The following is a 55,773-nucleotide window of genomic DNA, read 5'->3' as shown; positions in this document are numbered from 1 at the left end:
ACCTTGCCCACGACGACGCATTCGCCGGTGAGGGTGTGCTGCCATTCGAGGGCGACGTGCCCGCAGTCGTCGGCGAGCAGGAACTTGCGGAGCACGCCGGAGCTTGCGCCGCCCAGGGTGTTGCGGTGGCCGGGCAGCATCACCGAGAAGATCAGCTTGAGCAGGACGGACTTGCCGCCGCCGTTCTCCAGGAAGAGCACTCCGGCGGGGGCGGGGCGCCGGGGCGGGCCGACCGGCTCGTCCTCGAAGAACTCGGCCTGCGCCGGGGCCGGGTTCGGTACGGGGGCTCCGACGCCGCGCAGGTCGAGCACGGTGTCGGCGTAGCGGGCGCCGGCCGGACCGATGGAATAGAGGCGGACCCGGGACAACTCGTACATGGCGGCGGACTCTCGTCGTTCGGTGAAGCGGGGAACGTCAGGCGGGGGGGGAGGCGCGGGCCGCGCGGATCAGCCGTGGAAGGGCAGTCCCGCGTCGGCCGCCAGGTCGAGGCCGTCGGTGTCGCGGGGCGGCAGCAGGGTGGCCGTGCCGTCGGTGACGGGGACGACGCCGAGGTCGAGGAGTTCCGCCATGGCGGATCCGCCGGCCATGTCGCGTACCTGGAGCTGGTAGCGGGCGGTGGTGCGGTAGGCGCCGCCGGCGTCGTCGCCGGTCCGCTGGAGGAAGCCGGAGTCGGTGAGGAAGGTGACGGCCTTGGCGATGATGCCGGTGGTGGATCCGGCGAGGCGGCGGGCGTCCTTGGTGGCCCCGGTCGAGCTGCGGCGGGCGTAGACGCGCCAGCCGGCCTCCAGGCCGGGGGCTTCGCTGGCGGGGTCGGTGTTGTCGCCGCGCTGCTCGGCCTGCTCCTCCAGCCGTCGGCAGGCCTGGCGGACGAACGAGTCGACGCCGTTGACGGTGATCCGACCGATGTAGGTGTCGTCGGCGAGGTCCTCGGGGCGGGGAAAGGCCAGGGCGGCGACCGCGAGGTGGGCGAGGCCGTGCAGGAACCGGTCGGCGGCGTCGGTGGAGGCGCGGCGGGCGTAGTCGCCCATCCGTACGGCGAAGACGGAGTCCTCACTCGCGGTGACCGCCATCCCGGCGCGGCCGGAGACCTCCAGGACGACGAGTCCGAGGCCGGTGGCGACGGCGTCGGCGAGCCGGGCGAAGGCGGGGTCCTCACGGTAGCGGCGCAGCAGTTCGGCGTATTCGGCGTCGCGTGCCGGCACCAGCTTCGGCTGGAGGCCGAAGGAGACCAGCCGGGCGGCGTCGGCGGCGTCGGCCGGTGTGACGCCGCCCTGGCCCGCCGGGTACGGGGCGGGCCCCGGCTCGTGGGCGGCGGGCTCGTCCCACGCGTCGGTGTGCTCGGCGCGGTGGTCGCTCACGGCTGGGGCTCCTCGGTGCGGACGTGCTGGTGTACGGGTGCGGGCGGGCGGGGCGTCACGACGCCTCCTTGCGGTCGGCCGTCCTGCCGGCCGTGTCGAGCAGGGCGGTGCCCACGACGAGGTCGGCGCCGCCGAACTCCGGGTCGTCGAGTTCGGTGCCGTCGTCGACCGCGAACAGCAGCCGGCGCTCGCCCTGCCGGTACGCGGTGCCGACCGGAGGGCTCGCCGCGTGGACGGCGAGCAGCGCGACCAGGTAGGGCAGTTCGGGGTCGGTCTGCCGGGCCTCGGCCAGCAGGCCGGAGAGTCGGCGCGGCGCGTCGTGCTCCAGGTCGAGGAGGGCCGTGGCGGCGGCGAGCTGGTCCTCGCTGAACCTGCTGTCGTCCGGGGTGGCGATGAGGTCGGGTTCCGGCATCTCTGCGCCCAGGTGCTCGCGTTCGAGGGGCGGGGCGAGCAGCAGGTCGACGAGGTCGCCCATGCGCACGGAGACGGGGGTGCGCAGCCCGGTGCCCCGGGCGAAGAAGGCGTCGGTGACGCGTCCGGCGTCCTCGACGGGGAGCGGCAGCAGTGGGGCCAGGAGCTGGCCGTACAGGTCGAGTCCGGCGCGGGCGGCGGGCGGGGCGAAGGCCTGGCGGTCCTGTTCGGCCCGGAACAGCGGTCCGGCCTCCAGCAGCCGGGACTGGAGCTGGGTGTGGCGGCGGATGCAGTCCTTGACGATGTCGACGAGTTCGGCGGCCCGCCGCTTGTTCTCGGGCTCCTCCGCCTCGTCGCGCGCCTTGCGGATGTTGGTGAGGATGGCGTTCTCGTGGCGGTAGCGGTCGGCCACGTGGTCGAGCGCCTCGGCGATCATGTCGGGGACCGCGTTGAGCCAGTCGACGGCGCGTACGTTGCGCCGGGTCGCCTCCAGGGTGCGGCGCAGCGTCTCGGCGTACTGGACGGTGCGGTACCGGGCCTGCTCGGCGGCGAGCTGGGCGTCGGCGAGCCGGCCGCGGCTGACGAGCACTTCGAGTTTGACCTCGGCGGCGATCTGGGCGCTGGTGACGTCGGTGTCCAAGGCACCGACGAGGACGTTGACCGCCTCGTCGGTGGTGCGCAGGTACACGCTGCCGCCGTGGCCGGGGACTTCCTCGATCAGCTTGAAGTCGTAGTCGCGCCGGACGTAGGCGCCGTCGGGGTCGAAGGTGCCGTAGACCGCCCGGAAGCCCCGGTCGACGCTGCCGACGTTGACGAGGTTCTCCAGGACCCAGCGGGCGACGCGCTCGTGCTCGGAGACGGGCCGTCCGGGGGCCTGGGCGTGGACGCGGGGCAGCAGTCTGGCCACTATCTGGTCGTGGTCGGCGCCGGTGTCGAAGTCCATGTGGAGGGTGACCAGGTCGATCGCGGCGAGCGCGACCTCGGACATGGCGTACACGGTGTACTCGCCGGCGAGGTTCGCCTTGCGCACGTCGAGGTCGTGCAGCGGCGCGGTGCAGGCGAGGGCCCGCAGCCGCCGCGAGAGCCCCTCGTCGGCCGCGGGGCCCGGGGCGGGCCGCGGCCCCGCGCCGGGCCGGGGCGCGGCGGTGTCCGTGTAGGCAGGCGAAGTCACGGTGCACAGATTAGGTCCTCACACCGACAACGGTCGAAACGGCATCGAAGCGCCCGTCTCCGCCCGGAGCGGCGGGCGGGGCCGGGAGGCGCCCCCGCCGCCCCGGTCCGGCGGATCACGGCACCGGCCGGGGGACCTCCGGGGCGCCGACGGAGGCGAGGGCGGCGGCGAGGGCGTGCGCGGCCTCCCGGTCGAGGGCGTCGGCGGTGCCGCGGGCCGCGTGGACGGTCTCCCCGGCGGCCAGGCGCAGGAGTTGGGGCAGCAGATCGTCGCCGCGGCGCACCAGCCGGCCGGTGCCCCGGGTGGCGAGCCGGGCGGCGGACGCGGCGCGGCCGGGCGGCGGGAGGAGGGGTTCCTCGCCCGGCGGGCGGCCGGTGGCCGGTCCCCGGTCGGCGAGCAGGCGGTGGAAGCCGGCGGCGGCCTTGCGGTGGCCGCGCTCGGCGGGGTGCAGCCGGTCCACGCTCCACAGGGACCGGTCGCGCACCCAGGAGGGGTCGCTCGCGTACAGGTGGACGGCGCCGTAACGGGCCGACAGGGCGTGCACGACGGCGTTGACCGCGGGCGAGCAGGTCCCGTACCGCGGCGGCTAAGGCGGCGCCGTCGGCCGTTTGCGCCGGTGCGCACGGCGGCCCGTTGCGCGCCCCCGTGCATACGACACGGCCGGGCGCGGCGGCCGTCGCCGCGCCCGGCCGGCGGCGTCAGAGCCCGGCGGGGTCGAAGCCGATGCGGCTGCGTACGGCGGTCTGCACCTCGGCCTCCTCGGCGGGGTCGGCGGCGAGCCGCAGCAGCCGGTCGGCGACCCTGACGTCGCCGGTCTCCGCGTGCAGTGCGGCGATCTCGCGGGTGGTCTCCTCGCAGTCCCACAGGCATTCGACGGCGAAGCCGGTGGCGAACGAGGGGTCGGTGGCGGCCAGCGCGCGGGCGGCGCCGCCGCGCAGGTGGGACGAGGCGGTCTCGCGGTAGACGTGGCGCAGCACGGGGGCGGCGCAGGTGATGCCGAGGCGGCCGGCGCCGTCCACGAGGGTCCACAGCAGCAGGTCGTCGGGGCCGCTGCCGCGCACGGTCTCGCGGAGCGCGCCGAGGACCAGCGGGGCGTCGGCCGCAGTGCCCCGGCGGGCGAGGATCCCGGCGGCGGCGGCGCCGAGGGCGTCCGGCCGGTGGACCCAACGGCGTGCCCGGCGCACGGCGTCGTCGCCGGGCATCCGTTCGAAGGCGGCGACCGCGGCGTCGGCCACGGTGCGGGCGGGGCCGGCCACGGCGGTCGCGATCAGGTCGAGCACGGCGGGGTCGGCGGTCTCCGCGAGGTGGTGCAGTGCGGCGCAGCGGGCGCCCTCGGGTCCGTCGAGCGCGGCGGCGAGGATGGCGGGGCGGTCGTCGGGGCCGGCCACGGCGGCGAGGCAGCGGGCGGCGGGGACGTGCAGGGCGGTGCCGCGCTCCAGTGCCTGTTGGGCCCAGTCGAAGACCGCTTGGACGCTCCACCCGGGGCGGGGTCCGGTGTGGTTCATCTGCCGCTGCCAGCGGTCGAAGGAGCCGTGCGCGGAGGCGTGGGCGAGGCGGGCGCCGATCTCGTCGCGGGGGTCCTCGGCCCACAGCCGCCAGGGGCGGGGCTCGTAGGCGTCGCGGGCGGCGGCGGCGAGCGCGGCGGTGCCCTCGGGGGTGTCCGGGAAGCGGGCGAGCACCGGTGCGGCGAGGGCGCGGAGTCCGGCGTCGTCGTCGCGCAGGGCGAGTTCGTCCAGGGCCCACGCCCAGTTCGCTCCGTCGGCGGCGTAGCGCCTCAGCAGGGCCAGGGCGTCGTCGCGGCCGTAGGACGCGAGGTGGCCGAGGACGGAGAGGGCGAGACCGGTGCGGGAGTCGTCGGTGTCGACGTGGTCGTCGGGGTCGGCGAGGTGCCGCTCGATCCCTTCGAGGCCGCCGTCGAGGTCGATGTAGAGGCGGGCGTAGTAGAGGGAGCGGTTCTCGACCTGCCAGTCGTGGCGGGGGTCGTCGAGCACGCAGTGGTCGAGGGCCGCGAGGGCCTCGGCGCGGGGCGCGGCGAGCGCGTGGAGGGTGCCGTCTCCGCGGCCCCTCTGCAGCAGGCCGAGCAGGGTGCCGCTCGGCGCTATGAACGGATCGAACATGGGGAATGCCTCACATCAAGCTGTCGACGCGACCGGGACTGTGCGTTCCTCGGGTCCGGGGGCTGGGCCCGGGACCTAGTCCGCGCAGCGACATGATCGGTCGACCGCCGTACTGCGCCTGGTGCTGAGCATGTTCCCCTGCCTCTCGTCGGTGGCCCTGGGCGGGCCCGCGACGTCATGATGGCCCACGCATTTCGCCACCGCGACCACATTTCCGGCGGACCGGTCCACGGGCGGCGTGCGGGGCGCGTCAGCGGGCACCGAAGCGTTCCAGCAGGTCGGCCTTGCCGAACATGCGCGCGGTGTCCAGGGCGGAGGGGGTTCCGGCGGCCGGGTCGGCGCCGGCCGCGAGGAGGGCGTCGACGACGGCGTCCTCGCCCTTGAAGACGGCTCCGGCGAGCGGGGTCTGACCGCGGTCGTTGGCGCGGTCGGGGTCGGCGCCGCGGGCGACGAGGGCACTGACCGCTCCCGCGTGGCCGTGGTAGGCGGCGAGCATGAGCAGCGTGTCGCCCCGGTCGTTGGTGAGGTTCGCCGGGACGCCGGCGTCGAGGTACGCGGCGAGGCCGTCGCTCTCGCCCCGGCGGGCGAGGTCGAAGACCTTCGTCGCCAGTTCGACCACCTCGGGATCCGGGGTTTCGCTCATGGGGGCGGGACCGCCTTCCTCATCCGTCGTCGTTGCCGCGGGACTGCCTCCGTGCGGCCCCGGGGGCCGTACGGATAAACCGACAGCGTACTGCGCCGGGTCCGGTGCGGGTCGGGACGTTCGCCGGTCCGGTCCCGGGGTGGACGTGCGGGCCTCCTGATCGGCGACGGGTGGCGGTCCTGCCGGCGGCGCGCGCCGGACGATCGGGCCGTCCGCCAAGCTTTCGTCAGCCAGGAGAGTGAAAAGCGCCCCTCTTCACCCGATTGCACCTTTTATCGTATTGATACTTCGGGTGAGCCTGGAAGAACTCATCGTGACTGTCCCCCCAACCAGGAGCACACTCATGATCCTTTCCATCTCGGGCGTCGTCCTGCTCGGCATCATCGTCTTCCTGTTCTTCAAGAAGGACGGACTGAAGGCGTCCCACGCACTGATCTGCGCGCTGTTCGGCTTCTACCTGGCCGGCACCGCGATCGCCCCGAGCATCACGGCGGGCGGCGCGAGCCTCGCCGGACTGCTGGGCGGGATCAAGTTCTGACGGCTCCGCACCCACCCCACCCCCCTTCAGGAGACGACGTGGCCAGGCGACCACTCCCCCGCATCTTGAGCAGCGGCAGCGCGACCCTCACTCGCGGTCGCGCGTACGCGCGCACGGCCGCCGACAGCGCCACCGACGTGCTCCATCCCCTGATCACGGTGACCCGTGGTCTTCGGCTGCTGGCCGTCGCAGGACGGCGGAAATGGGCCGCGACGCCCAAGGACCGGCGCGGTCCCAAGCTGTTCCTCGTCGCGGCCGTCGTACTCGTGGTGGCGCTCATCCCCTACGGGCCGATCATGACCCTGATCACGGTGATGAGCGCCGCCGCCTGGAAGGGCCGGGTGCGCACCCCCGCGCGGACCGGCCCCGACGAGGCCATGACGGCCCGGCTGAAGTCGCTCTACGACGCGCTGGTGCCGTACTTCTCCGTGGCCGACGACCCCGGTCCGCTGTTCGCCCACGGCGGCGACTGGGAGAAGGTCTTCAGCGGGTACGAGTGCGACGGCGACGGGCGCCTCACCCGTCTCCAGGTGACCTACCCCGCGTACTTCACGGACGGCGAGGCCGCCGCCCGCGCCGGCATCGAGCGGGTGCTGCACGCCAAGTCGGGCCGGGGGCGCGAGTACCACTTCGTGTGGGACGAGGAGGCCAACCAGCTGGTGATGACCGTCCTCGAACCGCTCCCCGCGTCGATCGCCGCCCAGCGGTTCGTCACCGCCCCCGGCGAGACGGTGCTCGGCTTCACCGACGCCGGCTCGGTCCGGCGCACGGTGCCCGTCCGGGACGGCGACGCCACCCGGGACGCCTCGCCCGTCGTGTGGCGCACCGGCGCCCGCTCCACCGAGCCGCACCTGCTGGTCGCGGGCCCGCCGGGCAGCGGCGCCACCACCCTGCTGCGCTCCATCGCCCTCCAGGCGCTGCGCGACGGCGACGTGCTGGTCGTCGACGGCGGCGGGGCCGGCGAATACGGCTGCCTGACCGGGCAGGACGGAGTGCTCGCCGTCGAGTCCGGGCTGGCCGGCGCACTCGCGACGCTGGAATGGGCCGCGCACGAGACCGAGCGCCGGCTGATCAGCGCCAACCGGGCCCGGCAGGACGGACACGCCCTTCCGGGCGACGTCACCCGGCCGCTGTGGATCCTGCTCGACCGCCCGAGCGCGCTCGGGCACCTGGCCGCAGCCGACGGCAGGCCGGACCCGCAGGAACTGCTCGCCGTGCCGCTGCGGCACGGCAGGGCGGCCGGCGTCACGGTGGTGCTCGCCGAGCACACCGACGGCCTGGACGCGCTCACCGAGACCGTGCGCACCCACACACGGGCCCGGGTCGCGCTCGGCCCGGCCCCGCGCGAGCAGATCGAGGCGTTGCTCGGCGCTCCCCCGCACACCACCCCACTGCCGGAGGTGCCCGCCGGACGCGGCTACGCCCGGCTCGGCACCGGGCCCGTGGTCCGGCTCCAGGTGCCGGCCACCCCGGACCCCTACGACGCCTCCACCGGCGAGGAGCAGCGCCGCGCGGTCCTGGACCTGCTGCCCGGCGGCCGGGGCCCGCTGGCGGCGGACCCGGAGACGGAGCCCACCGCGGCGTCGCTGCTGAAGCCGCCCGCGGCGGGCGCGACCGCCGGAGCACCGGGCGAGGACACGCTGAACACCCCCCGGCCGGCGGTGGCGGAGGGCTAGACGCGGCGGAGCGACGCACCACGAGGGCGGCGGACCGCGGTCCGCCGCCCTCGGCGCGTTCGCGCCCGGTCCGCCCTAGGCCACGAACGTGCGGGGTACGTCGGCCCCCGCGCCGGCGCCCGAGGCGACCAGTTCGGCCGCCGCCGCCAGCCGTGCGACCGCCTCGTCGGCGACCGGGCCGCCGACGGTGAACGGCAGCCGCACGTACCCCTCGAACGCACCGTCGACCCCGAACCGGGGGCCCGAGGGCACGCGTACGCCGACCCGTTCGCCGGCCACCGCCAGCCGCGAGCCGGAGAGCCCGCCGGTGCGCACCCACAGGGTGAGGCCACCACGCGGCGCCTCGAACTCCCACTCCGGCAGGTCCCGGCGGACCGCCGCCACCAGTGCGTCCCGGTTCTCCCGCGCCTGGGTCCGCCGCATCTCGACGGCCTCCTCCCAGCCGCCGGTACGCAGCAGCCAGTTGACGGCGAGCTGTTCCAGTACCGGGGTGCCCATGTCGGCGTAGGCGCGGGCGGCGACCAGACTGCGGACGACGTCGGGGGCGGCGCGCACCCAGCCGATCCGCATGCCCGCCCAGAACGCCTTGCTGACGGAACCGACGGTCACCACCGTGCTGCCGGCCGGGTCGAAGGCGCAGACCCGGCGCGGCATCTGAAGCTCCTCGTCGAGGCGGAGTTCGAGCATGGTCTCGTCGACCACCAGGACCGTCCCCGCGGCGCGCGCCGCCTCCACCAGGGCGCGGCGCCGGGCCTCGTCGGCCAGCGCCCCGGTGGGGTTGTGGAAGTCCGCGACGACGTAGGCGAGCCGGGGCGCCGCGTCGCGCAGCACCTGCCGCCAGCGGTTCATGTCCCAGCCGGCCAGTCCCTCCTCCATCGCGACCGGCACCAGCCGGGCGCCGGCCTCCCGCATGAGCTGGAGGATGTTGGCGTAGCTGGGCGATTCGACGGCGATGCGCTCGCCGCGGCCGGCGAAGAGGTGGCAGATCGCGTCGATGGCACCCATCGCGCCGGTGGTGACCATGATCTGCTCGGGCATCGTCGGGATGCCGCGCTCGGTGTAGCGCTCGGCGATGGTCTGCCGGAGCGCGGGCAGTCCGGCCGGATAGTCGCCGTGGGTGTGGGCGTACGGCGGCAGTTCCTCCAGTGCGCCCTGGACGGCGCGGGTCAGCCAGGGTTCGGGGGCGGGCAGCGAGGCGCAGCCGAGGTCGATCATCGAGCCGAGCGACTCGGGCGGCAGGGGTTCCAGGCCCCGCGAGGGCAGCGGGTTGCCCGCCGGGACGGCCGTCCAGCTGCCGGCGCCGCGCCGGGACTCCAGGAAACCCTCGGTGCGCAGCGCTTCGTAGGCGGCGGCGACGGTGGTGCGGCTCACCGCGAGCGCCGGGGCCAGCTCACGTTCGGCGGGCAGCCGGGCGGCGACCGGCACCCGGCCCTCCAGGACGAGCAGCCGGACCCCGTCGGCGAGCGCGCGGTAGGCGGGCGGCCTGCGGGCGCCGGGTGCGACGGGCCGCCGCTGGGTCCGGAGCTGCCGGGCGAGCTGCGCGGCCCCCACCGTAGAAGTCCACTGCGCCATGTAAATCAGTCCACCTTCCTTGAATTGGCCATGGATGGCGGCCGATCCCCAGCCACAGAGTGACATGCATCGGTCCAACACCACCACCTCAGGGGGCACCTCTTGTCCGGATCCGACACACGGAGCGGCACACGTCTCACCCGCCGTCTGATCCAGCTCTACGCGGGCCTGGTGCTGTACGGGGCGAGTTCCGCCCTGCTGGTCCTGGCCGGACTGGGGCTGGAGCCGTGGGGCGTGCTGCACCAAGGGCTCTCGGAGCGGTCCGGCGTCTCGATCGGGCTGGTCTCCATCGCCGTCGGGGCGGTGGTGCTGCTGCTGTGGATACCGCTGCGGCAGCGGCCGGGCCTCGGCACGGTCTCGAACGTGGTGGTGGTCGGCCTGGCGATGGACGGCACGCTGGCGGTGCTGCCCGCCCCCGACGGGCTCGTGGCGCGGATCGCGCTGCTGGCCGCGGGCATCGTCCTCAACGGCGCGGCCACCGGCCTGTACATCGCGGCCCGGTTCGGTCCCGGACCGCGCGACGGGCTGATGACCGGGCTGCACCGGGCCACCGGCCGCTCGCTGCGGCTGATGCGGACGGCCGTCGAGGTGGCCGTGGTGGTCTCGGGCTTCCTGCTGGGCGGGTCGATCGGGTTGGGCACGGTGGCGTACGCGCTGGCGATCGGGCCGCTGGCCCAGTTCTTCCTGCGCGTCTTCGCCGTCCCCGCGCCCGCCGGGGGCAGCGCCCCCGTCGCCGACCGGTCACCGGGCCGGGCCATACTGCCGCGGTGACCCCAGGACGCCATCCGTACCTCGACCACCCCTCGGTCCTCGCCTTCGCCCACCGCGGCGGAGCGGCGGACGGGCTGGAGAACACCGCGGCCGCCTTCCGCCGGGCCGCCGCGGCCGGCTACCGCTACTTCGAGACCGATGTCCACACGACGTCGGACGGGCGGCTGGTGGCCTTCCACGACAGCACCCTGGACCGGGTCACGGACGCCCGCGGGCGGATCGCGGACCTGCCGTGGAGCGAGGTGCGCGAGGCGCGGGTCGCGGGCAAGGAACCGCTGCCGCTCTTCGAGGACCTGCTGGCGGAGTTCCCGGAGGCCCGCTGGAACGTGGACTGCAAGGCGGAACGGGCGCTCGGCCCGCTGCTGGCCCTGCTGTCGCGGACCGGCGCCTGGGACCGGGTCTGCCTCGGCTCGTTCTCCGAGGCCCGGGTCGCCCGCGCGCAGCGGGTCGCGGGCCCCCGGCTGGCGACCTCGTACGGGGTGGCCGGGGTGCTGTCGCTGCGGCTGCGCTCCCTCGGCGTGCCCGCGCCGCTGCGGGCCGGGGCGGTGTGCGCGCAGGTCCCCGAGAGCCAGAACGGCATCCGGGTGGTGGACCGGCGCTTCGTCGCGGCGGCCCACGCGCGCGGCCTCCAGGTCCACGTGTGGACGGTCAACGACCCGGTGCGCATGGACGCTCTCCTGGACATGGGGGTGGATGGCATCATGACCGATCACATCGAGACGCTGCGTACGGTGCTGAGCGGTCGGGGGGCCTGGACCTGACGGCCGTCGGGCCCGGGCGACCGAACCGGACGAGGGGGCGCGCAATGAGCGGCGGGACGACGGGGAAGACCGGCGGGCGGACACCGCCGTCGCGGGACGGCGCGGACCGGTCCGCGCGCAGGCGCGAGCAACGCGGCTGGTACTTCTACGACTTCGCGTGTTCGGTGTACTCGACGAGCGTGCTGACGGTGTTCCTCGGCCCGTACCTGACCTCGGTGGCCGAGGCGGCGTCGGACGGCGACGGCTTCGTGCACCCCTTCGGGATACCCGTGCGGGCCGGGTCGTTGTTCGCGTACTCGGTCTCGCTCTCGGTGATCGTGGCGATCGTCCTGATGCCGGTCGCGGGGGCCGCCGCCGACCGCACCGGACGCAAGAAGCCGCTGCTGGCCGCTGCGGCGTACACCGGCGCTGCGGCGACGGCGGGGATGTTCTTCCTGGACGGCGAGCGCTATCTGCTCGGCGCCTTCCTGCTGATCGTGGCGAACGCCTCGCTGTCGGTGTCGATGGTCCTCTACAACGCCTTTCTGCCGCAGATCGCACAGGCCGACGAACGGGACGCGGTCTCCTCGCGCGGCTGGGCCTTCGGCTACACCTCGGGGGCGTTCGTCCTCGTGCTCAACCTGGTGCTGTACACCGGGCACGACGGGTTCGGCCTCTCCGAGACGGAGGCGGTGCGGATCTGTCTGGCCTCGGCCGGACTGTGGTGGGGCGCCTTCACCCTGGTGCCGCTGCGCCGACTGCGCGACCGGCGCGTGGCGCGGAGCGGGGAGGGTGCGGTGGGCTCGGGCTGGAAGCAGTTGCGCGACACCCTGCGCGACATGCGCCGCCGCCCGCTGACGCTGTCCTTCCTGCTCGCCTACCTGATCTACAACGACGGCGTGCAGACGGTGATCTCGCAGGCGTCGGTCTACGGCTCGAAAGAGCTCGGGCTGGACCAGACGACGCTGATCACCGCGGTGCTGCTGGTGCAGGTCCTCGCGGTGGCGGGCGCCCTCGGGATGGGCCGGCTGGCCCGGACGCACGGCGCGAAGCGGACGATCCTGGGCTCGCTGGCCGTCTGGACCGCGATCCTGGCCGCCGCGTACTTCCTGCCCGCCGACACGCCCGTCTTCTTCTACCTCCTGGCGGCGGCGATCGGCCTCGTCCTCGGCGGCAGCCAGGCGCTCTCCCGCTCCCTCTTCTCCCACCTGGTCCCGCCCGGCAAGGAGGCGGAGTACTTCTCCGCGTACGAGATGAGCGACCGGGGTCTGAGCTGGCTGGGGCCGCTGGTGTTCGGTCTGGCGTACCAGCTGACGGGCAGCTACCGGGAAGCGATCGTGTCCCTGGTGGTGTTCTTCGTCGTGGGCGCGGCGCTGCTCGCGAGGGTGCCGCTGAGGGCGGCGGTGGCCGCCGCGGGCAATCCCGTACCCGCGCGGATTTAGACGTTGAAGTGAAAGGCCGGTAGTGTACGCCTTTGGCCTGCCCGGACAACGGCCACTTCACGGGGATGATGTCCAACCGCAGTGTTCAGGCGGGACGACGGACTCCCCGAGGGGTGACGAACCGGGCATCAAGGGGTATCAGACCCCGCACAGCAGCGGCAAGACGGGCGACGCATGACCGGTAACGGGAATCTTTACCGCCGAGCGGACGTTGACCGGATGACGACGACAGCGACACCCTGTCCTGTGGGCGACAAGCCCGGGAGGCACGATTCATGAGTGAGCGAGCTCTCCGCGGCACGCGACTCGTGGTTACCAGCTACGAGACGGACCGCGGCATCGATCTGGCCCCGCGCCAGGCGGTGGAGTACGCATGCCAGAACGGTCATCGATTTGAGATGCCCTTCTCGGTAGAGGCAGAAATTCCGCCGGAGTGGGAGTGCAAGGCGTGCGGCGCCCTGGCACTCCTGGTGGACGGGGACGGCCCCGAAGAGAAGAAGGGCAAGCCCGCGCGCACGCACTGGGACATGCTCATGGAGCGGCGCACCCGCGAGGAGCTGGAGGAGGTGCTGGCCGAGAGGCTGGCGGTTCTGCGCTCCGGAGCCATGAACATCGCCGTGCACCCGCGGGACAGCAGGAAGTCCGCCTGACCGCATCCAGGCGTCGGGCGTACGAAGAACACGAGCCGCGGGCCGTGACACCTCTCCGGTGTCACGGCCCGCGGCTTTCTCACGTGCACGCCGCGGTGCCGTGGGCCCAGGCTCCGCCGGTCGGCGGACGAGGGCTCCGCGGACGGCGGACGAGGGGTCAGCGGGTGAGCGGCGGGCGGGGGCCCTGCGGGCCGTCGTCGGGGCGCGGAGAGGCCGGGGAGCCCTCCTCGCGGATGACCTCACCCTGCACGACCTTGCCGTCGGGACGGTGGATCCTGGACTGCTGAAAGGCGTCCGAGAGGCTGCCGGGGGACGCCGCGCGCACCCGCTTCTCCAGGGACCGTTCGGTGGCCCTGCTGAGCGCGGTGCGCACCGGGGGGACGAGCAGCAGCAGACCGGCGACGTCGGTGATCATGCCGGGGATCATCAGCAGGATGCCGGCCAGCATGAGGAAGCCGTTGCCCCTGCTGCTGGGGGCCGGTCCGACGGCGGCGGACCCGCCGGGGCCGCCGGGCATCTGCTGGAGGGTCTCGGTGAGGTTGCGGTACGCGCGCCGTCCGGCCTTCTTGACGATCGCGCCGCCGAGCACGAAGGCCGCCAGCAGCAGGATCAGGACGGTGAGTCCGCCGGCGGCGCCGGCGACCAGGATCAGCAGCCAGATCTCCAGGACCAGCCAGGCCGCGACGGCCAGGGGCAGGTACCTGCGCAGGCGCGAGCGGGTCGGACGGAGCGGGGGCGGTGTGCCGGTCGTCATGCTCCCAGTGTGCCTGTACGCCCGTACGGACGGCGTCAAGGGGTGATCATGACCGGTGCCGCCCAGTACGCGCCGGGCGCCGGATGCGGGGTGGCCGGTGGCGGGCCCGGGTGCCCGCCCGGAGGCCGGGTCCGGATGTGCCCCTGTCAGGAGGGCTTGCGGCCGAGGACCTTCTCCGTCACCTTGCTCGTCCGGGCGGTGAGGCCCCAGCCGGTGACCCGCCACAGGGCCTCGACGAGGATGTCGCGGCTCATCTTGGAGTCCCCGATCTCCCGGTCGACGAAGGTGATCGGGACCTCCACCACGTGGTACCCGGCGGCGACCGAGCGGCGGGCCAGGTCGACCTGGAAGCAGTACCCCTGGGAGGCCACCTCGTCGAGGCCGAGTCCGGCGAGCGTCTCGGTGCGGAAGGCGCGGTAACCGCCGGTGACGTCACGGACGTCGAGACCGAGGGCGAGACGGGAGTAGAGCGAGCCGCCCCGCGAGATCACCTCGCGGCTCCTGGGCCAGTTCACCACCCTCCCGCCGGGCACCCAGCGGGAACCGAGGACCAGGTCGGCGCCCTTGAGCGCGGTGAGCAGCCGGGGCAGTTCCTCGGGCTGGTGGGAGCCGTCGGCGTCCATCTCGACCAGCACGCCGTAGCCGTGCTCGGTGCCCCAGCGGAACCCGGCGAGATACGCCGCGCCGAGCCCTTCCTTGCCCCGGCGGTGCAGGACGTGGACCTGGTCGTCCGCCGCGGCGAGCTCGTCGGCGATCTTGCCGGTGCCGTCCGGGCTGTTGTCGTCGGCCACCAGGATGTCGGCGTGCGGCACGGCGGCGCGCACCCGGGAGACGATCGGCGTGATGTTCTCGGCCTCGTCGTAGGTCGGGATGATCACCAAGATCCTGCCGAGCGGACCGTACTGCCGCTGACCGCCGTCGTTCACTGATCGCCCCTTTAGTCCGTGCGCAGATGCACACCATATCGAGCGCACGGCACCACGTCGGCGAGCCCGTCACGGGGAGCCTCCGGCCGGCCGGTACAGAACCACGGAAGTGCGGACAGATCACCGCCCGGACCCCGGCGACCGCCGCGGAGTCGCCGCCCCGGTCGCTGTCGGCGCGGCTGCGGATCGGGGCCCGGCGCCCTTCGGGCCGGCCCGGGACCCGCTGGCTGCGGGTCGCCCGAAGACCGTTGTCTACTGGACGTCCGGGCCCCACCCGGGTCGCACCCGCCGTCCGGCTGAAACCTTCCCTCGCCCCCGAGGCGCGGGCGCTGAACCTGGCTGTCAGTGGTGGTGCGCCGGTGCGGCACACCAACCCCGTGACCCAGCGGCGTTCGACGACTGCGTGGAGGCCGGCCGGACGGACGTCCTGTGGTGGACCCGGCCGAACCTACCGGCCTCCGGGCGCGTTCTGTCAACAGCCGCACGAGCTGCGGCTTTTACCCGGATTGCCCGGTCGGTCCGGAAGATCCGCAGGTCGCGAGCGACCGTGATCACCACCGGTCGGCGGTACGGAATCCGTCTACGTCACTCGTTCGGCCGTACGTAGACAGTCTGTCCGAACACGACGGTCCGCAGGCACAGCGGAAGGGCGGCGCCGGGAGTGAGATCGGGCAGGCCGGGGGTGCCGGAGCGGGGGTCGGTGGACCACCGGGCGACCCGGTCGTCGGGTGCCTGGACGACCAGTTCGTCCGTACGCCAGACGGCGTAGTCGGCCGGGGCCCCGGGCACCAGCACGCCGGCGTCGTCCCGTCCGACGGCGCGCCAGCCGCCCCGGGTGTGGGCGGTGAAGCCGGCCCGCACCGAGACGCGGTGCTCCGGGGTGCGGTGGAAGGCGGCGGCCCGCACGGTCCCCCACGGGTCGAGCGGGGTCACCGGGCTGTCCGAGCCGAAGGCGAGCGGCACACCGGCCCGCAGCAGGGCCGCGTACGGGTTGAGGGTGGCCGCCCGCTCCTTGCCGAGCCGCTCGGCGTACATGCCCTCCTCGCCGCCCCAGGCCGCGTCGAAGGCGGGCTGGACGGAGGCGGTGAGCCCGAGGTCGGCGAAGGCGGCGACGGTCTTCGGCGTGAGCATCTCGGCGTGCTCGACGCGGTGCCGGGCGGCCCGGATCCGGGGCAGGCCCACCCTCTCGGCGGCGGCCCGCACGCCGTCGACCACGGCGGAGACGGCCGCGTCCCCGATGGCGTGGAAGCCGGCCTGGAGCCCGGCCTCGGTGCAGGCGGCCACGTGGGCGGCGACGGCGGCGGCGTCCAGGTGCGCGGTGCCGGTGTGCGGGGCGTCGGCGTAGGGCTCGTGCAGGCAGGCGGTGTGCGAGCCGAGCGACCCGTCGACGAAGAGGTCGCCGGCCGCGCCGAGCGCGCCCAGTTCGCGGATGCGGCGGGCGCCCGCGGCGTCCTCGATCCGTTCGGCCCAGAGGCCGAAGACGCGCGGGCCCGCCTCGGCGTCGGCGAGCGCCAGGAGGCCGGTGAAGTCGGCCTCGTCGGAGATGTCGGGACCGCCGCACTCGTGGACCGTGCCGATGCCGAGGGAGGCCGCGTGGCGCAGCGCGGCGCGCTGGGCGTCGGCCCGCTGGGCGGCCGGTACGGAGCCGTGGGCGGCGGCCCGCACCGCGTGGTGGGCGTCGCCGGTGAGCGGCCCGTCGGCGCGGAAGCCGGACATCCCGGTGACGCCGGGAACGCGGTCCAGCAGCGCGGTGGTGGCCACGGCGGAGTGGACGTCGATCCGGGTGAGGTAGAGCGCCCGCCCGCCGGCCGCCGCGTCGAGTTCGGCGCGGGTCGGCGGCCGGTGCTCGGGCCAGCGGGCGGCGTCCCAGCCGTGGCCGAGCAGCACCCGGTCGGCGGGGGCGTCCCGCGCGAAGGCGCGGACCAGACCGAGCGCCTCCGGCAGCGAGCGGGCCGCGGAGAGGTCGAGGCCGGTGAGCGCGAGGCCGGTGGCGGTGGTGTGCACGTGGGCGTCGGTGAAGGCGGGGGTGACGAGCGCGCCCTCCAGGTCGACCACCTCGTCGACGCCCTCGGCGAAGGCGTCGGCCGCCCCTTCGGAGCCCACCCAGGCGACATGGCCCTTCTCGACGACCATAGCGGTGGCGAACGGGTCGGCGGGGCTGTGGACGTCGCCGCCGCGCAGCAGGACGGTGCGCGCGTCGGGGTCGCGGGGGGCGGCGGCGCGATGGGCGGTGCTCTGCGGGGTCGCGCTCGGCGGGGTCGCGCGTCGGGGGGCGGTGCTCTCGGTCATGGGACCAGTCTCCGCCCTGCCGCTCCCCCGCCGTGGAGCGGCCCCCCGCCCGTCCCCCCGTCCGCCCGCGCGGACGGGGGGGCCGGCCAGGGTCAGATCCTCGGCGGCCGGGCCTCGTACGGGGTGGAGAGGACCACGGTGGTGCGGGTGGAGACGCCCGCGAGGGAGCGGATGCGGGTGAGCAGGTGCTCCAGCTCCAGCGGGGTGGCCACCCGCACCTTGAGGATGTAGTTCTCGTCGCCCGCGACGCTGTGGCAGGCCTCCAGTTCGGGCACGCCGGCGAGCCGTTCGGCGATGTCGTCGGGCGCGCTCGGGTCGAACGGTTTCACCGAGATGAACGCGGTGAGGGGCAGTCCGACGGCCTCGGGGTCGACGACGGCGGCGTAGCCGCGGATCACCCCGCGCTGCTCCAGCCTGCGGACACGCTGATGAACGGCCGACGTGGACAGGCCCGTGGCCTTGCCCAGGTCGGTGTAGCTCATCCGCCCGTCCTTGACGAGCAACTCCACGATCTGACGGTCCAGCTCCTCCATGCGGATCAACCTATGGCCCCGCGTCCCCCGAGGCACAGTCGCCTGGCGTCCCGAGGGGCTCACACAGCCTTCATGTGACGAACACCACATGTTTACGCATGGGTAGCGGGCGGCGCCGAGGTTACGGCCCACGCGTGCCGGGCAGTGCTTGCTGTGGCCGAGGCCACGTCGCCCAGTCGGCCCACCCGAGGGGGGAATTTCCCATGAAGAGCCTGAAGCTCACCGGTCGCACCGAACCGGTCCAGGACGACCACGCCGGACCCGAGGACGACGACGCCTGGGACGCGTACGACACGTTCGAGATGTACCGGGTGGTCTGCCCGGACTGCACGCAGCCGATCGCGCTGCTCGCCGACGAGGACGTCCTGCCGGAGCACGCGCTGTGCCCCTCCCCGTGGAACCCGTTCGTGCTGACGGTCTGCGCCGGCACCGGCCGCAGCGCCGCCGAGGCCCTGGACGCGGACGAGTCGCCGGACGTGCAGGAGCAGGAGACGGCGCTGCTGCTGACGCTCCCGCAGGGCCTGGACTGGCGGATGCAGCCCTTCTCGCACGCCGGCGGTCCCGGTTCGCGCCCGCTGCCGAAGCGCCGGGCCGCCTGACCGGTCCGCCTGACGGGCCCCCGGCCGCCGCCGCCCGGCCCGGCTGCGTACCGGCCCGGCTCCGTACCGACTCGGCTGCATGCCCACTCGGCTCCCCACCGGTCCGGCCCGCCGGCTCGGCCCGCCGACTCCACCACGATCACGGCAGGACCGCACGCGGCGCCCGCACCGTCGGCGCGTCGGTCCTGGCGGAGCGAGCAGGCCGCCACCGGGGCCCACGACCTCCGCGGACCCGCCGAACTGGCGGCCGATTCCGGTCGGCAGTGACCCGCCGCCGCCCTCCCGCGTTGGCCGGGTATGACCATGCCGCAGTCCACGGCGGGGCACGGCCGCCGACGTCTCGTCGTCCCGGTGCCCGTGACGCGCCGGGAACGCACCGCGTCCGAAGAATCGATTCCTCCCGCACCGCCCGCGTTCAGGCCGCAGGCCGGCCCCCTGCCCGCGGCCCCCGCGTTCGCCCGGCGGGACGCCGCCCCCGCCACCTCTCCCCGACCCACCGGAACGGCTCCGTCCGTGACGGCCGCGCCCGGTGCCGCGCCCACGGCCGATCCGCCCGTCTACGGTGCCCTGCTGCGCAGTTGGGAGGGCTCGGGGCGCACCCTGCCGGGCCGCGCCGACCAGGAGTGGAACCGGATCGTGGCGTCCCCGGCCTGGGCGGACCGGCCGGGTGTCAGCGTGTCTCGGGACCCGCGAGGTGGCGGGCGATGACCATGCGCTGGATCTGGTTGGTCCCCTCGACGATCTGCAGAACCTTGGCCTCGCGCATCAGCCGCTCGACGGAGAAGTCGCGGGTGTAGCCGTATCCGCCGAGGACCTGGACGGCGTCGGTGGTGACGCGCATGGCCAGATCCGTGCAGAACAGTTTCGCCATGGCTGCCTGCCGGGAGAAGGGCAGGCCCTCGTCGCGCCGCCGGGCCGCCTCCAGATAGAGCGCCCGGCCCGCCTCCACCTGCGTCGCCATGTCGGCGAGCATGAACCGCAGTCCCTGGAAGTCGGCGATGGGACGGCCGAACTGCTGCCGTCCGGTGGCGTAGGCGACGGACTCGTCCAGTGCCGCCCGGGCGACGCCGATGGCGCAGGCGGCGATCCCGAGCCGGCCGGAGTCGAGGGCGGTCAGCGCGATGGCGAACCCCTGCCCCTCCTCGCCGATGCGCCGGTCGTCGCCCACCCGCACCCCGTCGAACGAGAGCTGGGCGGTGGGCGAGCCCTTCATCCCCATCTTGCGTTCCGGGGCGGCGGCGTTGAGCCCTTCGGCGTCGCCCGGCACGAGGAACGCGGTGATGCCGCGGGCGCCCTCGCCGCCGGTCCTGGCCAGCACGGTGCAGAAGTCGGCGATCCCGCCGTGGGTGATCCACGCTTTGGTCCCGGTGATGACCCAGTCGTCGCCGTCCCGGACCGCCTTGGTGCGCAGCGAGGCGGCGTCGGATCCGGACGCCGGCTCGGAGAGGCAGTACGCGCCGAGCAGGCCGCCGGAGAGCATCGCCGGCAGGTGCGCGGCCCGCTGTTCCTTGGTGCCGTACCGCGCGAGCGCGTGGCAGGCCAGCGAGTGGACGCTGACCCCGAGGCCGACGGTGAGCCGGGCGGCGGCCAGCTCTTCGAGCACCTGGAGATAGACCTCGTACGGCTGGTCGCCGCCACCGGTGTCCGACTCGAAGGGGAGACCGAGGAGCCCGGACTCGGAGAGGAGGGTGAAGAGTTCGCGCGGGAAGACGCCGGCCTCTTCCTCCTCCGCGGCCTTCGGGGCGATCTCGCGGGCCGTGAGGTCACGGACGAGCGCGAGGAGCTGGCGTGACTCCTCGGTGGGCAGACGTCGTTCCACCAACTGCGGGGCACGGTCGGTCATGACGGCGCTCTCCTCCCTGTCGGGCGTGGCGGCGGATCGCGCACCCGGGGTGGGGGCGGCGGCGCCGAATGGTCCGGGCGGCGCCCGGCAGAAGTGGTGCTGCCCGGCCGATCCTGCCCTCCCGGATCACGGGATGCGCATGTCAGCGGCCGTGGCGGGTCGAGTATGCCCGATCGGAGCTGCCGCGTCACGGGTCGTACCGGAAGGTCTGCGGCCGGGGACCGGCCCGCGGCTGACGGGGCGTCGGCCGCCGGGCGCGCGCACTCGGGACCGGTGCGCAATCGCCGCCGGCTTCCGGCACCTTGCCGTACGCGTCCGGGGCGGTGATGCTGGGCCGGTGCCGGGACGGGGGAAGCGACGACGACGCGGGCGGGAGGCTGCGTGGCGCACCGCCGCCCGCACCGCGTCGGGGACCGGCCGCTGGGAGACGGTCTTCGAGACGACGGACGCCGCGGAGTTCCGCGACCGTCTGCGCGAACTGCGCACCGCCGGGGAGCCGGTCGACCCCGGCCTGCTGCGGATCGACACGTTCTGCGGCCGGCTCGTCCACGGAACCGTCCACCGGTTGAGCGTGTTCGTCCCGTTCGGCCCGTGACCCCCGGCCCGTGCCCGGATGCCGCTCCGGCCCCGCACCGGCGTCAGCCGGTCCGATGCGGGCGGGAGGCGCCCGGGGAAGCCGGGCGCCTTACATCAGGCCGGCGCCGGTGACGAAGATCGCGAGGACGACCACCAGGGTCCAGCCGAGGACGTGTTCCAGGATCTTGGGGCCGTCGGCGGGGCCTCCGGTGCGGGCGCGGCGCGCGGGGTGCGCGTGGTCGGCGGTCGTCGCGGTCATGGCAGCATCCACTCGTTCGTACGGCTGTGACGGCCCCCCGGCCCCGCCCACTCTGCCAGCGGTTCGGCCGCCCGAGGACGAGACGTCCGTCACGGCGTGACCGGCCCCGGACGCTCGCGGGGCGCGACGGCAGCTTCCGGCAAGGGCTGGGGGCGGGGTGGACGGCCGGCGGAACGGGGCGGCTGTGGGCGAGACCACACCGGGCGCCGGAGTGGAGCTTCCCGCCCGCCCGTCACCGCGCGAGGGTCTCCCGCGGGTGGGCGCGGCGCCAGGCGTCCATCGAGGTGTTCCAGTCGTCACCGCTCAGGGCGGTCAGCGAGGCGGGGAAGAGGCCGTTCTCCTCGCGGGAGATGTGGTCGTAGAGCTCCTGGACGGCCGCCCGGAACGCCTCGACGTCCTCCTCGCGGCGGAAGTCGAGGCGGGGCAGCAGGGCGGCGAGCTCGATGTGTTCACGTTCGAGTACGTCGATGTACGCGGCGTATTCGGGGTCCCCGCGCATGACGAGGAAGAGCCCTTCCTCCTCGCCCTGCCAGTGGGCCTCCAGTTCCGCCTCCATCGTCGCGATCCACGCGTGGGCGCGGTCCGGGTCCTTGCGTTCCAGGGCGCGCAGAGCCTCCTCGGCAGCATGCAGAGCGCGTTCGTGCTCGGCGATGAAGTCCTTGATCAGCGGGATGTCACGGCAACCGCAGTAATGGCACATGTCCGGCATTATGGACAGACGTCACTCTCTTCGGGAGGAGGTGGCGGGGCGGGAGGCCGCGGGGCGCGGGCTCACCACGGGATCTCCGCGAGTCGCCCCTCGATGTCCTCCTCGTCCAGGGCGCCGTCCGCGACGAGCACGCGGTAGCGGCGGACCAGCGAGTCGCCCGGGTCCAGCACGAGTTCTCGGTGGAAGGCGAACGACGGCGCGACGCCGGGGTACCCCTGGGTGCGGGCGAACCAGTGCGCCGGGTGGGTCCCGGCGGCTCCGGTGTGGTCGTTCTCCGGCGCGTGGGCGAAGACCAGGGTGGCGTGTCCGTCCTCGTCGTCGTGTTCGCCGGTGAAGGCGAGCCACGGAGACTGATGGCCCATCAGTCCCGGCCCCCGCGCCCCACCGGGCGCCAGGAGCGTCCCGCCGGCGAACGCCCTCGGCCCACGCCAGAACAGCCCGGTGTACCCGGCGCCCTCGCGCCCGGCGGTGCCCGGACTGCCGAACCGGAGGGGTTCCTCGCGGCGGTTGGTGACCGACGTGGACCAGGTCAGCGCCCAGCTTCCGGCCGCCGGGTCGACGGCGTGCACCTCCACCCGGCGCAACTCGTCCGCCCAGGTCTCGCCGGTGTACGGGTGCCAGGTCAGCCGTTCCGTCAGGACGGCGGAGCCGTCGCGCGCGGCCACCGCGTCGAACCCCCGGTGGGCCATCGAGCCGACCCGGTCGGGCAGCGCGCGGTACCCCTCGCCGTGGACGTAGCTGTTGCCGCCCCAGAGGTTCTGGCCGGACAGATGGGAGGCCGTCATCTGGAGGCCCTTGTGCCACCGGTGGTCGTTCGGGCGGTAGCCGGTGACGGCCCGTCCGGAGAGGGTGCGCAGCGGGTGGATGTACGGCTTCGAGGCCTCCCAGGCGGCCTCGGGTCGGTACACGTAGCGCAGGAGTTCCACGCCGGTGCCCGGCGCCGCGACCGCGATGTGGTCGCCGTGGTGGTGGATGAGGGTGGGGGTCGGATTCATCGGGCGGTCTCCGGGGCGGGGCGGGCGGCGGGGTGTGGGGCGGCCGGTCCGGCCGGAGCCCGGCCCGTGCCGGCGGCGACGGCCTCCAGGGGTTGCCCGGCGACGGGCGCTCGGAACGCCGGGAGGTGGCTCCGGCGGGCCATCGCGCCGGTGCCGACGACGACCCGCGGCGGGCGGTCGCCGGGCAGGGGGGTGGGCATGGCGGGGCGGCCTCACGGTCGTGGGGTGCGCGGCCGCCGGGGCAAGTATCGGCAGCAAGCGCTTTCTGTCGAACCTAGGGACCGGCTCCGGGCAGGTCAAGGGGCCCGCCTCGGCGCGACGGCGGCGGACCGCGGCGCGGCGGGGCGGGGCGCGGCCGGGACACGGGACGACAGAGGCTCGACGGAAGGCGCGGCAGCACGACAGGCCCGTCGCCCCCGCACCGCCGCCAGGCCCCTCAGCGCCAGTCGGGTGCGCCCGGGGCGGGCGAGGCGTGCGCCTCGATCCTCGTCCTGATCCCGTTCATCACCTCGACGATCCGCGCCTCGTGCTCCGGGGTGAGCCGGGCGACGGGGACCGAGCAGCTGATGGCGTCGACGGCGGGGACGCCGCGGCGCAGGGCGAAGCCGAAGCCGGCGATGCCGGTCACCGTCTCCTCGCGCTCGACGGAGTGGCCGCGTCCGCGTACGCCCGCGAGGTCGGCGAGCAACGCGTCGCGGGCGGTGAGGGTACGCGGGGTGAGTGCGGCCAACCCCGCTGCGGGGAGCGGTAGTTCCGCGTCCGGGCGCTCGGCGAGCAGCGCCTTGCCGAGCGCGCCCGCATGGGCCGGGACGCGGCGACCGACCCGGCTGAGGGTGCGCGGGTACTCGTGCGACTCACGGGTGGCGAGGTAGACGACGTCCGGCCCGTCCAGGCGGCCCAGATGGATCGTCTCGCCGAGCTCCCGGGACGCCTCGTCGAGGTACGGCCGGGCGGCGCGCACCAGCGGGTCGCTGTCGAGGTAACCGGTGCCGGTGAGCAGCGCGCGGATGCCGATGCCGTAGAGGGAGCCGGTGGAGTCGGTGCGCACCCAGCCGCAGTCGATCAGGGTCCGCAGCAGTTGGTACATGCTGCTGCGCGGCACGTCCAGTTCCCCGGCCAGCTCGTCGAGGCGGGAGGGCCGGTCGCCCCGGCCGGCCAGGAGCTCCAGCAACGCCACGGTGCGGACCGCCGACTTCACGCCGCGGACGCCTCTCTTCTCCGGCATGCACTCATCGTAAATCGGCATCACCTGACCCATTGACCGGTCACGTTCACCCCCCTAGCCTCCATTCCCATACATGGACGCCATCTGCATATGAGGACGAGGTTGATGGAACGGCACGCCCCGGCCGCCGTACCGGTGTCCCGAAGACCGGGCGGCGGTCGGGCGCGGAGCGGTCCGCGTCCCTCCGTCGCTCCCGCGCCCAGCCCGTCCGCGCGCCCGCCGCCGGCCACCGGCGTCGGAGCCGACTCCGGCCCCGACTCACCCAGTTCGAAGAGGAACCGTCATGCCGCTCCTTGTCGTCGGAATCAGCGTCCTGGTCCTGCTCCTGCTGATGACCAGACTGAAGGTCAACGGCTTCGCCGCGCTGCTGCTGGTGGCGGTCGGCGTCGGCGTGGTGCAGGGGATTCCGCTGGAGCGGATCCCGGACGTGCTCGCCGACGGCATCGGGGGCCAGGTCGGGGACACGATGCTGACCATCGGTCTCGGCGCCATGGTCGGCCGGGTGATGGGGGATTCGGGCGCCGCCCAGCGGATAGCCGGCTCGCTCCTCGCCGCCTTCGGCCCGCGCGGGGTCCAGGCGGCCATGGTGGTGACGTCGATGCTGATCGGCGTGACCATGTTCTACGAGGTCGCCTTCATCATCATCGTCCCCATCGCGTTCACGCTGGTCCGGGTCACCGGCTCCAAGCTGCTGTGGGTCGGCCTGCCGATGTCGGTCGCCCTGTCCACCATGCACAGCTTCCTGCCGCCGCACCCCGGACCCACCTCCGTCGCGGCCACCTTCCACGCCTCGATCGGACTGACCCTGCTGTACGGCCTGTTCATCGCGGTCCCGGTGGGCGCGCTGGTCGCCCTCACCTGGCCCAGGCTGCCGTTCGTCCGCCGGCTGGACCCCGCCATCCCGCAGGGCCTGGTCACCGAACGGGAGTTCACCGACGAGGAGATGCCGGGCCTCGGCTGGTCGCTGCTGGTGGCACTGTTCCCGGTGGTGCTGATCGCCGGGGCGGCCGTGACCGAGATGGCCGACTCCGACGACACCCCGCTGCTGCACCTGGTGGCCTTCGTCGGCTCCGCGCCGATCGCGCTGCTGCTGACGCTCGCCCTCGCCGTCTGGGCGTTCGGCCCCCGGACCGGCCGCAGCCTGGACGACGTCGCCGCCTCCTGCGCCTCGGCGGCGCGGGCCATGGCGATGATCCTGCTGGTGATCGGCGCCGGCGGCGCCTTCAAGAACGTCCTCGTCGAGGGCGGCACGTCCGACTACATCAAGGACCTCACCACCGGCTGGGCCGTCTCCCCGCTGCTGCTGGCCTGGCTGGTCGCCGCCGTGCTCCGGGTGGCGCTCGGCTCGGCCACCGTCGCGGTCGTCACCGCCTCCGGCGTGGTGCTGCCGCTGCTGGCCGGGAGCGGCGCCCACGCGGAGATGATGGTGCTCGCCGTCTCCTGCGGATCGATCGCCTTCTCCCACGTCAACGACCCCGGATTCTGGCTCTTCAAGGAGTACTTCAACCTCTCGGTGACCGACGCGATCAAGGTACGCACCTCCTACACGACCGTCGTCGCGGTCCTCGGCCTCGGCGGCGTGCTCGCCGTCGAACAGGCCCTGGACGTGCTCGGCCTCTGACCGCCGGCCCGCATTCCGTGCCCGTCCCACCACACCCGAGGAAGTCCCACCAGATGAACACGCCTCAGCCCACCGTCACGTCGATGACCGTCTATCCCGTCGCCGGCCGCGACAGCATGGAGCTGAACCTCTCCGGCGCGCACGGCCCCTGGTTCACCCGCAACGTCGTGGTCCTCCAGGACTCCGAGGGACGTACCGGACTGGGCGAGGTGCCCGGCGGCGAGAAGATCACCGCGACCCTGCGCGACGCGGTCCCGCTGGTGGTGGGATCGCGCCTCGGCGACCACCGGCGCGTCCTGCGCGAGATCGGCGACCGGTTCGCGGACAGGGACTCCGGCGGCCGGGGCCGGCAGACCTTCGACCTGCGGACCACGGTGCACGCCGTCACCGCGGTGGAGGCCGCGCTGCTCGACCTGCTCGGGCAGCACCTGGAGGTGCCGGTCGCCGCGCTGCTCGGCGACGGGCAGCAGCGCGAATCCGTCCGCGTCCTCGGCTACCTCTTCTACGTCGGCGACCCCGGCCGCACGGACCTGGAGTACGTCCGCGAGCCGGACTCCGACGTCGACTGGTACCGCGTCCGGCACGAGGAGGCACTGACCCCGGAGGCGATCGTCCGGCAGGCGGAGGCGGCGTACGGCCTCTACGGCTTCCAGGACTTCAAGCTGAAGGGCGGGGTCCTGGCTGGGGCCGAGGAGGTGCGGGCCGTCACCGCGCTGAAGGCCCGTTTCCCGGAGGCCCGGATCACCCTGGATCCGAACGGCGCGTGGTCGCTGCGCGAGGCCGTGGAGCTGTGCGGCCCACTGGTCGGCACCCTGGCCTACGCCGAGGACCCCTGCGGGGCGGAGGACGGCTACTCGGGACGCGAGATCCTGGCCGAGTTCCGCCGGGCCACCGGACTGCCGACCGCCACCAACATGATCGCCACCGACTGGCGGCAGCTGACCCACGCCCTGGCCCTCCAGTCGGTCTCCATCCCGCTCGCGGACCCGCACTTCTGGACGATGCAGGGGTCGGTCCGGGTCGCCCAGCTGTGCAACGCGATGGGCCTGACCTGGGGTTGCCACTCCAACAACCACTTCGACATCTCGCTGGCCATGGTGACGCACTGCGCCGCCGCCGCGCCGGGCGAGTACAACGCCCTGGACACGCACTGGATCTGGCAGGAGGGCCTGGAGCGGCTGACGGTCGAGCCGCCGCGCATCGTGGGCGGCGAGGTGGCGGTGCCGCCGGTCCCCGGACTGGGCGTGCGGCTGGACATGGACCGTCTGCTCGCCGCGCACGAGCTCTACCGGGAGAAGGCGCTGGGCGCCCGTGACGACGCGGTAGGCATGCGTTTCCTCGTTCCCGGCTGGGAGTTCGACCCGAAGCGGCCGGCCCTGGTGCGCTGACGGGTGACGGCGGCGCGGGACGGCCGGGTCGTCCCCGCGCCACCCGGCCCCGTACGCGTACCAGGCCCGGCCGGTGCCGGGTTCAGCTCCCGCCGGCCGCCGCCATGGCTTCCTCCACCGTGGGGTAGAGGCCCAGCACCTGGTCGGCGCCGGTGATCTCCAGCAGCCGGCGCACCTGCGCCGAGGCGGCGGCCACCCGCACCGGGGTCTCCTGGTGGGTCCTCAGCAGCAGGGTGAGGAAGGACGAGTCGGCGAACGACACCCCGCCCGCGTCCAGAACGACCGTGTCGTACGCGGACGCCGCGCGTTCCAGTCTGCCGCGCAGCGGGCCGAGGGACTCCACGTCCAGTTCGCCCTCGGCGACGACAACGGTGGCGGTGTAGAGCACGGGGTTCCTCCGGGCATAGGCGACAGCACATTGCTCCCCCGTACGGATCAGAAGAACCCTCGACACACGCCGAACGCAAGTGCGACCCGCGACCTTCACATATTTCTCTGGCAGGTGCCCCGGCGAGGCGCCGCGAACCCGGACATCGCGGGCGGCGCACGGGCCCCGCCCCGTCGTTCCGGCGCCGGCCCGCACGCAGACCGGGCGGGCAGGCCGAGGCGGGGCATGCCGGAGCGGGCAGAGACCGGGCGACGGCATCGGCGTGGCGGCGCCCGTCGGCGCTGCTGCTGGACGAGCCCACCCACCACCTCTCCCCGCTGCTCCGCGGCGAACTGGAGGACGCACTCGGCCCCGGTCCCGGCGCGATCGTGCCGGCGAGTGACGACCGGACGCTGCGCGGGCGAGGGGAGGGGGACACCCTGCGGCTGTGACGGACGCGCGGCCGGGGGCCCGTCCGGGACGGCGCGCCGGTCACGTAACGGCGGACGTGTGGGAGTTGGCGGCGAACGGCAGGTGTGGAACCGCGGATCCGGGGCAGGCGCCGAATGCGCCCACTCCCGCCCGAGCCGCTCCCGGGGCACGTCGTGCCCCTGGCGTTCGCGGGGTGTCCGGCGCGCCGTCGGGCCCGCCGTCGCGGATGGCGTCGGCCCCGAGACCGAGAGGACAACCGCCGTGCGATGGCAGCAACTCGTCGACGAGACACGTTATTCGGGCCTGTACGCGACCGGCCCGGAGGCGGAGAAGGCCCTGCGCTCCGTCCTGTCCGTGCTGGCCGGCCAGATCGGCGGCGAGGTGCGCCGCGAACTGATCCGTGAGCTGCCCGCCGAGGCGGCCGCGCTGCTCGGCGCGGGCGCCCCGGCCGCCCGTCCGCTCTCCGCCGACGGGTTCGTCGCCGCCGTCGCCGCCCGCACCACCCCGCCCTCCACCACTCAGGCGCGCTGGGCCGCCTGCACCGTGCTGGCCCTGCTCGCGCGGCACATCGGCGAGGACCTGACCCGCCGTGTGCTGGCGGCTCTGCCGCTGGGCTACGCCCTGCTGTTCGGCCGTTCCGACCGCCTCCCCCAGGCCGCCTGACTCTGCCACGAGTCCCCTGCGGAGCCCGCCCGGCCGCCATGCCGAGTCTTTACCCATGCGGGGCCGGGGCGCGGGTAGGGACGCCCCATGATCGAAGCACTGGAAGCCGGAGGGTGGGGCCTGGTCGCCGGGTCCGCGTTGTTGCTCGGAGCGGCCGTCGGATACGCCTGGCGACTGCCGCCGTGGCTGGTCGCGTCGATCATGGCGTTCGGCTCGGGGGTGCTGCTCTCGGCGGTCTCGTTCGAGCTGGTGGGCGAGGCGTACGAGGAGGCGGGGCTCGCCCCGGCGGTCGTGGGCACGGTCGCCGGGGCGGTGCTGTACACGCTGGGGAACGAGGCACTCGCCCGCCGGGGCGCCCGGCACCGCAAGCGGTCGGGCCGCACGCCCGGCGGCGAGGCACAGCCGGGCGAGGCCCAGCAGGCCGGCTCCGGGCTGGCGCTCGCGCTGGGCGCGCTGCTGGACGGCGTGCCGGAGTCCGCGGTCATCGGCGTCGGCCTCACCGAGGGCGGGGCGGTGAGCTTGGCGACGGTGGCGGCCGTCTTCATCAGCAACGTGCCCGAGGGACTGTCGAGTTCGGCGGGCATGCGCAAGGCGGGCCGGGGCAAGGCGTACGTCTTCGGGGTGTGGGGCACCATAGCGGTGGCCTGCACCGTCTCGGCCGTGCTCGGCTACGTCGTCGTCGGCGGCCTCTCCCCCACCGTGACCGCCGCCGTCACCGCGGTGGCCGCCGGGGCGATCCTCGCCATGATCGCGGACACCATGGTCCCCGAGGCGTTCCAGGACACCCATCTGGCGAGCGGACTCATGACCACCTGCGGCTTCCTGGTCTCGTTCGCGCTCTCGCACGCGTGAGCGCCACCCGCCGTTCCGCCCGCACGGGACCGGGAGCGCTGGGAGACCTCCCCGCGCCCCCGGCCGTCCGGTGCTCCGCCGGTCGGCCGGTCAGCCGACCGGGACCACCGCCGGCTCGTGGCGCTGCGCGACCCAGCACGCCACCAGTGAGACCGGCTGGTCCCCGCCGGCCGTGGTGCCCGGGGCGCCCAGGAGGACGGGCTCGTCGGTACGGCAGCGGTCGACGGCGAGCGGGCAGCGCGGATGGAAACGGCAGCCGGGCGGCGGGCTGCCGGGGTCGGGCACCTCGCCCGTCAGCGCCTGCGGACGCGCCCCGGTGCCGTCCGGCACCGGCACGGCGGCCAGCAGCGCCTTCGTGTAGGGGTGCTGGGGGGCGTTGAAGATCTGGTCGACGGTGCCCGTCTCGACGATCCGCCCCAGGTACATGACCACCACCCGGTCCGCGAGCGCCCCGACCACGGCGAGGTCGTGCGAGATGAACGCGAGCGCGATGCCCTCCTGGCGGGACAGGTCGCGCAGCAGGTTGGCCACCGCGGCCTGCGCCGAGGCGTCGAGGGCGGACACCGGTTCGTCGGCGACGATCATCCGGGGCCGGGAGGCGAGCGCACGGGCGATCGCGGCGCGCTGCCGCTGGCCGCCGGAGAACTCGTGCGGGTACTTCCGCGCCGACCCGTCCGGCAGGCCCACCCGGCGCAGCGCCTCGGCGGCCTCGCGGGCCGCCTCCGGGTCGCGGCGGCCGCGCCGGACGCCGTTCGCGCGGTCGCGGGCGACCACCACCTCCTCGATCTGGGCCCCCACGGTGCGGCGGGGGTTGAGCGAGGCGTTCGGGTCCTGGAAGACCATCTGGAGCGGCAGCAGGGCGGGGTCGCGCCGGCGGCGGCCCACGGCGGAGACCGTGGCGCCGTCGAAGGTGATCGAGCCGGAGTGCGCGGGGGCGAGTCCGGTGATGGCGCGGGCCAGCGTGGACTTGCCGCAGCCGGATTCGCCGACGATGCCGACGATCTCGCCGGGGGCGACCTCCATGCTGACACCGGCCAGCGCCCGCATCGGGTCGTGGCCCTTGCGCGGGTACTCGACCACCACGTCGTCCACGCGGAGCAGGGGTGCGGCCGTCGGGGCGGCGTTCGCGGTCATGCGTCCCTCCTTGCGGGGGCGTCGGCGGATGCGTCGGCGGGGATGCCGGCGGTCGGGGCGTCACCCGCGGCGGGTGCGGGGGCAGGGGTGCCGGCGGGGCGGACGACTCCGGGCTCGGCGAGCGCGCAGGCGACCGTACGGGCCGGGCCGATGACGACCGGGACCGGGCGGTCGCGGTCGCAGCCCTCGAAGGCGGCGGCGCAGCGCGGGTGGAAGGGGCAGCCGGGCGGCAGGGCGTCGGCGGCCGGGGCCGATCCGGGGATGGGGCGCAGCGGCACGGCGTGGCCGACTGCGGCGCGCTGTCCGAGCGAGGCGTGCGGGAGCGCCTCCAGCAGGCCCCGGGTGTACGGGTGCTGGGGGTGGCCGATGACCTCGGCGACGGAGCCGGTCTCGACGACGCGGCCGGAGTAGAAGACGGCGATCCGGTCGGCGACGGAGGACAGGACGCCGAGGTCGTGGGTAACCATGGCGATCGCCATGCCGGTCTCGCGCCGCAGTTCGTCGAGGAGTTCGACGATGCCGGCCTGGACGGTGACGTCGAGGGCGGTGGTCGGTTCGTCGGCGATCAGCAGCCGGGGGCCGCAGGCCAGCGCGGAGGCGATGGCGATGCGCTGGCGCATGCCGCCGGAGAACTGGTGCGGGTAGCGCTCGGCGGCGGACGCGCCGCCGGGGATGCGTACCAGGTCGAGCAGTTCGATCGCGCGGGCGGCGGCCTGCTTGCGGTCCAGGCCCTGGTGGCGGCGGACGTGGTCGGTGATCTGACGGCCGACGGTGAGCATCGGGTGCAGGGCGGACGACGGGTCCTGGAAGACGACGGCGATCTCCCGGCCGCGTACGCGGGACCACTCCTTCTCGGGCAGGCCGACCATCTCGCGGCCGTCGTAGGTCACCGAGCCGGTCACGGTGGCCCGTTCGGGGCCGAGGCCGACCAGCGTCATGCCGGTGACCGTCTTGCCGCTGCCGGACTCGCCCGCGATGCCGAGGACCTCGCCGGGGCGCACGTCGAGGTCGACGCCGTCCACGAGCCGGACGGGGCGTCCGCCGCGGGGCAGCGTGACCGTCAGACCGCGCACCTTCAGCAGCGGCTCGGCCGTGCCGGGCGCGTCGGGGCGTCCCGCGGACGGCGTCCCGGTGCGCGCGGTCCCGGTGCCGGCCCTGGAGTCCAGCGGCACTCCGCCGGCCGCGGGCGTGGTGGCGTCCCGGTGCGGGGCGGGGGTGGTGGCACCGGGGCGAGGGGCGCGGATGCTGTCGCCGCTCATGACCGTTCTCCAGCCGTCGAGAGCTTGGGGTCGAGCCGGTCGCGCAGGGCGTCGCCGAGCACGTTGAAGGCGACCACGACCGTGACGATGGCGAGGCCGGGGACGACCGCGAGCCACCACTGGTTGAAGTACTGCGAGGCCTCGGAGATCATCGATCCCCATTCGGCGGCCGGGGGCCGGGCGCCGAGGCCGAGGAAGGACAGGCCGGACAGCAGCAGGATCGCGCCGCCGACGTCGAGCATGGCGAGGACCAGCAGCGAGCCGGCGACGCCGGGCAGCAGGTCCACCAGGATGGAGCGGACCGATCCGACGCCCGCGAGCCGGTTGGCGTGCACGAAGTCGGCCTCGCGCAGCGACAGCACGGTCGAGCGGACGGTACGGGCGTAGCCGGGCCACCAGACGAGGGCGCCGGCGAGCACGGCGTTGGGCAGCGACGGGCCGAGCGAGGCGGCGACCGCCATGGCGAGGATGATCACCGGGAAGGCGAAGACGACGTCGGTGACGCGCATCAGGGCCTCGTCCACCCAGCCGCCGAAGAAGCCGGCGACGAGACCGACGAGGGTGCCGATGACGGCGGCGGCGGTGACGAGAAGCAGGCCGACGGGGACGGACAGCCGGGCCCCGTACAGCACGCGGGAGAGCACGTCGCGGCCGGCCGGGTCGGTGCCCAGCCAGTGCGCGGAGGAGGCGCCTTCGAGCGGTACGGCGCTCTGGTCGAGCGGGTCGTGGGGCGCGAGCAGCGGGGCGAGCAGGATGACGATCAGCCAGAGCAGGAGCACGCCGACGGCCACGGCCTGGGCGGGGTTGCCGCGCGCCCGGCGCACCGCGCCGGCCACCGGGCGGCGCTTGCTGCGGCCCGGCGCGGCGGCCGGGGTGAGGGTGGCGGTCATGAGAGGCGGATCCTCGGGTCGAAGGCGGCGTACAGCAGGTCGGCGAGCAGGTTGACCACGACGAAGACCAGCGCGATGAGGATGGAGACGCCCATCACGGCGGGCAGGTCGAGGTTGGTCGAGCTGCGGAAGGCGTACTGGCCGATGCCGTTCCAGGAGAACTGCTGCTCGATGTAGACGGTCGCCGCGAGCAGCAGGCCGAAGGAGAGGGTGGTGGCGGTGATGAGCTGGCCGGACGAGGAGCGGACGGCGTAGCCCCACAGGACGCCGCGTTCGCGCAGCCCCTTGGCACGGCCGGCCTTCACGAAGTCGGAGGAGAGCGCCTCGATGACGGCGCTGCGGGTGAAGCGCAGCACCATGCCGACGACCGACAGGGCGAGGACCGAGGCGGGCAGCACCAGGTGGGCGACGGCCGAGGCGAACGCGCCGAGGTCGCCGTCGAGCAGCGAGTCGACCGTGTAGAAGCCGGTGACCTGGCCGGGCGGGTCGAGGGCGGGGGCGAGCCGTCCGGAACCGGGCAGGATTCCGAGGTTCTTGACGAACAGCACGGCGGCGACCATGCCGATCCAGAAGGTCGGCAGCGAGACGCCGGTGAGCGAGAGCATCCGGGCGATCCGGTCGAGCCGGCCACCGCGCCCCTTCGCGGCGAGCACGCCGAACAGGACGCCGGCCACGAGCGCCAGCGCGGTGGCGGCGACGACCAGTTCGAGGGTGGCGGGCAGCTTCTCGCCGAGGTCGTCGAGGACCGGGCGCTGGGTCTGCTGGGAGGTGCCGAGGTCGCCGGTGAGGAGGTTGCCGAGGTAGGTCAGGTACTGCCTCGGCAGCGACTGGTCGAGGCCCTGTTCGGCACGGTAGCGGGCGACGATCTCGGGGTCGTCGAGGGCGCGCTGGCCGAGGTTGGCGGTGGCCGGGTCGGCCGGGACGACCGAGCTGAGCAGGAACGTCACCAGGGTGACGCCGAAGACGATCAGCACGGAGGAGGCGATCCGCCGGAGCGTGTAGGCCAGCATCGGGGGCATCCGGCGGCGGGCGCGCGGCGCGTCCGCGGCGGGCCGGGGGCCCGTCGGGGCGGGGGCGCGGTCCGCGAGGGCCGGGCCGTGGGCGGTGTCTGTCATGGGGTCACCCGTCCGAACGGCCGAGTGCGGCCAGGTCGAGGTAGTAGAGCGGGTTGCGGACCAGTCCGGTGACCTTCGAGGAGGCCACGGTGACGAAGTTGGGCTCCAGCAGCGGGACGAAGGGGCCGTCGTTCATCGCCCGGTTCCACGCCCGGTAGGCGGTGAGCCGGTCGGCCTCGGTCACCGAGCCGTACGCCTTCCTGGTGAGGGCGGCCAGTGCGGGGGCGTCGTCGGCGGGCCAGTGGACCCGCTTGGAGAGGAAGTCGCCGGGGGCGAAGCCGAGGACGTTCTGCGGGTCGAGGTAGTCCGGCGGGTAGGACCACAGGGCGAGCTGCGTCTTGCCGTCCACGTACCGCTGGAGCGAGGTGGAGGTCGGCGAGGGCCGCAGGGTGACGGTGATGCCGATCTTCGCCAGGTCGCTCTGGATGCGCTGCGAGAGGACGCCGTAGTCGAGGCCGGCCAGCCGGTGGTAGTCGCTCGCGTAGTCGAGGGTCAGCTCGATCTTCTTCAGGCCCTGTTCCGTCTTGGCCTTGGCGACGAGGGCGCGGGCGGCCTCGGGGTCGTAGGCGGCGGCGTCCTCCTTGCCGAGGCCGCCGGTGAAGACGGTCGGCAGGATGCCGGTGGCCTGGGTGGAGCCGGGGCCGGCGATTTCGAGGAGGCCCTCGTAGTCGATGCCGGTCCGGATGGCCTTCTGCACGTCGTCGGAGGCGGTGGGCAGCCCCTTGGCACGGCTGACGGCGAGGTAGAGCACCTCGGCGGCCCGGCTGTCGTCGACGGTCAGGCCGTCGCCGTGCAGGCCCTTGCTCTGCAGGGCGGAGATGTCGAGGGCTATCTGCGAGTCGCCGGACTGCACGCCGAGGAGCTGCTGCTGCGCCGAGGGCACGTTCCGGATGATCACCCGGCGGTACGCGGGGGCGTCGCCGTGGTACTCGGGGTTGGCCTCCAGCACGATCTGCGACGAGCTGCTGTAGCTCTTCAGCCGGTACGGGCCGGAGCCCGCCGACGCGGAGTTGAGCCAGGTCTCCGCCTTGTCCGCGGTGGACGCGTTCTTCGCGTCGGTGCCGCCGTGCTCGCGGACCGCGTCGGCGTTGAGGACGCCGAACTGCGGGGTGACGAGCATCGCGGGGACGTCGGCGCGCGGGGTCCCGGTGGTGAGGACGACGGTCCGGGGACCGGTGGCCTGCACGGTGACGCCGGCCATCAGATAGGCGGGGCTCGCGTCGACGTGACGGAGCCGGTCGAAGGAGAACACCACGTCGCTCGCCTCGACGGGCGTGCCGTCGGAGAAGCGGGCGTCGTCGCGGAGGGTGAACGTCCAGGCGCGTCCGTCGGCGGAGTTGGTCCACGACTCGGCTAGACCGGGCGCGGGGGTGCGCAGGTCGTCGCCCTCGTAGGCGGTCAGCGTCTCGTACAGGGCGTGGTCGACCAGGTAGTCGGTGGGCTGGTAGACGCGTGCCGGGTCGATGGACTTGGCGTTGAACGCCGTGTCGACGACGAGGGTGTCGCGGGCCGCTTCGGCGGACACGCCGGCCGTCGCGCAGGACGTCAGCGAGGCCGTCAGGGCCCCTGTCAGGGCGAGGGCGGCGAGGGTGCGGCGCCGCCGCCGGGGCGGCGGGCCGCCCGCCGGTGGGCTGCTGGGGTGGTGGGACACGTGGGTCTCCGCTCGGAGAGACGGGCAAGGAGGAGGCGGGGGGTCTCCCGTGGGACGCGTCGGCGGGGGTGCGGGCCGTTCCGAGGCGCGGGGTTCGGTGCTGGGTACGCGGTCCGCCGCCGTGCGGGCTGGCGGCGGACCGTCGCCGGGGCCGCACCTCCACCCCGCGGGGGTTCGGGGTGGAGGTGCGGCCGGGGCGTGCTGCGCGGTGTCCGGTCCGGGCGGCCGGTGGGGCGCGAGCGTCGTCGCTCCCCCGGCGGGCCGGCCCACCGTCCCCGGTCCGGCGGCGGTTTCGCGCCGGCCGCCGGACCGGGGACGGGTCAGGACCGGAGAACGGTCAGGCGCCGGTGGGCGGTCAGGCGCCGGCCGCGACGGGGACGCCGGCCCGCAGGTCGACGTCGATGGTCTGCCGGTACAGGCGCAGCCAGTTGCCGCCGCAGAGCTTGGCGATCTCCTCCGCGGAGAAGCCGACCTTGGCCAGTCCGTCGGGGATGTTGCCGAACTGCGCGGCGGTCTCGAACCACTCGGGGTCGGGCACCACGGGCGACTGGCCGGGCTTGCCGGCCCCGTACTCGGGGCCGCGGGTCCAGTGGCCCTTGCGCATCTCGACCATGTGCTCCTCGGTGAGGAAGCGGCCGAGGTCGGAGCCGACGCCGACGTGGTCGATGCCGATGCGCTCGACCGTGCGGGCGACGAGCTGGCTCCAGCTCTCCACCGACGCGCACCAGTCGCCCGCGATGTTCGGGTACATCGTCAGGCCGAGCACCCCCTCGCGCTCCGCGAGGGCGTCGATGACCTCGGGGCGCTTGTTGCGGGCGTGGTCGAAGAACTCGCGCGGGTTGGCGTGGTTGATCGCGACCGGCACGGCGGAGGCGTGGATCGCGTCGTACGAGGTGCGGTCGCCGACGTGGGAGCAGTCGACCACGACACCGCAGCGGTTCATCTCGGCGACGGCGTTGCGGCCGAAGCGGGTGAGGCCCGCGTCGGTCGTCTCGTAGCAGCTGGCGCCCAGCGTGTTCTGGATGTTGTACGTGAGCTGCATGACGCGCAGGCCCATGCGGGCGAACAGCTCGATGTGGTCGAGCCGGTCCTCGATCGGGGACGCGTTCTGGGTGCCCATGAGGACCGCGGTGCGGCCCTCGGCGGCGGCCGCCTCGATGTCGGCCGTCGAGTAGGCGATGCGGATCAGGTCGGAGTTGTCGCGCTCCAGCTCGTACCAGTCGGCGAGCGCCTGCATGGTCTCCGCGGCGTTCTCCCAGAACGCGATGGTGTTGGTCACGCAGTCCACGCGGCCGGCGCGCAGCTCCTCGAAGACCGTCCGGTTGAAGATGCCGCACTCGAGTCCGTCGATGTTCATCGCTGCTCCTTTTCGTCGGTGGTGGCCGTGGCCCCGGAGGTGTCGCCGACGAAGTCCACGTCGTCGGTGAGGTCGGGTTCGATCACGCCGTTGTCGTCGACGGCGGTGGCGCCCGCGTGCTTGAGGGAGGTGACCGACTCCGGGGACAGGGCGCCGGCCGAGTCCTCGAAGAGGGACCACCACAACGCGGTGGGCGTCTCGATGCCGGTGCGCACCGCGCGGGCGGCGGGCAGCGAGCCCACCAGCGGCAGCAGACGGCGTAGTTCGGGGTCGTCGGGCAGTTCGGGCGCCCGGCGCTCCATCACCAGCAGGACGCCGTCGCCCGCCAGTTCCCCGGGGACCTCGGGCAGCCCGGCGGCGGGGGCGGCGGTTGGGGTGACGGTGAGGACGACGCCCCGGTCGGTGCCCTGGTGCTCCAGGACGGCGACCAGCTGGGCCCGTTCGAGGTGACCGGCCCAGAGCACGACCCGCTCGCCGGGCTCGGCCTGGAGCAGGTCGAGCAGGGCGGGGGCGACGACGAGGCCGCTCTGGCCGAGGCAGTCCACGACGAGCGCGCCGGGGGTCTCGGCGGCGATCTCGACCCGGCCGGCGTGTGCCCGGTCGGCGGCGGTCAGCCGGTCGGCGAGGAACTGCAGCGCGGGCAGGCCGGCGGCCTGGGCGTGCAGCACCAGGTCGCGCACGGCGGGCACCGCGCCGAGGGCGAGGCCCTGCGCCTGGAGGAGGCGCTCGGTGATCAGGCGCAGTTCACGCAGGGAGAGGTGGAGCGTCTCGCGGTCGGAGGCGTTCTGCCGGGTGCGGCCGAGGCGGTCGGCGGCGCCCTCGGCGCCGGTGGTGAGGGTGGCGGAGGTCATCGGGAGGCTCCGTTCGGGGCGGGGCGGGGCGCGGTGGCGTCGAGGGTGACGGTGTCGGCCGGGCGCGGGACGGAGGGCCAGAACCAGGGGCGGTCGCGGTCGGCGGCGTCGAGGTCGGCCGCGGTCGGGGCGCCCTGGAAGATGACGCCGCGCAGGTCGCGGCCGAGGTAGTCCTTGGTGCGTTCCAGGCCGTAGAGCGCGGCGTTGGCCAGCCGGATGAGCTGGGCCGGCACGAAGGCGGCGTCGCGGATGTTGGCGTGCGGCAGCGCGTAGTCGTACGGGGCGAGGGTCTGGAGCCGTTCGACGGCGGAGCGCAGGTCGGGGCGGCGGGCCAGCAGGCGTCCGACCGGGAGCGCCGGGTCCTCGGCGGCGAGGACGCCGTCGAGTTCCTGGACCATGCCGGGGATGTCCACGGTGAGGTCGACGGTGCCCTCGGGCAGTTCCTCGGTCGCGCCGCAGCGCGGCTCCTCGGCGGAGCGCGACTTGTACCAGGTGTGGGCGGTCGCCCCGGGGGCGGTGCGGTCGACGGCGAGCGCCCAGGCGTAGCGGTCGGCGAGCAGGTCGCGCAGCGCCCCGGCGGTCGTCGAGCCGTCCCGGCGGAACGTTTCGCTGATGGTGAGGCCGGCGGCGAGCCGGTCGGACTCGGCCGGGTCCAGTTCGGTGAGGACGGAGTTGACGACTTCGGCCGCCTCGGGACAGACGCCCTCGACGCGGTCGGTGAGTTCCCCGACGGTCGGCACCCGGCCCCCGGCCGCCGCGGCGGCGGCGCGGGCCGCGACCGCGTCGAGCACCAGCCGCAGGTCGGCGACGATCCGGTCGGCCGGGGTGAAGCAGGTGTACTCGTTGACGTCCTCGCCCTGGTAGACCGCGGCCCGCTCCAGCAGGGAGACCAGCGTGTCCGCGACGGCGGAGCCGGGGGCGGCCGGCAGCGCGCGGCCGTGGGCGAGTGCCTGCTCGCGGAGCGAGATCCAGCGGTCCACCAGCACGGGGTGGTTGCCGACCCAGAGCACCAGGCCGAGCGCCGAGCTGTTGCCGACGCCCAGGAAGCGGCGCACCTCGGGGTCGAGCGCCACGGCCTGCCCGGAGCGGCGGGCGGCCATCGCCTCGACCAGGTCCGCGCTCAGCTCGCGCATCATGTACGCGGACAGCAACTGGGCGTGGTACGGCACCGCGAGCGGGTGGTCCTCGCCGTACGCGAGGAAGGTGCGGGTGCCGAAGGTGCCGTTGCCGTCGAGGCCGATGTTGCGCATCAGGTAGCCGACGCGGGCGAGCGCCACGGTGTCCGGCTGCTGCCCCCCGGCGAGCGCCTCCACCACGTGCTCGAAGACCCGCAGCGAGCGGTTGGCGCGGCACCAGGTGAGGGTGTGCCCGGTGGCCCGGCCGTGGTAGAGCCGCGGCATCTCGTTGCGGGTGTGCTCGACGTCCTCCGCGGTGGCCGGGCCGTCCATCAGCGCGCCCATCATGTCCCAGCCCAGGTCGAAAATGCGCAGAGTGCGCTCCTGCGACGACGGCGGGAAGGCGAACGCGACGAAGTCCATGACCCGGTCGGCGGTGTGGATGCGGTAGACCGCCTCTCCGCTGCCGTCGGCCTCGACGGTCAGCGAACGGCGCTCGACGCGCCAGCCTTCCCGGAGCATCCGGTTGACCAGGGACCGGGCCGAGGAGAGGCGCCCGGCCTGCAACGAGGACAGGGCGGAGGGGGTCATGATCTCGGCGGCCGGCCGGCTGCCGGTCCCGTCCCGGGTGGGCTGAGATGCCACGGGGAGGTTCCTTTCTCACGAGTGGTGCTGTGCGGCGCCGGCCGCGGGAGAGCGGTCGGCGCGGGCGGCCTGCGGGGGCGGCCGCCGGGGGGTCTGTGGGTGGCTCTGGGAGTGGCTTTGCGATGGTTCGGGGTTGTTCGGCCGGAGGTCCGGCGGGGGCGGTCGGCCCGGCGTCATCCGGTCGCGGGCACACGGGCCGGGCCGGGATGCGCTCCCGGTCGGGCACGGGGTGCGGCGCGGCCCGTCCGGTGGGGGGGGCGGGCCCTGCCGGGTCCCGGCAGGGCCCGGGGAGACCGGGTCCGGGGGCCGATGGCGGGGCCCGATGGTGTTGCCCGTACGCGCCGCCGCCGGTGGTGAGGGGCGACGCTTCACGACGCGCACCCCGGTCGGGGCCGGTGGCGCCGGTGGGCGGGTGTGGCGGTGATACCTGATGGTGCGGGTGGTGCTTGGTAATGCGGGTGATGCGGGTGGTGCGTCTGGTGTGAGTGGTGCCGTTGGTGCGGATAGTGCCTGTTGGTGCGAGTGCTCCTTTATCCGCGGGTGCGAGAGGTGCGGGTGTTGCTCCTGCTACTCCCCCGAGGCCCGGGCGGCCGACCCGCCCCGGGGCCGGGGTGCGTCCGGGCCGGGCCGTGGGCGGTCATCTGCGCCCGGAGACGATGGCGGTGACCCTGGCCGCGCAGGCCAGGGTGGACGCCGCGGCGGCCTCCGCGTCGAACCGGACCATGGGGCCCACCACGGACAGGGCCGCCAGCGCCCGCCGCCGTGCGTCGAAGACCGGCGCGGCCACGGCCACCGTCGGCTCCAGCCGGTTGGGCAGCGAGAGGGCGTACCCGTCGCGCCGGATGTGCTCCAACTCCTCGTCCGTCGCGGTGGGTACGCCGGCGTCCCGGAGCGCGTCGAGGTCGTGCGGCAGCGCCCATGCGGTGAGCACCCGGCCGGAGGCGGTGTCGGAGATCGGCATCCGCGCCTCGATCCGGGCGTCGACCCGCAGCAGCCGGTCGACCTCCACCCGCTGCACGATGCGCGCCGAGTCGCCGTCGAGCACGGCCAGCGAGACCGTCTCGTCCACCTCGGCCGCGAGTTCCTCCAGCGCGGCGGTGGCCCGGTGGCCGAGCCCCGCCTGCGTGAACGCCGCGTCTGAGAGCCGGGAGACCCGGAGGCTGAGCCGGTAGGTCCCGTCCTCGGCCTGCTCGATCCAGCCGCCGGCGCACAGCGTCACCAACTGCCGGTGCACATAGCCCCGGTTCCCGCCGATACGGCGCGCCAGCTCGGAGGCGCCCACGCCGCGGGGCTCGTCGGCGAGGGCGGCGAGGACCTCCAACGTCTTGAGCGAGGAGGTGAGGATCTGCGTTACCACTCTGTCTCCTATAGGAGGACACCGTCTCTTATGAGACACCACACTGTGGCAGCGCATTCACGAAGCAGTCAATGCCCTTTGGCGGAAAAACATCCGACGGCCCGTCAGTGAACCCAGAGAGGCGGAAGAACTTTCGATTCACTGGCGAACAGCGCGAGACAGCCTGGAAATCGAAGGCCTCACGAGGAATTACGTCCGCCGGGGCGCACTCGACGATGGATGCGATCCGCCTTCCATACGGAGACGCCACCGGAGGAGCGTCTCCGGTGGGAGGATGGCGATCAGGAATCCGTCTTCCATAAGAAGACGCGCCGGACACCCGACTTCGGGGCCACCCGAACCTCCGTCCACGCCTCCCGGAGGCGAGAAGAGGTCGGACCACCGGACGTCCACCGCACCGCTGCCGAAGCAACCCGCGGACCCCGCTGGAGCACGAGAAACCAGGGGCGCCCAACTCCCCGCACACGCCCCGTACCGCCGGGGCGAGCGCCCCTCCCCGGCACCGCCCCACCGGGTCCGCACCCCCGGTACCACCCCACCGGCCCCGCGTCCCCGCCCTCACCTCCCCGCCCTCACCTCTCCGCCCTCAACTCGCCGCCCGCAGGGAGACGTCAGCGCCGCACGCAGGACAGAACGACCACGAGCGGCCAGAACGACTGGGCGAAGGTGAGGACCCGCTCGGCCGCACCTGCGGTGTCCAGGACAAGCAGGGCGAGTAGGAACCAGCCCCCGCCGAGCCACATCAGGGCGCTCGCCGCGGCGGACGGGCCGATCCGCAACCCCCAGGGTGCGGTGGCCGCGAGGGGCGAGGCTTCGGCACCGGGGCCCGCGGCAACGGCCTGCCGCGTACGCCGGGCGAGCAGCGCGGTGCGGCGTCGTACCGCGAGGACCGGCCAAAGCGCCAGCAGCGAGAAGCCCACCGCCACCACGACCCCGTGGGCGAACGAGCCGCCGCTGCTCGGCGCCGGGAAGACCGGGAGCAGCATCGCGGTGACTCCGCCGCCCGCCAGCGCCATCCGTCCGGCCGGGGCCGCGGGCCGCAGACCGCAGGCGGTGACCACGTGGCAGGTGCCGAGCGCGATCAGGGCCGAGGTCATCACCCAGTAGCCACCCGCCCCGTCGGCGGCGAGGAGGCTGATCGTCGCCGTGGCCGGATCGTAGCCGGGCCCTTGCAGCACCTCGGCGATCGACCAGCCGGCGACGAGCAGGAGCGGAGCGGAGACCGAGGAGAACAGAACCCACCGGGGGACGGATCGCACCGGAGCACGGTAGAACGCCGGGCCCGGCGCCGCCGGAAGCACACGCGGAAACGCGGCGATCCGTCCGACCGGCCGCAGCACACTACGGAAAGTGACCGGGGTGCCGGCTGCGGCACGGGACCCGACGCGACCGCACCCCGCGCGTGCGTCCACCGAAGCGCGCCACCCACCTGCCCTTTTCCCGCGCGACAGGCCACCAGAGGCGCGACGGCCCCGGCCGCACTGGGCCGAACGGGGCACTTATCTGATTTTTATCGTGTCACGCCGCGTTCTCGCGCCGATCCATGTCAACCCTTAGGCGATCAGGTGATCAGTACGACAATCACTCCGGCTTCGAAGGAGCCCAGCATGCGCATGTCCGCTTCCCTCCGTTCCCGTAGCGCCCGCACCGGCGGACTGATGGCCGCCGCCGCGGCGGCGGTCGGCGCGACCCTGGTCGCGGCCCCGGTCGCCCAGGCCCTCCCCGGCGACAGCGGCACCATCGACATCGCGTCGGTCGGCTGGCACTCGCGCGGCGACCGTGCTGGGGTCGAGGTCTGCACCTTCGTGCTCTCCGCGAGCAACTTCGAGTCGTTCCCGGCCGTGGCCTGGACGATCACCGAGCAGCCGCCGACCGTGCCGCCGGGCAACACCCTCCTGGGCACCCTCCCCCTGGTGAACGGTCAGGCCCGCAGCCAGGCCTACCTGCTCCCCGAGGGCACGTACCAGCTCGTGTGGGTCACCCCGGCCGGCCCGAAGCAGAAGAGCTTCGAGGTCGACTGCTCGCAGCGCGGCCAGGGCGGGAGCCGCTCGGAGGGCAACAACGAGCAGGGCTCGTCGCAGTCGGGATCGTCGCAGTCCGGCTCCGAGCAAGGCGGTTCCGAGCAGGGCGGCTCGGAGCAGGGCAGCTGGACGAAGCCGTCCGGCGCGGTTCCGGCCGGTGGCGGCGGCGTCCCGGAGATGGCCAACGTCGGCGCCTCCAGCGACTCCAGCGTCGGGACCACCGCCGCGCTCGCCGCCGGCGCCGCCGGGATCGCGGGTCTGGTCATGGTCCGCCGGAGCACCCGCCGTCGTGTCCGCAACGAGGCCTGACGCCCGCAGCCGAAGGCCGCGACGACGCGGGCCGAGCCGCGCGGTCCGTCTCACGACGACGCTGAGCCTGGCCTGCGCGTTGGTGACCGGCATCGTCTGGGCCGGTTCGGACACCCCGCCGGAAACCGTCGTCCACGGCAGCGACGCCGCGGGCGGCGGTGCCCCGCCGTTCCGGCGGGCGCCGCACGCACCACCGCGGGAGGTACCGGTCTCCCACACCCCCCTGGCACCCTCCCGGCCGCTGAAGGTCGCCGTGCCCGCGCTCTTCATCGAGGCCCCGGTCGTCGGACTGGGCCTCGACGCGAAGGGCCGGCTCGGGGCCCCACCGCTCAACAGGCCCCGCCAGGTGGGCTGGTACCAGAAGGGCCCCTCGCCCGGTGAGGCGGGAACCTCCCTGATGGTCGGTCACCGCGACACCCGGACCGGACCCGCGATCTTCCTCAACCTCAACGCCCTGCGGCGCGGTGACACCGTCAAGGTCACCCGGGCGGACCGGAAGACCGCGGTGTTCACCGTCGACGGGGTCGAGACGTACCGGAAGGACAAGTTCCCGGACGACAAGGTGTACGGGGCCACCGGGCGCCCGGAGCTCCGGCTCCTGACGTGCGGCGGACGCTTCGACAAGAAGGCCGGTTACTCGGCCAACGTCGTCGTCTTCGCCCACCTGACGTCCCTCACGAAGAAGGCGGCCTGACCACCGGGCCCGCCGCACCGCACGGACCGGCCGGTACCTCGGGGGCGAGGTACCGGCCTTCCGCGTGCGAACGGCCTGTACGAACGGCCTGTGCGGGCGGCCCGTGCGGCCCCGCGGGGCCCGGTCCCGCCAGGAGCGACGGCACGGTACGCCCCGCTCCCGGACCCGAGAACCGTCCCCCGGGAAAGCGCCGGGAATGAAACTGTCCGTCCGTGCTCATCAATATCGGCCGTGGTGGCCGATATTGCGCGCCTTGGCGAGGAACTGCCGTGCCAGGTATGGGGAAAGTCAAATCTGGCAGACAATACGGGCATCGGGGGCGCGTGAGCGCGGATACGAATGTCGCACAACTGAGTGATTATGTGAGGATGGGGCCGACCGCGAAACCGGAGACATAGCCACGGGGGCCGTACTGTGTTCTGTCGCTACTCCCACCTGCCGTCGAGACCCTCCGGAGAATGCGCGGGACGCCATTCCTTCCGGCGGCGGGCCACTCGCGCTCCCTGCGCTCCCGATCCGATCGCCCGGAGCGCGTATCACCCGGAAAGACCGGGCCGTCGCCCGACCGGCATGCCGTCCGCGGCGGGTGACGTGCCGACGCACGCTCTTGGACCGTCCGCGTGCGACAACATCGGCTCTTGTCTCCCGAATCAGGTGCTGAACAATGGTGCAGCGTGACATCGAAGTGAAACTCCTGCGTACGCTCGTGGCCATTGTCGACGAATGCGGCTTCGCCCGCGCGGCACAGGCACTGCACGTGACACAGCCGACGGTGAGTCAACAAATGCAGCGCCTGGAATCGATTGTCCAAGCCCCTGTGTTCCAGCGCGACAAACGCCCCTTGCAGCTCACGCCGGTCGGCCGGGAACTGGTGGCCCATGCGCGCCGGGTCCTCATGCTGAACGGCGAAGTCCTCAGCAAACTGTCCGCGATACAGAGCGATCAGTCGTTCAGCATGGGGTGTTCGGTGCACCTCGCCGACGGGTTGCGGAACATGCTCGGCCGGCTCGCTGCGGAACGGCCGCACCTGCGGTGCGCGATGACCACCGGTCTCAGCTCCGCCCTCGCCGACAGACTCGCCCTCGGGGAACTGGAGGCGGCGCTGCTCCTGGGGACGCGGACCCCCCGCAGCGAGGTGCTGGGCCGGCTCCGTCTGGCCTGGTTCGGCGACGCCCCCCTCGCTTCCGGGAAGAGCTTCCCGATGGCGTTCGTCAGCGAGCGTTCGGCGTTGAGCGTACGGATCATCGACACGCTGGCCGAGCACGGGGTCGCCTGGCACTCGGTGCCCTGGTGCTCCGACCCGCTGTCCATCCGCGCCTCCGTGCAGGCGGGCCTGGCCTACACGGCCCTGCCCGCCGACACCCACCACAACCACCCCTCGCTGCATCCGACCCCGGCCCAGGTCCTCGGCCCCCCGCCGGAACCCCTCCTCGTCCACCTGGGCTTCTCCGCCACGGCCGGTGAAACCGTCCGGGAGGCCGCGCGCGCCGTGGCCCGGGCGACGCTCAGCGATCTGCCCCTCGTACCGCTGTGAGGCCGGCCGGCCGGGGCGGCCGGTACACCCCCGGGGGACGGGGGTGTACCGGCCGCACCGGGCGGGTCAGTACGAGGTCCGGGCCGCGCCCCGCTGGACCAGCTTGGGTCCGTAGGGCGCGGCGTCCAGCCAGGCCCCCGCCCTGAGTCCGGCCGAGGCCAGCGCGGCGGCCGCCCGCCGCCGCAACCGCACCGAACGGCGCTCCGCCAGCATGTGGTCGAGCGCCGCGGCGGCACAGGCACGGTTGTACTCGGCGGCCTCCTTGCGCTCGTCGGCGAAGCGGACGATCTCCGCGCGCGCCGCGACGGGGTTCTCCGCCGTCAGGGCCGCCCGCACGGCCTCCACCGCCCGGACCGCGTCGGGGATGCTGGAGTTCATGCCCCGCGCCCCGAACGGTGCGAAGAGATGGGACGCCTCTCCCGTCAGCAGGACCCGACGGTGGGCGTCCGTGAAGGTGGCGGCCACCTGCTGGGCGAAGCGGTAGGTGGACACCCAGCGCACCCGCTCGCCGTAGGACCGCGGCATGACCCCGGGGATCCAGCGCCGCAGTCCTTCGGGCGAGATGAACTCCTCCGGGTCGTCGTCCACGAAGAGGTTGAGGTCGACCCGCCAGCCGCCGGCGAACGGGACGATCAGCACGTTGCGACCACCGGCGCCCGGGTGGTGGTAGTGGAACACCCGCTCCACGGGCAGCGGGTGCGCGGGGTCGTCGTCGAGGTCCACCACCACGAAGGTGTTGCGCGAGCGCGGCCCCTCCAGCGGACTGCCGATGGCGGACCGCAGCGGCGAGCGCGACCCGTCCGCCGCGATCACGTAGTCCGCCCGCCACTCGGCGCCCGAGGCGTCCACCAGCCGCACGCCGTCGGGGCCGCTCTCGGCCGACGTCACCTCGACGCCCCAGTGGAACTCCACCCCCTGTTTGTCGCAGGCGGTGGCCATCAGGTCCTCCGTCCGCACCTGCGGCAGGCTGGTGAACGGCGGCAGCCCTTCGCGGTCCGACGTCGGATAGGTCCGCGCGTATATCTCGCGCCCGTCCCAGAACGACCGCTTGGTGGACCACATCAGGCCATGGCCGGCTATCTCGTGACCCAGCCCCGGGCTGAGCCGCTCGAGCTCGCGCAGTGACGCTCCGTGCAGGTACGCGGCCCGGCTGCCGGGCCGCACGGTGTCCTGGACGCGCTTGTCCAGGACCACGGCGGGCAGACCGGCGGCGCGCAGCGCGAGCGCGGCGCCGAGGCCGGCCGGACCGGCGCCGACGACCAGCACCGGATGACGGGGCGTCGGTCCCGTGCCGCTGCTCATGCCCCCTCCTCCTCGGCCAGGTGAACGGCCTCGGACGTGAAGGAGACGATGCGGCCGTCGAGACCGCCCGTCAGCATGGCGTGCCACAGGGCAGGCCGCATGCCGGTCTCCTCGCGGCGCAGGACCACTTCGCGGCCCCCGGTGGTCAACCGCAGGTAATCACCGACCCGGTCGACGTCCATCCCGGCGGTTCGCGCGGTGTGGACCACCGGGTCGAACTCCGGTACGTCGAGCACGTACACCGACACCGTCATGCGCCCGGCACCTCCGCGTTCTTGCGTATGAGTTCGGCCTTCCGACGCCACAGCGCCTGTGCCGAGGGGTTGGACGACTCCGCGACGTCGGCGAGGGCGGCCAGGGTCAGCTCCGCGTCGCGCGCGTCGATCCCGGACATCTCGCGCAGCGGCCGGGTGATCTCCAGTTGGATGCCGTTGGGGTCGTCGAAGTAGATCGACTCGATCAGCTCGTGCCCCATCGGCCGGGTGACCCTGACCCCGTGGGCCTTCAGCCGGTCCCGCCACGCCAGGAGTTCTTCCTCGGTGTCCACGTGGAAGGCGACGTGGCGGGAGCGGTGCATCAGGTCGCTCGGCGGTTCCTCGTCCGGCAGGCCGAAGTAGTAGAAGAACGCGATCCGGTTCCCCCGGCCCATGTCGAAGAAGAAGTGCACGAAGTCCGGGTAGTCCTCGGTGACCCAGCCGGTCGCCGTGATGGCGTGGACGAGGGGCATGCCGAGGGCCTGGGTGTAGAACTCGTGGGTGGCACGCGGTCTCCACGTGACGAAGGCCAGATGGTCGACGCCGTCCAGGCGCAGACCCGGCTGCCAGGCCTGCGGGGACGGGGACGGTGATGCGGTCTCCAATGTTCCTCCTCGTGCGTAGGGGCGGGGACGGCAGGGACCGGCGTGCCACCGGTGCGGCGGGTCAGCGTGCCGCGGTGGTCTTTCCGCGCAGACCGTTACCGGCGATGAGGGCTCCCACCAGCAGGGCCGCCCCGCCGGCGACCAGGGCCCACCGGGTCCCCTCGGCGTTCGTCGGGGCGAGGTTCAGGATCACGCCGAGGGCGGCGACGCCGAGTGAGGCGCCGACCTGTCGGGCCGAGTTGAGTGCCCCCGCCCCGATGCCGGCGAGGTCGGTCGGGATGGAGCTCGCCATCCCGGCGACCAGGGCGGGCAGGGCGAAGGAGATCCCGAACCCGAAGGCAAGCAGACCCACCACGGTGACGGTGAAGTCGACGGCGGAGTCACCGGTGAACGGCGCCTGGAGCAGTGCGCCGACCCCCATCAGGACGAAGCCGATCGTCGCGGGGCGGCGCGGGCCGATGCGGCCGACCAGCCGGCCGGTGTAGATCGGGTTGAAGGCGGTCGGCAGGGTCAGGGGAAGGAAGGCGAGTCCGGCGCTGAAGGAGGAGTAACCGCGGCTCTCCTGGAAGAACAGCGACAGCACGAACAGGAGCCCGGACAGACCGAAGTTGGCGAGCAGACCGGCGGCCAGCGCGGCGGAGAACCCACGGCTGCGGAACATGCGCAGCGGCAGCATCGCCGCGTCACCGGCGCGCGCCTCGGCGACCAGGAAGGTCACCACCGCGACCAACGTCAGCGCGAAGGCGATCAGCACGCCGGCGTCCGACCAGCCCTTGGCGGGGCCCTCGATCAGGGCGTACACCAGCGCCGCCAGGGCGACCACGCCGCTGAGCTGTCCGGTCAGGTCGAGGCCGCTGCGCTGCTTGCGCGCGGTCTCCGGTGCCAGTCGCACCGTGATGACCAGGCTGATCACGGCCAGCGGGACGTTGATCAGGAAGATGGCGCGCCACCCGACCGTGTCGGTCAGGACGCCGCCCACCAGCGGGCCGGCGGCGAGCGCGGCGCCGGTGATCGCGGCCCAGGAGCCGACCGCCCGCGCCCGCTCGGCCGCGTCGGTGTACGCGTTGGTGATCACGGCCAGCGAGGCCGGGAGCAGCAGTGCCCCCGCCACGCCGAGGGCCAGGCGCAGCACCACGAGCGCGTTGAGCGTCGTCGCCGCGGCGGACACTCCGGAGAGCACGCCGAACGCCACGAGGCCCCACAGGAAGGTCCGCCTGCCGCCGTACCGGTCGGACAGCCAGCCCGCCGTCAGCAGCAGTGCGGCGAAGGTGATGGTGTAGCCGTTGGTGACCCACTGCAGCCCGCTCAGCCCGATGTGCAGATCACGGGAGATCGCGGGGAGCGCGACCGAGACGATGGTCATGTCGAGCAGCACCATGAAGTAGCCGAGCGAAAGCCCCACCAGCAGAGTGCGCGAGGGCTTGCCGGTCGGTTCCTCGCCGGGGACGGAAGCCCGCTGCGGTTCCGCCTGCGTTGCCATGTGTTTTCTCCTCGGTTGAAAAATCGGTCTTTCCGTCGCCGGAGCCGGGCCCTCGGGGACGGACTCCTGATTCAAGCGGACGCAGAAGCGGAATTGACGGCTGTGGCGGAGGGAATACCCTATGAGTGCCATCGGTACGGCCGATGGTTCGGCAACTGAGGGGCACAAGCATGGAGTTGCGGCATCTTCGGACGTTCGAAACGGTGGCTCGAACACTCAGCGTCACGCAGGCGGCCCGTGAACTGCACTACGCCCAGTCGAGCGTGAGTGACCAAATCCAGTCGTTGGAGCGTGAATTGGGCGTCGACCTGTTGGACAGGTCGCAGCGCAGGGTCCGACTGACGCCGCAGGGCGCGGTGTTGTCGGAGTACACCGACCGAATTCTCAAGCTTCTGGAGGAGACGCGGTGGGCGGTCTCCCGGCCCGGTTCGGAACTGGCCATCGGCACGCTGGAGACCGTGGGACTGCACCTGCTGCCGGCCGTCCTCTCGTACTACCGTTCGCTCTACCCGCAGTCCCGGGTACGGGTGGGGCAGGACAGCCGCGGCGCGCTGTACAAGGCGGTGCGGCGGGGCGATCTGGACCTCTGTCTGACCTTCGGCGACCCGCCGGCCGATGCGAGTCTGCGCTTCGAGACCCTGGCCGAACAGCCCCTGGTCGTCATCGTGCCTCCGGACCACCGCCTCGCGGAACGCGGACGGGCGGCCCTGCACGAGCTGGTGGCGGAACCGTTCCTCGCCACGGAACGCGGCTGCGGATTCCGGGAGATGTACGACAACACCTTCGGCTCCACGCCGTCGAAGGAACCGATCGCGGAGGTCTCCGGCATCGGCACACTCGGCGCCTGCGTGGCGGCCGGGATGGGCTGCGCGCTGCTTCCGCTGATCTCGGTGCGCGGGCAGGCCGACCGGGGTGAGGTGGCCGTCGTGGAGGTCGGCGACACCGATCTGCGCACCACGGTGACCATGACGTGGCTCGACCGCAATTCCGCGAACCCCAGTCTGGCGGGCTTCCAGGCGGTGCTGCGCAAGCAACTGGGCGGCTGACAGCGGGCTGCGCCCCGTCACGGCCGCACGGCCTGCGGTTCGGGTGCCGCCGGAGCGGGCCGCGACCCCGGCACGCCCGTCGGCACGGCGGCCCCGGGGACCGGCGCCGCGGCCCGCGGTTCGGCGAGCGGGGGCAGCGGCATCGCCTTCAGCCGGGAGCGGGCGATCTTGCCGGTGACCGTCGTCGGCAGGGCGTCCACGATCACCAACTGCTCGGGCAGCTTGTAGGTGGCCAGCCCCTTGCCGGACAGGTGGGCGGTCACCTCGCCCAGCGTCAGGCCGCCGGCGCCGTCGCGGAGCGCGGCCACCAGACAGGAGCGCTGCCCCAGGCGCGGATCCGGGCGTCCCAGCACCGCGTGCTGGGCCAGCTGCGGAAGATCGTCGAGGAGTTCCTCCACCTCCGACGCGCTGAACTTCAGCCCGCCCCGGTTGATCAGTTCGTCGGCGCGCCCCCGGAAACGGACCGAGCCGTCCGGGTCGAGTGCCGCCAGGTCCCCGGAGCGGAGCCAGCCGTCGGCGGTGAGCGCGGCGCGGGTCAGCTCCGGGGCGCCGTGGTATCCGCGGAACAGGTAGGGGCTGCGGTACTGCAGCTCGCCGGTCCCGCCAGGCTCGACGGGGGTTCCGTCCCGGCCCACCACTCTGACCTCCGCGCCGGAGACCGGCCGCCCGATGGTGGAGGCCGCTGCGGGCGGATCGCCGGGGCGGGTGAAGGTACCGGCCCCGACTTCCGTCATCCCCCACTGCACGACGAGGTGGGCGCCCGTCGCGCGCCGCACCTCTTCGGCCAGTTCGCGGGGGACGGGAGCACCACCGGTCCGCACCTCCCGCAGGCCGGCCAGGGTCCCGCCGCCGGGCATCTCCTCGCGCAACACGAACAGCAGATCCCGCAGTTGGGCCGGGACCGCGAACGCCGCCGTCGCCGACGCGGCGCGCAGCACCTCGACGAAGCGCCGCGCGTCCCACCCCTCGAAGAGGCCGACACGGCCACCGGTGACCAGTGCCAGGTGCACCGAGAGCAGGCCGAACGCATGGCTGAGCGGGCTCGCGGAGACGACCGTGTCCGATGCTCCGAGACCTCCGTCCCGCGCCACGGCAGCCGCGTTGCCGAGCAGTCCCGCGTGGCTGTGCACGCACAGTTTGGGTCTGCGGGAGGTCGTGCCGGAAGAGGCGAGGAGCATCAGCGGCGCGTTCGGGTCCTGCGGGAGGCGCTCCGGGCCGCTGCCCGGGTCCGGGGCCTCGTCCAGCAGCGCGGACGAGTCCGGGAGACCGGCCGTCCCCGGTCCGGGCGCGCCGGGGTCCGGGGAGTGCGCGGAGGAGATCCAGACCTGCCGAAGGGAGGGACAGTGCCCGCGCAGGGCGACCAGGTCGGCCACGCGGTCCCGGCCGCGGTGCGAACCGCGCGCCACCAGCGCGACGGCGCCGGACTGCTCGATCAGCGACCGCACCTCGTGCGTGCCGTAGTTGGCGTGCAACGGCAGCAGCAGGGCGCCCAGTCGGGCCGTGGCCGCGTGCAGCACCACCAGCTCCCACGAGTTGGGGAGCTGGGTCGCCAGAACGTCTCCGGCCCGCAGTCCCCACCGGTCCAGCGCCCCGGCGGTCCGTTCGGCCTGGAGCCGGCAGTCCTGCCAGGAGCGCCACCCGGTGCCGTCCCACACGGCGGGTCCCGTGCCACGGGCCGCGGCCCGTTCCAGGGCTTCGGTGAACGTCACGGGCGCTGTCGTCGATTCCGGGTGGGGAGTACTCACGAAGATCCTCCGTCTGCGGCAGAACGAACATGTGCGGGATTGCCGACACGGATTGTGGACCGCGGTCGAGGGAATCGTCCAGGCAGTCCCCCATAAATAATGGTGATACCGGCCGCCCGGGAGGGATAATTAGAATTCTTTATCCCACCGACGCCGGCCGGCGTCCGACACGGATTTTCAGGCCTCCACGCGCGCGGGTTCGGCCCAGCCGATCCGTCGCATCGGCTGGGCCGAACCATGCCCCTACCGATCCGTGCAGATGAGTGCTGGCACGCACAATTGCGCGCCCACCTGTCCCTTTTGGGCGCCGGATCGGTAAGAGAATCGAATGCGGACGAGCGGGAAGCCCGTCCCGGACCCTCCTTGGGCCCGGCTCGGGCGAAGCCGTTCGGTGATACCGATGGGCCCCATCGGTAAAAGCGAACCATCGCGTTTTCCCGAAGGATCCGCTACGTTTCCGGGGCCGGCTCGGTTCCAGTCGAGCATTTCTTGGTTTTGCGACCACAGGTGGTCTTGCTGAGCGAATGAGAACCGCCCCAGAATGTCGACGGCCCCGACGCAGGAGGTATCCATGTCCGATTCCCGCCCTTCCGGTAAAGCGAATGAACACATGCGATCCGCCCATGCAACGGAGAAGGAAAGCGCCTTCTCCGCCGTCGACCTGGAACGCCTCCAGGACGCGATCCGCGACGCCCGCTCCGCATGGACCGCGCCGGCGGCGTCGCTGCTCGCCCCGGTGGAGACCGACGGGAACGCCGCCGCTCTGACCGAGCGGAACTGTGTGTTCGACCACTGCGCCGTGCTGCTGTTCCCGAGCACTCTCGCCTCGGGCCTGCGTCATCTGGAAGAGCGGGGTCTCGCACCGATCCCCACCGTGCCGAGCACCGTGGTCCGCCGAAGACTGAGTGAGCGTTACGGACTCGATCCGGCCCAGTGCCGCGTACACATCACGCGCATACGGCCCGAGTTGCCGGACGGGGCGCGGCACGCCTCGGTCGAGGTGTTCCTCTTCCCCCGCGACAGCACGGCGTTCGACCGGCGCATCGAGGAGACCGAGGCCGAGCAAGGTTTCGAGCAGCACACCGCGTTCGTGTTCGGCCGTCCGACCGCGCCCGTGCTGGAGAGCCTCGTCGCCGCCTGGCGCGCCGATGCCGGACTGCTGTGGGAGGGCGGCGGCCACAACCCCCACGAGGGCCCGCGGGGATCGACGGTCATGTACTTCGTACGCGACCACACGCGGCCCGCCCGCCGGCGCCGGTTCGAACTGCACTGCGCCGGCGACCTCCGGGATTTCACCTCCCGCATTCCCCGGGAGACCGAGGCCGTCCGCCACGCCTACACCGCGTGGCGCCGCACCGAGCAGGTCGCACAGCTCTGAGAACCGTCCCGGCCCCCAGTTCCCTTCCTCCACGCACCCAGGAGCACATTGTGTTGCGGAACGACATACTGACCGCCAGGAATCTGGCCCTCACCCCCGAACTCCACGACTACCTCCTCGACCAGGGAAGAATGACGCCCGACGCGGTGCTCGCCGAGCTGATCGAGCTCACGCACAAGGCCGTACCCGATCAGGCGCACATGACGGTCGCGCCGGAGGAGGGCGCCCTGCTGACCTTCCTGGTACGCCTGCTCGGAGCGCGCGACATCGTCGAGGTGGGCACCTTCACCGGGTACTCCTCGCTCTGCCTGGCTCGCGGGCTGCCGCCCGGCGGCTCACTGATCACCTGCGACGTCTCCGCCGAATGGACGGCTCTCGCCCGCGGCTTCTGGGCCCGTGCCGGAGTGGCCGACCGCATCGAGCTGCGGCTGGGGGACGCGCTGGACACCCTGCGCGCGATGCCCGCCGAACCGCACCTGGACCTCGCGTTCATCGACGCGGACAAACCGGGTTACATCAGCTACTGGGAAGAGCTGGTCCCGCGGCTGCGGCCCGGCGCGCTCCTGCTGGTCGACAACACGCTCTTCAACGGCGAGGTGATCGACGACGAACCCTCCGCGAAGCCGGCCGCCGTCCGGGCGTTCAACGAGCACGCCCGCAGGGACGACCGCGTGCAGTTGGTCATGCTGCCGCTCGCCGACGGTCTGACGATGGCCCGTCGGCTGCCGTCCGGCGAGCTCCCGATCTGATGGGGGGCGACGACGTGCGAACAGACCCACGCCCCCGGTTCCTCCCGCCAGGAGGCCACACGTGAGCGCCCCGACCAGAATCGGCTACTCGCTGCCCTCGCTGGGCACCGAGGGTCCGTTCGTCGAACTCGACGGGGAGTACCCCTGGGACCTGAGCGCGGCGGAGCAGCAGCCGGTCTGGGACGACCCCGTACAGGCCGCGGCCATGCGCGCCGAACTGGCCCGACTGCCTGGCCTGGTCACCTGGGAGGAGGTCCGCCTGCTGCGGACCCTGCTCGCCGAGGCCGCGGCCGGCCAGTACCTGGTGATCCAGGCCGGGGACTGCGCCGAGGACCCGGCGGAGTGCGAGCCCTGGGCGGTCATGCGCAAGGCCGGGCTGATCGACGCACTGGCCGGTGTGATGGTGGCCGGCACCGGCAAGCCGGTCGTACGCGTCGGACGCATCGCCGGGCAGTTCGCCAAGCCCCGCAGCGGGACGACCGAGACGGTCGACGGGGTCGAACTGCCGGTCTACCGGGGCCATCTGGTCAACGGGCCGGAACCCACTCCCGCCGCGCGCCGGGCCGATCCGACGCGGATGCTGGACTGCTACCACGCGGCGTTCCGGGCCGTCACCTACCTGCGGCAGCGCACCAGCGCCTGGATGCCGCCCACCGGCGCCCCGGTGTGGACCAGCCACGAGGCACTCGTCTTCGACTACGAACTGCCCCTGCTGCGCCGCACCGTCACCGGAGACATCCTGCTGGCCTCCACCCATCTGCCGTGGATCGGCGAGCGGACCCGGCAGCCCGACGGCCCGCACGCCATGATGCTGTCCCAGGTGGCCAACCCAGTGGCGTGCAAGGTCGGACCCACGACACGGCCGGACGATCTGCTCGCGCTGTGCGCCCGCCTCGATCCGAACCGCGAGCCCGGCCGGCTCACCCTCATCGCCCGGATGGGAGCCGGGGCCGTCGCCACCGCGCTCCCGCCGCTCGTCGCCGCCGTGCGCGCGGCCGGTCACCGCGTCGCGTGGCTGTGCGACCCCATGCACGGCAACACCGCCACCTCGCCCGCCGGTACCAAGGTCCGCCCGATGGCCGCGATCCTCGCCGAGGTCCGCGGATTCCTGCAGGCGGTCACCGGGGCCGGCGGAACGCCCGCCGGCCTGCATCTGGAGACGACACCGCACGACGTCACCGAATGCGTCTGGGGCGACGACCTCTCGGAGGTGGACGCCGCCGCCGGCCCCCGCGGGCCATCCCGCGCCCTGTCCTCCCACTGCGATCCCCGCCTCAACCCGGCGCAGGCCGTCGAGGTGGCTCGTGCGTGGGCCAACCCGCCCGCCTGAAATCCGGCACCCGCCGCACGCCCGGCGCCCGCCGGGCCTGTCCCACGCGTGTGCCGCGTCCCGAAGAAAGGAACACCACCATGAGTGAGACCGTCATCCGCGCCGAGGACGGCGCGGCCTTCATGATCAACGTCTTCGACGTCGATCCGGAGAACCAGAAGGAACTCGCCGAGGTCATGAGCGAGGGCGCCGAGAAGTACATCCGGCACCGGCCGGGATGCCTCTCGGTGAACCTCCTCACCAGCAACGACGGCAAGCGGCTCCTGTACATCGCGCAGTGGCGCAGCAAGGCCGACATCAAGGCCGCGCTGGGTGACCCCGACATCCAGGCCGTCCGGGAGCGCGCGGCGGAGCTGGCCAAGCCCGACGCGCACGCCTACACGGTGTACGCCCTCCACCACCCGGAGAGCTGAGCCGGGAGTTCTCCGCCGCCCCCCTCCGGGCCGGTACGGAACGGGCCGCACGGGCCCGTCCCCGGTCCGGACGAAGGCCTCCGGCGACCGAATGTCCGTCGTCCGGCCACGTGCCGGACGACGGCGTCCCGTCCTCCCCCACGCGGGCCGCCGCGCCTACCCACGGCGGCGGCCCGCGGGCGGGCACGGATGCGGTGTTCCGGACGAAGTCCGTTCCCGGCAGGCCCGGCGACCTCACCGGGCCCGCCCCCAGCCCCGCCCCAGCCGGCAGCCGCCGCAACCCGAGGGAGCCTTGTGTCCCGTCGTCTTTTCACCTCCGAGTCCGTGACCGAGGGTCACCCCGACAAGATCGCTGATCAGATCAGCGACACGATTCTCGACGCGCTCCTGCGCGAGGACCCCGCCTCGCGCGTGGCCGT

54 protein-coding genes (1 of these 54 only partly in view) are annotated in these 55,773 nt (G+C 73.7%); 21 read left to right on the top strand and 33 right to left on the bottom strand.

All coding sequences use genetic code 11. From position 1 onward, the window contains the following. From Q0994_RS30580 to Q0994_RS30555, 6 genes are all read right to left on the bottom strand, one after another. A protein-coding gene (locus tag Q0994_RS30580; protein WP_299541279.1) for a hypothetical protein crosses the window boundary here: on the bottom strand, window positions 1–377 show its start. 4,327 nt of this gene lie to the left of the window's left edge; 377 of the gene's 4,704 nt are visible here — the first part of the coding sequence; it begins with the start codon at window positions 375–377; its stop codon lies beyond the left edge, outside the window. Between the two features lie 69 nt (window positions 378–446). Further along, window positions 447–1,358 (bottom strand): hypothetical protein, encoded by a 912-nt coding sequence (locus Q0994_RS30575; RefSeq protein ID WP_299541277.1) that lies wholly within the window; start codon window positions 1,356–1,358, stop codon window positions 447–449. 55 nt (window positions 1,359–1,413) lie between these two features. Beyond that, window positions 1,414–2,940, bottom strand: coding sequence for a hypothetical protein (locus tag Q0994_RS30570; RefSeq protein WP_299541275.1), 1,527 nt, complete (start codon window positions 2,938–2,940; stop codon window positions 1,414–1,416). A gap of 115 nt (window positions 2,941–3,055) precedes the next feature. After that, complete coding sequence (locus Q0994_RS30565) at window positions 3,056–3,484, bottom strand: hypothetical protein (RefSeq protein WP_363325590.1); 429 nt, start codon at window positions 3,482–3,484, stop codon at window positions 3,056–3,058. 154 nt (window positions 3,485–3,638) lie between these two features. Then, the gene (locus tag Q0994_RS30560; protein ID WP_299541273.1) at window positions 3,639–5,057 is read right to left on the bottom strand and encodes a HEAT repeat domain-containing protein; all 1,419 of its coding nucleotides are present in this window, start codon (window positions 5,055–5,057) and stop codon (window positions 3,639–3,641) included. 250 nt (window positions 5,058–5,307) lie between these two features. Continuing rightward, window positions 5,308–5,700, bottom strand: a complete 393-nt coding sequence (locus Q0994_RS30555; protein ID WP_299541270.1) for an ankyrin repeat domain-containing protein — start codon at window positions 5,698–5,700, stop codon at window positions 5,308–5,310. Between the two features lie 343 nt (window positions 5,701–6,043). Between Q0994_RS30555 and Q0994_RS30550 the strand changes: the two genes are divergently transcribed. Continuing rightward, window positions 6,044–6,238 (top strand): hypothetical protein, encoded by a 195-nt coding sequence (locus Q0994_RS30550; protein ID WP_073722514.1) that lies wholly within the window; start codon window positions 6,044–6,046, stop codon window positions 6,236–6,238. Window positions 6,239–6,276: 38 nt separating this feature from the next. Further along, window positions 6,277–7,914, top strand: a complete 1,638-nt coding sequence (locus Q0994_RS30545; protein ID WP_299541263.1) for a hypothetical protein — start codon at window positions 6,277–6,279, stop codon at window positions 7,912–7,914. 75 nt (window positions 7,915–7,989) lie between these two features. Here Q0994_RS30545 and Q0994_RS30540 read toward each other — a convergent pair whose 3' ends face one another. Continuing rightward, a complete protein-coding gene (locus Q0994_RS30540; RefSeq protein ID WP_299541261.1) occupies window positions 7,990–9,486 on the bottom strand; it encodes a PLP-dependent aminotransferase family protein in 1,497 nt (498 codons plus the stop codon). A 102-nt stretch (window positions 9,487–9,588) separates the two neighbouring features. On the opposite strand from Q0994_RS30540, the gene Q0994_RS30535 reads away from it, so the two are divergent. From Q0994_RS30535 to Q0994_RS30520, 4 genes are all read left to right on the top strand, one after another. Next, complete coding sequence (locus Q0994_RS30535) at window positions 9,589–10,257, top strand: YitT family protein (protein WP_299541259.1); 669 nt, start codon at window positions 9,589–9,591, stop codon at window positions 10,255–10,257. Beyond that, entirely contained in the window at window positions 10,254–11,018 is a 765-nt protein-coding gene (locus Q0994_RS30530) for a glycerophosphodiester phosphodiesterase (protein ID WP_299541257.1), read from the top strand. The genes Q0994_RS30535 and Q0994_RS30530 overlap by 4 nt, the downstream gene beginning before the upstream one ends. A 44-nt stretch (window positions 11,019–11,062) precedes the next feature. Further along, window positions 11,063–12,439, top strand: coding sequence for an MFS transporter (locus Q0994_RS30525; RefSeq protein ID WP_299541255.1), 1,377 nt, complete (start codon window positions 11,063–11,065; stop codon window positions 12,437–12,439). A 275-nt stretch (window positions 12,440–12,714) separates the two neighbouring features. Further along, on the top strand, window positions 12,715–13,089 hold the full coding sequence (locus tag Q0994_RS30520) for an RNA polymerase-binding protein RbpA (RefSeq protein ID WP_114627560.1): 375 nt from the start codon (window positions 12,715–12,717) through the stop codon (window positions 13,087–13,089). Between the two features lie 157 nt (window positions 13,090–13,246). Here Q0994_RS30520 and fxsA read toward each other — a convergent pair whose 3' ends face one another. From fxsA to Q0994_RS30500, 4 genes are all read right to left on the bottom strand, one after another. Next, window positions 13,247–13,843 carry an FxsA family membrane protein gene (fxsA, locus tag Q0994_RS30515; protein ID WP_299541250.1) on the bottom strand — a complete coding sequence of 199 codons (597 nt, stop codon included), beginning with the start codon at window positions 13,841–13,843 and terminating at the stop codon, window positions 13,247–13,249. Window positions 13,844–13,989: 146 nt separating this feature from the next. Beyond that, window positions 13,990–14,769, bottom strand: a complete 780-nt coding sequence (locus tag Q0994_RS30510) for a polyprenol monophosphomannose synthase (protein ID WP_299541246.1) — start codon at window positions 14,767–14,769, stop codon at window positions 13,990–13,992. A 585-nt stretch (window positions 14,770–15,354) separates the two neighbouring features. Continuing rightward, window positions 15,355–17,058 carry an amidohydrolase gene (locus Q0994_RS30505; protein ID WP_299541244.1) on the bottom strand — a complete coding sequence of 568 codons (1,704 nt, stop codon included), beginning with the start codon at window positions 17,056–17,058 and terminating at the stop codon, window positions 15,355–15,357. A 92-nt stretch (window positions 17,059–17,150) separates the two neighbouring features. After that, a complete protein-coding gene (locus tag Q0994_RS30500; protein WP_014044761.1) occupies window positions 17,151–17,591 on the bottom strand; it encodes an Lrp/AsnC family transcriptional regulator in 441 nt (146 codons plus the stop codon). A 203-nt stretch (window positions 17,592–17,794) separates the two neighbouring features. On the opposite strand from Q0994_RS30500, the gene Q0994_RS30495 reads away from it, so the two are divergent. Continuing rightward, window positions 17,795–18,190 carry a hypothetical protein gene (locus tag Q0994_RS30495; protein WP_299541228.1) on the top strand — a complete coding sequence of 132 codons (396 nt, stop codon included), beginning with the start codon at window positions 17,795–17,797 and terminating at the stop codon, window positions 18,188–18,190. 670 nt (window positions 18,191–18,860) lie between these two features. Here Q0994_RS30495 and Q0994_RS30490 read toward each other — a convergent pair. Then, window positions 18,861–20,033 carry an acyl-CoA dehydrogenase family protein gene (locus Q0994_RS30490; protein WP_299541226.1) on the bottom strand — a complete coding sequence of 391 codons (1,173 nt, stop codon included), beginning with the start codon at window positions 20,031–20,033 and terminating at the stop codon, window positions 18,861–18,863. A gap of 337 nt (window positions 20,034–20,370) precedes the next feature. Between Q0994_RS30490 and Q0994_RS30485 the strand changes: the two genes are divergently transcribed. Beyond that, complete coding sequence (locus Q0994_RS30485) at window positions 20,371–20,628, top strand: hypothetical protein (RefSeq protein WP_299541224.1); 258 nt, start codon at window positions 20,371–20,373, stop codon at window positions 20,626–20,628. Window positions 20,629–20,718: 90 nt separating this feature from the next. On the opposite strand, the gene Q0994_RS30480 is transcribed toward Q0994_RS30485, so the two are convergent. From Q0994_RS30480 to Q0994_RS30460, 5 genes are all read right to left on the bottom strand, one after another. Further along, complete coding sequence (locus Q0994_RS30480; protein ID WP_299541222.1) at window positions 20,719–20,868, bottom strand: SCO1431 family membrane protein; 150 nt, start codon at window positions 20,866–20,868, stop codon at window positions 20,719–20,721. Window positions 20,869–21,100: 232 nt separating this feature from the next. Next, window positions 21,101–21,568 carry a hemerythrin domain-containing protein gene (locus Q0994_RS30475; RefSeq protein WP_299541220.1) on the bottom strand — a complete coding sequence of 156 codons (468 nt, stop codon included), beginning with the start codon at window positions 21,566–21,568 and terminating at the stop codon, window positions 21,101–21,103. A gap of 71 nt (window positions 21,569–21,639) precedes the next feature. Continuing rightward, window positions 21,640–22,572 carry a PmoA family protein gene (locus Q0994_RS30470; protein WP_299541218.1) on the bottom strand — a complete coding sequence of 311 codons (933 nt, stop codon included), beginning with the start codon at window positions 22,570–22,572 and terminating at the stop codon, window positions 21,640–21,642. Beyond that, window positions 22,569–22,772 carry a hypothetical protein gene (locus Q0994_RS30465; protein WP_299541216.1) on the bottom strand — a complete coding sequence of 68 codons (204 nt, stop codon included), beginning with the start codon at window positions 22,770–22,772 and terminating at the stop codon, window positions 22,569–22,571. The genes Q0994_RS30470 and Q0994_RS30465 overlap by 4 nt, the downstream gene beginning before the upstream one ends. A gap of 236 nt (window positions 22,773–23,008) precedes the next feature. Continuing rightward, window positions 23,009–23,797 carry an IclR family transcriptional regulator gene (locus Q0994_RS30460; RefSeq protein WP_299541213.1) on the bottom strand — a complete coding sequence of 263 codons (789 nt, stop codon included), beginning with the start codon at window positions 23,795–23,797 and terminating at the stop codon, window positions 23,009–23,011. 283 nt (window positions 23,798–24,080) lie between these two features. On the opposite strand from Q0994_RS30460, the gene Q0994_RS30455 reads away from it, so the two are divergent. Both Q0994_RS30455 and Q0994_RS30450 read left to right on the top strand, forming a co-directional pair. Beyond that, window positions 24,081–25,418 (top strand): gluconate:H+ symporter, encoded by a 1,338-nt coding sequence (locus Q0994_RS30455; protein WP_299541211.1) that lies wholly within the window; start codon window positions 24,081–24,083, stop codon window positions 25,416–25,418. 53 nt (window positions 25,419–25,471) lie between these two features. After that, a complete protein-coding gene (locus Q0994_RS30450; RefSeq protein WP_299541209.1) occupies window positions 25,472–26,806 on the top strand; it encodes an enolase C-terminal domain-like protein in 1,335 nt (444 codons plus the stop codon). 82 nt (window positions 26,807–26,888) lie between these two features. Here the strand turns inward: Q0994_RS30450 and Q0994_RS30445 are convergent, their stop codons facing one another. Beyond that, on the bottom strand, window positions 26,889–27,194 hold the full coding sequence (locus tag Q0994_RS30445; RefSeq protein WP_299541207.1) for an STAS domain-containing protein: 306 nt from the start codon (window positions 27,192–27,194) through the stop codon (window positions 26,889–26,891). Window positions 27,195–27,866: 672 nt separating this feature from the next. On the opposite strand from Q0994_RS30445, the gene Q0994_RS30440 reads away from it, so the two are divergent. Continuing rightward, window positions 27,867–28,268 (top strand): DUF2267 domain-containing protein, encoded by a 402-nt coding sequence (locus tag Q0994_RS30440; RefSeq protein ID WP_299541205.1) that lies wholly within the window; start codon window positions 27,867–27,869, stop codon window positions 28,266–28,268. A gap of 87 nt (window positions 28,269–28,355) precedes the next feature. Beyond that, on the top strand, window positions 28,356–29,120 hold the full coding sequence (locus tag Q0994_RS30435) for a ZIP family metal transporter (protein WP_299541202.1): 765 nt from the start codon (window positions 28,356–28,358) through the stop codon (window positions 29,118–29,120). A 90-nt stretch (window positions 29,121–29,210) separates the two neighbouring features. On the opposite strand, the gene Q0994_RS30430 is transcribed toward Q0994_RS30435, so the two are convergent. From Q0994_RS30430 to Q0994_RS30385, 10 genes are all read right to left on the bottom strand, one after another. After that, entirely contained in the window at window positions 29,211–30,254 is a 1,044-nt protein-coding gene (locus tag Q0994_RS30430) for an ABC transporter ATP-binding protein (protein ID WP_299541199.1), read from the bottom strand. Continuing rightward, window positions 30,251–31,513, bottom strand: coding sequence for an ABC transporter ATP-binding protein (locus tag Q0994_RS30425; RefSeq protein ID WP_299541196.1), 1,263 nt, complete (start codon window positions 31,511–31,513; stop codon window positions 30,251–30,253). Before Q0994_RS30425 ends, Q0994_RS30430 begins: the two co-directional genes overlap by 4 nt. Continuing rightward, complete coding sequence (locus Q0994_RS30420) at window positions 31,510–32,403, bottom strand: ABC transporter permease (protein WP_299541193.1); 894 nt, start codon at window positions 32,401–32,403, stop codon at window positions 31,510–31,512. Before Q0994_RS30420 ends, Q0994_RS30425 begins: the two co-directional genes overlap by 4 nt. Further along, window positions 32,400–33,518 carry an ABC transporter permease gene (locus Q0994_RS30415; RefSeq protein WP_299541190.1) on the bottom strand — a complete coding sequence of 373 codons (1,119 nt, stop codon included), beginning with the start codon at window positions 33,516–33,518 and terminating at the stop codon, window positions 32,400–32,402. Before Q0994_RS30415 ends, Q0994_RS30420 begins: the two co-directional genes overlap by 4 nt. Before the next feature lie 4 nt (window positions 33,519–33,522). Next, on the bottom strand, window positions 33,523–35,169 hold the full coding sequence (locus tag Q0994_RS30410) for an ABC transporter substrate-binding protein (protein ID WP_299541187.1): 1,647 nt from the start codon (window positions 35,167–35,169) through the stop codon (window positions 33,523–33,525). A gap of 355 nt (window positions 35,170–35,524) precedes the next feature. After that, complete coding sequence (locus Q0994_RS30405; protein WP_299541183.1) at window positions 35,525–36,526, bottom strand: membrane dipeptidase; 1,002 nt, start codon at window positions 36,524–36,526, stop codon at window positions 35,525–35,527. Further along, on the bottom strand, window positions 36,523–37,377 hold the full coding sequence (locus Q0994_RS30400; protein WP_299541181.1) for a hypothetical protein: 855 nt from the start codon (window positions 37,375–37,377) through the stop codon (window positions 36,523–36,525). Before Q0994_RS30400 ends, Q0994_RS30405 begins: the two co-directional genes overlap by 4 nt. Further along, the gene (locus Q0994_RS30395; RefSeq protein WP_299541178.1) at window positions 37,374–39,137 is read right to left on the bottom strand and encodes a hypothetical protein; all 1,764 of its coding nucleotides are present in this window, start codon (window positions 39,135–39,137) and stop codon (window positions 37,374–37,376) included. The genes Q0994_RS30400 and Q0994_RS30395 overlap by 4 nt, the downstream gene beginning before the upstream one ends. 637 nt (window positions 39,138–39,774) lie before the next feature. Further along, on the bottom strand, window positions 39,775–40,494 hold the full coding sequence (locus tag Q0994_RS30390; RefSeq protein WP_299541176.1) for an IclR family transcriptional regulator: 720 nt from the start codon (window positions 40,492–40,494) through the stop codon (window positions 39,775–39,777). Between the two features lie 611 nt (window positions 40,495–41,105). Next, the gene (locus tag Q0994_RS30385; RefSeq protein WP_299541174.1) at window positions 41,106–41,753 is read right to left on the bottom strand and encodes a DUF998 domain-containing protein; all 648 of its coding nucleotides are present in this window, start codon (window positions 41,751–41,753) and stop codon (window positions 41,106–41,108) included. Between the two features lie 348 nt (window positions 41,754–42,101). Here Q0994_RS30385 and Q0994_RS30380 point away from each other — a divergent pair, with 348 nt between their 5' ends. The 3 genes from Q0994_RS30380 to Q0994_RS30370 all read left to right on the top strand — a co-directional run bounded on the left by Q0994_RS30380 (window position 42,102) and on the right by Q0994_RS30370 (window position 45,052). Then, complete coding sequence (locus Q0994_RS30380; RefSeq protein WP_299541171.1) at window positions 42,102–42,824, top strand: hypothetical protein; 723 nt, start codon at window positions 42,102–42,104, stop codon at window positions 42,822–42,824. A 67-nt stretch (window positions 42,825–42,891) separates the two neighbouring features. Further along, window positions 42,892–43,518 carry a class F sortase gene (locus Q0994_RS30375; protein ID WP_299541307.1) on the top strand — a complete coding sequence of 209 codons (627 nt, stop codon included), beginning with the start codon at window positions 42,892–42,894 and terminating at the stop codon, window positions 43,516–43,518. A gap of 664 nt (window positions 43,519–44,182) precedes the next feature. Beyond that, complete coding sequence (locus Q0994_RS30370; protein ID WP_299541168.1) at window positions 44,183–45,052, top strand: LysR family transcriptional regulator; 870 nt, start codon at window positions 44,183–44,185, stop codon at window positions 45,050–45,052. A gap of 66 nt (window positions 45,053–45,118) precedes the next feature. Here Q0994_RS30370 and Q0994_RS30365 read toward each other — a convergent pair whose 3' ends face one another. The 4 genes from Q0994_RS30365 to Q0994_RS30350 all read right to left on the bottom strand — a co-directional run bounded on the left by Q0994_RS30365 (window position 45,119) and on the right by Q0994_RS30350 (window position 48,693). Further along, window positions 45,119–46,354 carry an FAD-dependent monooxygenase gene (locus Q0994_RS30365; RefSeq protein ID WP_299541165.1) on the bottom strand — a complete coding sequence of 412 codons (1,236 nt, stop codon included), beginning with the start codon at window positions 46,352–46,354 and terminating at the stop codon, window positions 45,119–45,121. Next, the gene (locus tag Q0994_RS30360) at window positions 46,351–46,608 is read right to left on the bottom strand and encodes a hypothetical protein (protein WP_299541162.1); all 258 of its coding nucleotides are present in this window, start codon (window positions 46,606–46,608) and stop codon (window positions 46,351–46,353) included. The genes Q0994_RS30365 and Q0994_RS30360 overlap by 4 nt, the downstream gene beginning before the upstream one ends. After that, window positions 46,605–47,213 (bottom strand): VOC family protein, encoded by a 609-nt coding sequence (locus tag Q0994_RS30355; protein WP_299541159.1) that lies wholly within the window; start codon window positions 47,211–47,213, stop codon window positions 46,605–46,607. Before Q0994_RS30355 ends, Q0994_RS30360 begins: the two co-directional genes overlap by 4 nt. Window positions 47,214–47,274: 61 nt before the next feature. Beyond that, a complete protein-coding gene (locus Q0994_RS30350) occupies window positions 47,275–48,693 on the bottom strand; it encodes a DHA2 family efflux MFS transporter permease subunit (RefSeq protein ID WP_299541156.1) in 1,419 nt (472 codons plus the stop codon). Window positions 48,694–48,836: 143 nt separating this feature from the next. On the opposite strand from Q0994_RS30350, the gene Q0994_RS30345 reads away from it, so the two are divergent. Continuing rightward, window positions 48,837–49,739: a LysR family transcriptional regulator gene (locus Q0994_RS30345; RefSeq protein ID WP_363325589.1), complete on the top strand. Its 903-nt coding sequence runs from the start codon at window positions 48,837–48,839 to the stop codon at window positions 49,737–49,739. Between the two features lie 17 nt (window positions 49,740–49,756). Here Q0994_RS30345 and Q0994_RS30340 read toward each other — a convergent pair whose 3' ends face one another. Further along, window positions 49,757–51,448: a class I adenylate-forming enzyme family protein gene (locus Q0994_RS30340; RefSeq protein ID WP_299541150.1), complete on the bottom strand. Its 1,692-nt coding sequence runs from the start codon at window positions 51,446–51,448 to the stop codon at window positions 49,757–49,759. A 646-nt stretch (window positions 51,449–52,094) separates the two neighbouring features. Here Q0994_RS30340 and Q0994_RS30335 point away from each other — a divergent pair. The 5 genes from Q0994_RS30335 to Q0994_RS30315 all read left to right on the top strand — a co-directional run. Continuing rightward, entirely contained in the window at window positions 52,095–52,862 is a 768-nt protein-coding gene (locus tag Q0994_RS30335; protein WP_299541147.1) for a hypothetical protein, read from the top strand. 50 nt (window positions 52,863–52,912) lie between these two features. Then, window positions 52,913–53,611: an O-methyltransferase gene (locus tag Q0994_RS30330; protein WP_299541144.1), complete on the top strand. Its 699-nt coding sequence runs from the start codon at window positions 52,913–52,915 to the stop codon at window positions 53,609–53,611. A 151-nt stretch (window positions 53,612–53,762) separates the two neighbouring features. Further along, the gene (locus Q0994_RS30325; protein WP_299541305.1) at window positions 53,763–54,941 is read left to right on the top strand and encodes a 3-deoxy-7-phosphoheptulonate synthase; all 1,179 of its coding nucleotides are present in this window, start codon (window positions 53,763–53,765) and stop codon (window positions 54,939–54,941) included. 80 nt (window positions 54,942–55,021) lie between these two features. Further along, window positions 55,022–55,354 (top strand): putative quinol monooxygenase, encoded by a 333-nt coding sequence (locus tag Q0994_RS30320; RefSeq protein ID WP_299541142.1) that lies wholly within the window; start codon window positions 55,022–55,024, stop codon window positions 55,352–55,354. A gap of 294 nt (window positions 55,355–55,648) precedes the next feature. Continuing rightward, window positions 55,649–55,773 (top strand): S-adenosylmethionine synthetase N-terminal domain-containing protein (locus Q0994_RS30315; RefSeq protein WP_299541135.1); only part of this gene is annotated, 125 nt, incomplete at its 3' end.

Source organism: uncultured Streptomyces sp. (genome assembly GCF_947488945.1).
In the GTDB taxonomy this organism is placed as follows: domain Bacteria; phylum Actinomycetota; class Actinomycetes; order Streptomycetales; family Streptomycetaceae; genus Streptomyces.
This window is presented reverse-complemented; position numbering and strand designations above follow the sequence as displayed.

What these genes read in the sequence shown, in the direction of transcription:
- Q0994_RS30480 (WP_299541222.1), bottom strand. Translation starts at nt 20,868, where the DNA reads ATGACCGCGACGACCGCCGACCACGCGCACCCCGCGCGCCGCGCCCGC.
- Q0994_RS30540 (WP_299541261.1), bottom strand. Translation starts at nt 9,486, where the DNA reads ATGGCGCAGTGGACTTCTACGGTGGGGGCCGCGCAGCTCGCCCGGCAG.
- Q0994_RS30450 (WP_299541209.1), top strand. Translation starts at nt 25,472, where the DNA reads ATGAACACGCCTCAGCCCACCGTCACGTCGATGACCGTCTATCCCGTC.
- Q0994_RS30430 (WP_299541199.1), bottom strand. Translation starts at nt 30,254, where the DNA reads ATGACCGCGAACGCCGCCCCGACGGCCGCACCCCTGCTCCGCGTGGAC.
- Q0994_RS30425 (WP_299541196.1), bottom strand. Translation starts at nt 31,513, where the DNA reads ATGAGCGGCGACAGCATCCGCGCCCCTCGCCCCGGTGCCACCACCCCC.
- Q0994_RS30405 (WP_299541183.1), bottom strand. Translation starts at nt 36,526, where the DNA reads ATGAACATCGACGGACTCGAGTGCGGCATCTTCAACCGGACGGTCTTC.
- Q0994_RS30380 (WP_299541171.1), top strand. Translation starts at nt 42,102, where the DNA reads ATGCGCATGTCCGCTTCCCTCCGTTCCCGTAGCGCCCGCACCGGCGGA.
- Q0994_RS30560 (WP_299541273.1), bottom strand. Translation starts at nt 5,057, where the DNA reads ATGTTCGATCCGTTCATAGCGCCGAGCGGCACCCTGCTCGGCCTGCTG.
- Q0994_RS30520 (WP_114627560.1), top strand. Translation starts at nt 12,715, where the DNA reads ATGAGTGAGCGAGCTCTCCGCGGCACGCGACTCGTGGTTACCAGCTAC.
- Q0994_RS30475 (WP_299541220.1), bottom strand. Translation starts at nt 21,568, where the DNA reads ATGTGCCATTACTGCGGTTGCCGTGACATCCCGCTGATCAAGGACTTC.
- Q0994_RS30335 (WP_299541147.1), top strand. Translation starts at nt 52,095, where the DNA reads ATGCGATCCGCCCATGCAACGGAGAAGGAAAGCGCCTTCTCCGCCGTC.
- Q0994_RS30420 (WP_299541193.1), bottom strand. Translation starts at nt 32,403, where the DNA reads ATGACCGCCACCCTCACCCCGGCCGCCGCGCCGGGCCGCAGCAAGCGC.
- Q0994_RS30490 (WP_299541226.1), bottom strand. Translation starts at nt 20,033, where the DNA reads ATGACCGACCGTGCCCCGCAGTTGGTGGAACGACGTCTGCCCACCGAG.
- Q0994_RS30505 (WP_299541244.1), bottom strand. Translation starts at nt 17,058, where the DNA reads ATGACCGAGAGCACCGCCCCCCGACGCGCGACCCCGCCGAGCGCGACC.
- Q0994_RS30465 (WP_299541216.1), bottom strand. Translation starts at nt 22,772, where the DNA reads ATGCCCACCCCCCTGCCCGGCGACCGCCCGCCGCGGGTCGTCGTCGGC.
- Q0994_RS30550 (WP_073722514.1), top strand. Translation starts at nt 6,044, where the DNA reads ATGATCCTTTCCATCTCGGGCGTCGTCCTGCTCGGCATCATCGTCTTC.
- Q0994_RS30415 (WP_299541190.1), bottom strand. Translation starts at nt 33,518, where the DNA reads ATGACAGACACCGCCCACGGCCCGGCCCTCGCGGACCGCGCCCCCGCC.
- Q0994_RS30495 (WP_299541228.1), top strand. Translation starts at nt 17,795, where the DNA reads ATGAAGAGCCTGAAGCTCACCGGTCGCACCGAACCGGTCCAGGACGAC.
- Q0994_RS30455 (WP_299541211.1), top strand. Translation starts at nt 24,081, where the DNA reads ATGCCGCTCCTTGTCGTCGGAATCAGCGTCCTGGTCCTGCTCCTGCTG.
- Q0994_RS30370 (WP_299541168.1), top strand. Translation starts at nt 44,183, where the DNA reads ATGGTGCAGCGTGACATCGAAGTGAAACTCCTGCGTACGCTCGTGGCC.
- Q0994_RS30435 (WP_299541202.1), top strand. Translation starts at nt 28,356, where the DNA reads ATGATCGAAGCACTGGAAGCCGGAGGGTGGGGCCTGGTCGCCGGGTCC.
- fxsA (WP_299541250.1), bottom strand. Translation starts at nt 13,843, where the DNA reads ATGACGACCGGCACACCGCCCCCGCTCCGTCCGACCCGCTCGCGCCTG.
- Q0994_RS30345 (WP_363325589.1), top strand. Translation starts at nt 48,837, where the DNA reads ATGGTTCGGCAACTGAGGGGCACAAGCATGGAGTTGCGGCATCTTCGG.
- Q0994_RS30350 (WP_299541156.1), bottom strand. Translation starts at nt 48,693, where the DNA reads ATGGCAACGCAGGCGGAACCGCAGCGGGCTTCCGTCCCCGGCGAGGAA.
- Q0994_RS30365 (WP_299541165.1), bottom strand. Translation starts at nt 46,354, where the DNA reads ATGAGCAGCGGCACGGGACCGACGCCCCGTCATCCGGTGCTGGTCGTC.
- Q0994_RS30360 (WP_299541162.1), bottom strand. Translation starts at nt 46,608, where the DNA reads ATGACGGTGTCGGTGTACGTGCTCGACGTACCGGAGTTCGACCCGGTG.
- Q0994_RS30320 (WP_299541142.1), top strand. Translation starts at nt 55,022, where the DNA reads ATGAGTGAGACCGTCATCCGCGCCGAGGACGGCGCGGCCTTCATGATC.
- Q0994_RS30400 (WP_299541181.1), bottom strand. Translation starts at nt 37,377, where the DNA reads ATGACCTCCGCCACCCTCACCACCGGCGCCGAGGGCGCCGCCGACCGC.
- Q0994_RS30525 (WP_299541255.1), top strand. Translation starts at nt 11,063, where the DNA reads ATGAGCGGCGGGACGACGGGGAAGACCGGCGGGCGGACACCGCCGTCG.
- Q0994_RS30500 (WP_014044761.1), bottom strand. Translation starts at nt 17,591, where the DNA reads ATGGAGGAGCTGGACCGTCAGATCGTGGAGTTGCTCGTCAAGGACGGG.
- Q0994_RS30555 (WP_299541270.1), bottom strand. Translation starts at nt 5,700, where the DNA reads ATGAGCGAAACCCCGGATCCCGAGGTGGTCGAACTGGCGACGAAGGTC.
- Q0994_RS30470 (WP_299541218.1), bottom strand. Translation starts at nt 22,572, where the DNA reads ATGAATCCGACCCCCACCCTCATCCACCACCACGGCGACCACATCGCG.
- Q0994_RS30460 (WP_299541213.1), bottom strand. Translation starts at nt 23,797, where the DNA reads ATGCCGGAGAAGAGAGGCGTCCGCGGCGTGAAGTCGGCGGTCCGCACC.